Genomic DNA, 57,671 nt, shown 5'->3' on the forward strand with positions numbered 1-57,671 from the left:
GTTCCGAACGCCACGGGATTAACCTGAACATTTCATTTGACGGGAAAGGAATATGGAGGAAAAAGCCAATAGAAACATCCGGCAACTCCTGCCTAACCAGGGCGGGTAATAATAGCAACTGGTAATCGTGGATCCAGATCACATCGCCGGGCCCGGCGATGCTCAGGATCATATCCCTGAACTTTTTATTTACCGCTTTATAGTAATCCCAGTTTGATTGTTTGTATGCAGCATAAGTTGAAGCGTAGTAATGAAAAACGGGCCATAAAACCTCGTTGCTGAAACCTTCGTAGTATTGGTTGATCTCTTCCTGATCTAAAAAAACAGGGATCAGGCTTAACTCTTTTAATTCTTTTGTAACCTGGTCTTTATCTTCCTGCTCTGCAACTTCTATTCCGGGCCAGCCTATCCATACGTTATCGCCCTGTTTATATATTGAACCTAAACCGGTAGCTAATCCTCCCTCGCTTGGTGATGAATGGTATGCACCATCAGTTTTGGAAATTTTAACAGGCAAACGGTTTGATACAATTATTGTTTTCGACATATGAAGTAAATATTAATTAATATTTAAAAGACGAAAACACCTTTTTTGTTTTATGAAAAGAGGCTTTATGACATAAAAGTGTGATTTATAATCATAAAAAAAGCCGTCCTGATATTCGGGACGGCTTTCCATTGTTATAATTTTTCGGAGTTATTTTACTTGTTGGAAAAACTCGATGTTAGCTTGTTGAGTAATCCTTACCAAAACTTCATGTTTGTCGTTTTTCAAGTCAACAAAATATGAAGTTGGCTCGATAGCGTCATTGATTGAAGTGTTAGCCTGGTAAACGATAACTTCGCCTACTTCGTAACCTTTGTAATCGCTGTTGATTTGTTTAAGGGCTTTTGCAGGGATAGCTTTGTTGTCAACACGTTGAGTTGTACCTAAAAACTCGCCTTGCAGGTTGTAGAAAGCAGTTTTTTGAACGCCATCAACAGTGAAAGTAGCTTTTTGAACGTTTTTGGTTACAGTCCAGTTAACGTTGGTAGCTTCAGCGAAGTCAGCAGTAAAGCCGTGTAATGCTACGTAAGAAACGTTGGTACCACCATCTGATTTTTTGCCACCATCAGCGAAAGCGTTAACGGTAAATAAGGCTGCAGTTGCTATTGTTAAAAATATCTTTTTCATGTTCGTTTAAATTTTAAATCCTGCAACAAAAATACAGTGTACTTATCAATATTTAAAATTTTCTTGAACTTTTATGAATATTTAATAATCATAGCCTTTTATAGGCACAAAATTTAAATTTTATCAATAACCTTAGTGTATATTTTACAATATCTAAAAGAAAAAACGCCAATTAATGGCGTTTTTTCTTTGCTAAACCGATTTATGCTGTCATTGAATTGTCATTTAGCCATTATCTGCAAAGCCCGGGTACAAAGTCATGCCCCCATCGGCAAAAATTGTAACCCCGGTAATGTAATCTGACTCGTCTGAAGCCAGCCAAACTGCCAGTTTTCCGATGTCATCCGGCTGGCCAATCCGGTTGTAAGGGATGAGCGTCAATAATTTATCCAGCGCTTCCGGGGTTTTCCAGGCTTCCTTATTAATAGGTGTTTGTATAGCGCCTGGCCCTATCCCATTCACCCTGATCTTATGCGGGGCGAGCTCTTGTGCTATACTTTTCATAAACATCATAATACCGCCTTTGCTGGCCGCATAGTTTACGTGGCCCGCCCAGGGAATTACTTCGTGTACGCTGCTCATACAGATAATTTTGCCCGCAGCTTTGCTTCCTCCGTCAACAACACCGCGTTTTATAAACTCCCTGGCAGCCTCCCGGGCACAAAGAAACTGACCGGTTAAGTTAATGCTGATCACTTTATTCCAGTCGTCGAGCGTCATATCAACAAATCTGGCATCTTTTTGCAGGCCTGCATTATTTACCAAAATGTCAATAGTGCCATATTGCTTAAAGATTTCGGCAAACATGGCTTTCACCTCTTCCTCATGGCTTACATCGGCCTGAAATGCAAATGCCTCGCCGCCGGTGGCCTTGATCTGGCTTACGACATCGTCGGCAGCAGCTTTATTGTGTGCGTAGTTAATGAGGAGTTTGGCGCCGGCCGCGGCCATTGCCAAGGCAACACCTTTACCAATGCCGCTATCGGCGCCGGTTACGAGGGCAGCTTGTCCTTTTAGTAGTTGGGGAGTATTGCTCATAGATAAACGTTTTTGTGTTTAAGATAAGCAATTGAATTGAGAGGGGAATTGTTTTTATCTGAACCTGGATTTATAAGATTAAAGGATTCCCGGATTACATATTTAAAACAATTATAATCCGGTAATCCTAAAAATCCACCCAAATCCGGGTTCAGAGATTACAACGCTTTTATATAATCATGAAACAGATACAACGCTTTCTTTTTATCCGCTGTTAAATCATAATCTATTTTAACCATCAGGTAGTCAATCAGGTCGAAATCATCGCGCATGGTTAATTCTTTGAAAAGCTCTTCCCGATGTTCAAGGCCATACTTTAACGATGCGTTAAATTCATCCATAAATTCCTGTGGGATAGGCTTATTTGCTATCCAGGCTGCAAAAGTGAATGGCAGGCCTGTCATTTTTTGCCATTCTTCGGCAAGATCGTAAACGTATTTGTATTGCTGCTTTTTGCCGAAGGTGCGGTCGCCTATTTGTACAAAGGCGGTTTGTTCATCTGCAGACCGGGCATAATCCGGCGCATTAATAACTTGCTCCGGATTTACCTGCCAGTGGTTTTTAAGCAGCACACGGGCAAGATTATTTGATGAACGCGACTGGGGATCAAGCTGGATAGTGGTTACATCCTTAATATCACAATTGCTAAAAATAAAAACGGAGTTTACCGCGCCTACGGCACCAATGCAGTAATCAGAAACAATTTCCCATTGCGGCAAACTCAGTGCCGCAGCAACCGGGATCAGACCGATATCAACCACGTCGTCGATAAGTTTTTGGGCACAATCTGCCGGGATATCAAGGCTCAGGTCGATTTTATTAATAATGTCGGTATGTTGAATGCCGTATAAAAAGGGTTTGGTATTAGTGTAGCTTACTGCTGATATTCTGATCTTGTTCACAAATTCGCTATTTCTATTCTTCGGAATGTTTGAGATGTTCGGCATTGTTAAAGTCGATGATTTCGAATCTTTCGCCATTGTACGTTACCTTGTATAATACCAGGTTTTGGTGCGGAAAGGTATCCATTTCGGATAAGGGCTTACCGGTAAGGATACAAAGCAAAAGGCGCAAAGCACGGCCATGCATACAAATAAGCACCGTTTTTTCTTCGGGGTGGCTCATGATCACCTCCATGGCTTCGCGCTGGCGTACTTCAACCTCAAGCGGACTTTCGCCCCCTTCAAATTTACTGTCGAGCTTACCATCCAGCCAATCACGCATAATCTGCAAAAAAGCAGCCTTATTATCAGTAGTTGGCGACTGGCCTTCGTGAATGCCCCAGGCCAGCTCATCCAGCCCCGGAAGCTTTTCATAAGGAATCCCAAGATCAATAAAAGGCTGAATGCTTTGTTGGGTACGTTTTAACGCCGATATGTAAATTTTATCAAACGGAACGGTTTTATAAGCCTCAAAAAACTGACAGGCCTGTTTACGACCTTCGTCATTTAAATCGGTATCCACACCGCGGCCCTGTATAATACCAAGTTTGTTATACTCAGTTTGGCCGTGGCGTACTATATATAAGGTCTTTTGTATCATTTTTCTTTAAGCTGAAAGTTGAAAGCGTAAGGCTTAAAGCTTTCTTGCTTGTTGTGATTTTTTGCTTTGAGCTTGAGCCTTCTTTTTTAGCTTAAAATAGAAGGTGCAAGACATAAAGCTTTTTGTTGCGATTTTTTTGCTTTTAGCTTTCAGCCTTCGGCTTTTGGCTAATTAATAACCGGTAATTTGTAATACTGCGGTTTCGGTTCATCGCCAAATACAAAATTGGTATAATCCGTTACTATATTATATAACGTATCACGTTCAATAGGCTGGCGACCTACGTGTTTGATTAGCTCTACCACTTGTTTGGTGCTCATGCCGGGATGCTGCTCTTCGGCGCCGGCCATTGAGTAGATTTTTGTGGTATCATCCAACGTTCCATCAATATCATCCACACCAAAGTTAAGCGAAAGCTGTGCAGTTGTACGGCTGATCATAGCCCAGTAGGCTTTAATATGATCAAAGTTATCCAGGTAGATACGGGCTACGGCATAGTTTCGCAAGTCTTCAATCACTGAAACCTCGGGCACGTGCGACATCTGGTTATCCTTGTTGCGGAACTTAAGCGGAATGAATGTTTGGAATCCGCCTGTTTTATCCTGCAACTGGCGTAAACGCTCCATATGGTCGACACGGTGTTTATATTGCTCAATGTGCCCGTAAAGCATGGTTGCATTCGAACGGCCGCCAAGCTTGTGCCATTCTTCATGAATAGCCAGCCACTGATCGGCAGTACATTTATCTTTCGAGATCTGATCTCTTATTTCGGGATCAAAAATTTCGGCACCACCTCCGGGGATGGAATCCAGACCTGCTTCCTGCATCAGGCGCATGCCTGTGGCGTAATCAATTTTGGCTTTTTTAAAGATGTAGTGATATTCAACCGGGGTTAATGCCTTGATATGAAGTTCCGGGCGATGGGCGCGGATGCGGGCAAAAAGTTCCTGGTAAAAAGGCACATCATATTGCGGCAGCACACCACCTACAATGTGAACCTCAGTAACCGGTTCGCCATCATACTTGGTAACCATGTTGAACATTTCATCCATGGTGTACTCCCACCCTTCCGCCTTTTGCTTCAACAGACGCGAGTATGAACAAAATTTGCAGTCGTAAACGCAAAGATTGGTAGGCTCAATATGAAAATTACGGTTGAAATAAGTTTTATCGCCATGGCGTTCCTCGCGGATGTAATTAGCTAAAGTGCCAAGATATCCAAGTTCGCCCTGCTCGTAAAGCAAAACGCCTTCATCAAAAGTGATGCGTTGTTTGTCAAGAACTTTTTGAGCAATATGCTTTAAATCAGCAGATAAATTCGGATCGTTAAGTAAAAACTGTAAATTATCTGAATTATGCATCAATTAAAAATTTGACCAAAGGTACTAAAAAGCTTAAAAGTAATATACGTTACGACACATATCGGCCAAATTTCACAGTAAATTACAATAAAGTTACAGTGCTTTGATCTCGCTTATGGAAATCCCTGTTGAGCAATCATCCTGGCAGCCATTGGGCACATAACTGGCGTTTGAGATCATGCCGTTGTTGTCGGTTTCAAAATAAATGGTATTCTTTTTCTTATCTGCAGATAGCCATTCGTTCTTTGCTTTCTGGTAAACCTGGTCGAGGGTTATTGATGCTGCACCTGAACTGTGCTGGCTTAACGAAGTTTTGTCCTCATGCCATTGTTCCCTGATAGTTTTAACAGGGGGCATATTAGCAGTTTTATACTCTAAAACATATGATAAAAAATCCCTTGCTACCACAACACCATTTTGAACAGTGATCGTAGTTTCGGAGCCATAGCCGAAAACGGAACCGGCGTTAACGGTATAAGTATATGAATTTTTGCTTTCGGCCTTAAAGTTTTGCCATGCTTTATAGCTTTTGTCATAAGCGGTATCATTGGCATCTTTTTTACAGGCAGATAGCCCAATAATAACAAACAGGAAGATAAGGCACTTTTTCATGCGGTTTGGTTTTTAAACCTATTCGGCAAAAAATATAAAAACGCTACAGCTAATAACAAATATTCTTGTTTATTTTGGGCGATATCATAATACAATACCATGAAGACTGAAACTATAGCCATACATGCCGGCAACCATGTTGATGAAGCAACAAGGGCCGTTATACAACCCATTATTATGTCAACCACGTTTGAGCGTGGTGAGGATGGCGGTTTTCCGGCAGGTTATATCTACAGCCGTTCATCGAACCCCAATCGTCATGCGCTGGAGCATGTGCTTGCTAAGTTAGAGGGTGGTGTTGAAGCGGCTTCCTTTTCATCAGGCAACGCAGCTGGAATGTCGGTTTTTCAATCGCTTGATCCGGGCACTCATATTATCGCTCCTGATGATATGTATCACGGCCTGCGCAACCAGCTTAAAACCCTTTTTGCCGGCATCCTTACCTTTGATTTTATCGATGTAAACGACACCGAGCTTTTGCAACAGCATATCAAGCCTGAAACAGGTTTGATCTGGATTGAAACACCATCGAACCCACTTTTAAAAATCACAGATATAAAAAAGGTTGTGACAATAGCCAAAGCAAAAGGTATTAAAGTTTTGTGCGATAATACATTTGCCACCCCTATATGCCAGCGGCCACTTGACTTGGGCGCGGATATGGTTATGCACTCAGCCACCAAATATTTTGGCGGGCATAGCGATCTGATGGGCGGCGTTTTGATTACTGCAGAGCAGAACGATTGGTGGACAAAAATCCGCCAGGTGCAGGAAATGGGTGGCGCTATCCCCTCTCCGATGGATTGTTATTATTTAGTGCGCAGTATTAAAACTTTACCATATCGTGTAAAAGGCCACGTGCAAAACGCACTGTTATTAGCCGAATACCTTGAACAGCATCCCAATGTTGAACAGGTAATGTACCCCGGTTTGCCCGCGCACCCGCAGCATGAGATAGCTAAAGATCAGATGCTGGCTTTTGGTGGCATGTTATCCTTTACTATTAAAGGCGATGAGAACGACACGCATAACATCATTAACAAACTGAAACTATTTATCAAAGCTACGAGTCTTGGTGGTGTTGAAAGCCTGATTGAACACCGCGCTACTGTTGAAGGGCCGGATACCAAAACACCACGAAACCTGCTAAGGGTTTCGGTTGGGTTGGAACATATTGATGATTTGATAGCCGATATGGAGCAAGCTTTGTTGAGGTAAAAGGAGAAAGGTTAAAGGCGAAAGGTAGCTGCAATTTGGGTAGATAAAAAATACTTCCAACAAAACCTTTAACCTTTCGCCTTTGACCTTTAACCTCATTTCTAAAATAAAATTTGGTATATTACCTCACAACCCCTTATATTCGCAACATTATTTGGTAGTGATACCAACGTCGATCAATCCTCCGCACATAGTTCGGGTGTTGATTTATAAAGAAGCGGCGAGAGATCAGGCTCAATGACCCGCTGGCAACCCTTCAATATTGAAGAAGGTGCCAATTCCTGTCCCGGCAAATAACACCGGGGAATATAAATTTATAACCATGAAAAGTTTAATTAAATTTACCCAACGCAACACTTTTTACACCTTAAACGGTAACGTACAACATATTAGCTCCCCTATTGGCTATATTTGTATGTGTTGCTGCTGTTGATGCTTAGCACGCCCCTGTTTTCATTCTCTGAAAAGCGTGTTGTTAAACCGGTTGCTTTTAAACCGGCTTTCCAAATTCATCTTAACATTCAAAATCTAAATTAAACACATTAAAAAATTACAACTATGTCTGCCTTAAAATTCGAAACCTTACAATTACATGCCGGCCAGGAAGTTGATCCAACAACAGGTTCACGCGCTGTGCCCATTTATCAAACCACTTCATATGTATTTAACAGTGCCGAACATGGCGCCAACCTGTTTGCGCTAAAAGAGTTTGGTAATATCTATACCCGCATCATGAATCCCACTACCGATGTGTTTGAAAAACGCATTGCAGCCTTAGAGGGCGGTGTGGCTGCGCTGGCAACAGCGTCGGGTCAGGCATCCCAATTCCTTGCCCTGAATAATATTTTACAGGTTGGCGACAACTTTGTTACTTCTCCTTTCCTGTATGGTGGTACTTATAACCAGTTTAAAGTAGCATTTAAACGCCTGGGCGTTGAGGTACGTTTTGCCAAAGACGATACTGCGGCCAATATCGAGGCGCTTATTGATGATAAAACAAAGGCGATTTTCCTGGAAACAATCGGTAACCCGGGCTTTACCATTGCCGATTTTGAGAAGGTGAGCGAAGTTGCCAAAAGGCATGACCTGCCATTAATTGTTGATAATACTTTTGGTGCCGGTGGTTACCTCTTCCGTCCTATTGAACATGGCGCTAACGTGGTTGTGGAGTCAACAACCAAATGGATTGGCGGGCACGGTACCAGTATTGGCGGTGTTATTATCGATGCAGGCAATTACAATTGGGGTAACGGCAAATTCCCGCAATTTACCGAACCAAGCGAAGGTTACCACGGACTGATATTTAACGATGTATTCGGCATTGGGGGCCCGTTTGGCAATATCCAGTTTATTATCCGTGCCCGTGTGGAAGGCTTGAGAGATTTCGGTCCGTCGCAGGCGCCATTTAATTCATGGCTGAACATTCAGGGACTGGAAACACTTTCGTTACGCGTACAACGTCATGTTGATAATGCCCTGCAACTGGCTAAATGGTTGGAGCAGCACCCTCAGGTGGCAAGCGTAAATTACCCGGGATTGGAATCATCGCCATATCATGACTTAGCTAAAAAGTATTTAAAAAACGGCTTTGGGGGCGTACTATCGTTCGAAATTAAGGGGAGCAAAGAACAGGCCAGCCGCTTGATCAATAACCTTAAACTGGTGAGCCATTTAGCCAATGTTGGGGACGCAAAAACACTCATCATCCAGCCATCGGCAACCACGCATCAGCAATTATCTGATGAAGAGCAATTAGCTGCCGGTGTTACGCCTGCTTCATTGCGCGTGGCTGTTGGTATTGAACATATTGATGATATTAAAGCCGATTTTGAACAGGCTTTTGCAAAAATTAAGCAAGGTGAGGGTGAGTTAGTTTAACAATGTATAGTTTTTTTAAGTGATATAGTAAACGTTACTTGTAGTTAAGTCTTAAGTTCTAAGTATTTAGTCTTAAGCCGAAAAATTGAAGCTTCGACTTAAGACTTTGTACTAAAGACTTTCGACTTAACACAATGTGACAAATAACAGAATGAACGCAGAGATATTTAAATACACTGACACTTTTGAATTTGAATCGGGCCGCACAATTGAAGGTTTAGAAATAGGTTTTCATACTTATGGCCGGTTAAATAAGGAAAAAAATAACGTTGTTTGGGTTTGCCATGCGCTTACCGCCAATAGCGATGTATTTGACTGGTGGAAAGGGCTTATTGGTGAGGGTTATTTTTTTAATCCGGAAGAGCATTTTATAGTTTGCGCCAATATTTTGGGTTCGCCTTATGGAACAACAAGTCCGTTGAGCATTAACCCGGTTACCGGCCAGCCTTATTATCTTTCATACCCCCAGTTTACTACAAGGGATATGGTTAAAGCACACCAGTTGCTTGCCCAGCATTTAAACATTAATAATATCAGCGTATTAATTGGTGGTTCATTAGGCGGCCAGCAGGCTATGGAATGGGGTATTATTGAACCAGAACGGATTAAAAACCTTATCCTGATAGCAACCAATGCTAAACACTCGCCATGGGGTATCGCTTTTAACGAATCGCAGCGTTTAGCTATCACAGCCGATCGTACTTTTTACAGTAATACGCCCGAAGGCGGTCAGAAAGGCTTAAAAGCCGCACGCAGTATTGCGCTTTTAAGTTATCGTACTTATAAAACTTACGGCATTACCCAGCAGGAAGAAGCTGACGATGTGCAGGACAATTTCCGTTCTTCGTCGTATCAAAACTACCAGGGACAGAAGCTGGTGAACCGCTTTAACGCTTATAGTTATTGGTACCTAACCAAAGTGATGGACTCACACAATGTGGGCCGCGGCCGTCACGGTGTAGATAAAGCGTTGAGCCTCATCAAGGCAAAAACATTAGTTATCGGCATCTCATCGGATGTTTTGTTCCCTATTGAAGAGCAGCAATACCTATTCAGGCATATCCCTAAAGCTGCCTTTGCCGAACTGGATTCGTTTTATGGGCACGATGGATTTTTAATTGAAACAGAAGCATTAACAAACATATTTACATCGTTTTTTAAAACTGATGTGAAAGGAAAAATTATAGAACTGCAACGTACAGCGTAATGAGTAAAAAGTTAAATATCGGCCTCTTCGGATTTGGAGTTGTTGGCCAGGGATTATATGATATCATCAAAACAAAGCATTTAAATATCGAGATAGTAAAATTTGCTATTAAGGATCCTAATAAAAAACGTTCTTTACCGGCACATTTATTTACTACCGATAAAGAAGAGCTGCTTAACAATCCCGAGATCAATACCATTGTTGAATTGATCAATGATACTGAAGCTGCTTTTGAAATTGTTTCAAGAGCATTAAAATCTGGCAAAAACGTAGTATCTGCCAGTAAAAAAATGATTGCCCTTCATTTGGATGAACTGATCGAAATTCAGCACCAGTATGGTACTTCATTATTATATGAAGGTGCGGTTTGCGGTAGTATCCCTATTATCCGCAATTTGGAAGAGTATTATGATAACGAATTACTGCATTCGATAAGCGGTATTTTCAACGGTTCATCAAACTATATCCTTTCAAAAGGCTTTATTGAAGGGCTCGATTATGATAGCGCATTGAAACAAGCCCAGGACCTGGGTTTTGCCGAAACCGACCCAACAAGTGATGTTGGAGGTTTTGACGCCAAATATAAACTGGTTATTGCCGCTGCACACGCTTATGGCGTAGTTGTACAGCCCGATCAAGTATTTAACCTGGGCATTCAGAACCTTGCAGCTGCAGATTTGCAATATGCCCGCGAAAAGAACCTCAAAATTAAACTGGTACCTGTAGCCAAAGAACTTGACGACCGCAACGTTGCTCTCTTTGTATTACCTAAGTTTGTAAACGACAAAGAGTTTTTATACAACGTTGAGTACGAATATAATGGCGTAACCGTACAGGCCGCCTTTGCCGATCAGCAATTCTTTTTCGGGAAAGGCGCGGGCGGTCATCCTACCGGTTCGGCAGTATTATCTGATATAGCAGCTTTGCGTTATAACTATCAATACGAATACAAAAAAGCTAAAGAGAAAACAGACCTTAATTTTACCAATAACATTGAATTAACCATTTACCTGCGTTATGACGATGAGGAACTGGTTGAAGCGCTGAATTTTGAACACATCAATGAGCGTTACTATTCAGGTAATTATAAATTTGTTATAGGAAAAATCAATTTGCAAAATCTGATCGCTAATCAACTTCGTATATCTGAGAGTAAGGCTTTCGTAGCCTTTGCCGATCAGCTTACGGGGGTCAGCTTAGCATCGGTAACTAAACAAGCGGCCGAAGTGTTTTAATAAACCCGCGGCAGTTATTTATAAAACACAAAAGGCAAAATGACCCGGCTTTCTTCATAACAATTCATATGCTTAGTCCAATTCAATTGGTTTCATTTTAGGCACCAGGAAATGCATAATGAGCCAGGCCAAAATGTAAGCGCTTCCGCAAACAAAAAACATAATGTAATAAGCTATCTCAATCTTACCGATTGACCGATAGTATACAAACAGGTTTTTTTGCACGGCAAGCGACAGGAATACCCCGCCAATGGAACCGAACATACCACCTAAACCTGTTACCGAGCCAATAGTGCGTTTTGGGAACATATCCGAAACTGTGGTGAATATATTAGCGCTCCATGCCTGGTGCGCCGATGCTGCTATACCAATTACTATAACCGCAAGCCACATATTAACACCACCCAAAATTTGGGCAAATATGATGGGTATTACTGCCAGTGCATAAATAAACATGGATGTTTTACGGGCTTTAAATACCGGCCAGTCCTTTTTAATAAGGTTCATAGGTAACCATCCGCCGCCAACGCTGCCAAAGGTAGACATGGTATAAACCAACGCAACAGGAATGGCTATTTCTGTGCCTTTTAAATGATACTGGCTTTCTAAAAAATCGGGGAGCCAGAACAGGTAAAACCACCATATCGGGTCGGTAAGGAATTTACCTATAACAAAGGCCCAGGTTTGCTTAAACGAAAGCAGCTTGCCCCATGATATTTTCTTTTGCTCAACTGGCTGTAAGGCTTCAGTTTGACTGTCATGATCACTGTTGATGTAATCAAGTTCGGCTTTTGATACCTTGCTATGCTTTGAAGGTGCGCGATAAATAACCTGCCAAAGCACCAGCCATATAAAACCAATGGAACCTGTAATAATAAAGGCCCATCGCCATCCCCAGGCCGCCGCTATAAAGGGCACTGTTAAAGGAGCAACAATAGCACCTATATTTGCACCCGAGTTAAAGATCCCCGTAGCAAATGCACGTTCCTTTTTAGGAAACCACTCGGCCACGGTTTTAATAGCTGCAGGAAAATTTCCCGCTTCACTAAGGCCCAATGCAGAGCGCACTACGCCGAAACCAAAAGTGCCGCCAACAAAAGCGTGGCACACAGCCGAAATACTCCACAGCAGTGTTGAAAGGAAATAGCCGAGTTTGGTGCCTATCTTATCGATGATCCGTCCGGCAGCCAGCAAACCTATTGAATAAGCTATTTTGAATGCTATCTCAATATTGGCATAATCACCATCATTCCATTTAAACTCCTTGGTAAGGTCTGATTTAAGCAAACTGATTACTGCCCGGTCAAGGTAATTAACGGTTGTTGCGAAAAATACCAATGAACAGATAACCCAGCGGTAGTTTCCAACTTTTTCTTCTCTCATTATAATTTAGGTTTACAGGCTATTTAATGGTTTGTACTATTTCCAGCAGCTTCAGGGTATCGTTATACAGCTTATCGTACTCCTGGTTTTCCAGTACGTTTTTGCTGATGAGCTTACTGCCCATGCCCACGGCACATACCCCGGCTTTAAACCAGGTATTGATGCTGTCATGGTTCAAATCAACCCCACCTGTTGGTATGAACAACTGACCGGCAAACAAATCCTTGATCGAAGATACAAACTCCGGCCCCAATATATTGGCCGGGAATATTTTTATCAGCGCAGCCTCGTTTTGTTGAGCAGTGTAGATTTCGGTCGGCGTCATACAGCCCGGAATCCATAACAGGTTGTGCTGCGCTGCCAGTTTTCCAACCTCCGGGTTAACAATTGGCGACACGATAAAATCAGCTCCGGCTTCAATAAAAGCTTCAGCTTCCTGAAGGCTTTTGATGGTGCCGATGCCTAATTCCAAACCAGGCATTTCGCCGCTGGCCAATGCTTGTTTTAAAACCTTGAAATTTTCCAGGGCGGCGGCGCCGCGGTTGGTATATTCAAATACCCTAATGCCAGCTTTATAAAGCGTGCGGGTTATTTGCAGGCTCACCTCCGGATCTTTGTAAAAGAACAGCGGTAATGTACCCTGCTTTAATATCGCGTCAAGTACTATATCTTTTTTACTCATTGTTTCATTGCGTTATAAATTTCATCAACTGTTTTGGTGGTGGCATCGCCTTCAATAAAGAGCTTTTCGAATGCGGCTGCCGTTGCAAAGTCCAGCAATTGCTGCGGATCCTGCTTGTTAAAAAAGCCGTAGATAAGCCCTGCCATAAAGCAATCGCCGCTGCCTACTTTATCAACCACAGTTTCGGTAGTATAGGTTGGCGAATGATAAAAGCGGTTACCTGTATAAAGCGAAGTATAATATTCAACACCTTTCCCGGCATCAAAACGGAAGGTATTAGCAACTGCCCGGCAACGCGGATAAGCCTCCATAATCCTTTCGGACGAGTAGAGCCCTTCTTTGAGATAAATGCTTTGTTGACCCGATTCGTGGATATCAGGTGTAACAGGAATACCAAGCATGGTTTCTTCGGCCCAAACATTGCCCATAATGATATCGGCATATTGCACCAGCTTTGGCATAATCTCCGTTGGCTTTTTACCGTACTGCCATAACTTGGGGCGATAATTAAGATCGACAGAGATGGTGATATGTTTCCTGCTTGCCGCCTGTAAAACCTCTTCGCAAACATTGGCAGCCTGCTGGCTTAACGCCGGGCATATTGCGCTGAAATGAAACCAGCTCACCCCTTCCAGAACAGCATCCCAGTTAACCATGCCCGGGTTGAGATCGGCAAAGGCCGAACCGGCACGGTCATATACAATGGCATTGTTCTTTACATCTTTACCGCGGGTAAGGTAATAAAGCCCTATTCTGTTACCACTATGATGTATTGCTGATGTATCGATGTTTTTGCTTTCCAGGTAGCTGATAATCTGTTCGGATAAGGCATTATCAGGCAAAGCGGTAAAGTATTTTATTGGCTGTTCCCAAAGGGCTAAAGCATTGGCTACATTAAGCTCGGCACCACCCATAAAAAATGGCAGCTTGTTACTTTTTAACCATTGCCCTTCACCATCGGGGCACATTCGTAATAACAGTTCGCCAAATGACAGAATGCTTCCCTTTGTATTTTCGATATTGCTCATTTAAAAATTGAAATAGTTTTTGGCGTTAAAATAGCAAATATCGCTCACGATCTTGCCGGTCCATTCAATATCATTTGGTAATTCGCCGTTTTCAATATCTTCGCCCAACAAGTTACAAAGCAACCTGCGGAAATACTCATGCCTCGGGAACGACATAAAGCTCCTTGAATCGGTAAGCATTCCAACCAAGCGACTCAGCAGGCCCATGTTTGATAAAGCGTTTAATTGTTTGATCATGCCATCTTTTTGATCCAAAAACCACCAGGCTGATCCAAATTGCATTTTACCGGCTACCGAACCATCGTTATAATTGCCCACCATGGTAGCAAACAGCTCATTATCGGCAGGGTTAAGGTTATAAATAATGGTTTTAGCTAACTGGTTAGTGGTATCCAGCCTGTTCAGGAATTTGGATAGCGCCCTACCCTGTGCAAAATCGCCGATAGAATCCCAGCCGGTATCAGGACCTAAATTGGTTAAAGCACGCGCATTGTTATTACGCAATGCACCAAGGTGGAATTGTTGTACCCAGCCTTTTTCATGGTCCCAAATGGCAAAGTAATACAACATGGCCGATTTAAATTTCAGGATTTCCAATGGCAACAACACTTCGCTGTTCCTTATTTTAGTAAAGATGGTAGCTATCTCTGCGTCAGTGTAATCTTCGGAATAAATCTGCTCCAGTCCGTGATCGGATAATTTGCAGCCGTTTTCGGCGAAGTAATCATGCCTCGCTTTTAAAGCAGTAAGGTATTCATCAATGTTAGATATGGATACATTTGCCACCGCTTCCAACTGATCAATGTATTTGTTGAGCCCGGCAATGTCATCAGCGTTCATAGCTTTATCGGGGCGATAGGCCGGCAAGATCTTCACGCTATATCCATCCTGCTTAAGTTTCTGATGATGACTAAGGTTATCCAGCGGATCGTCGGTAGTGCCAACAACTTCCACATTTTTACTTTTAAGGATATTACGGATGCTAAACTCCGGCGATTGTAGTTGCTCATTGCACTGGGCATATATTTTTTGTGCCGATGCTGGTGAAAGCAACTCATTGATGCCAAAATATCGCTGCAATTCGAGGTGTGTCCAATGGTATAGCGGGTTTCTCAAGGTGTAAGGAACCGTAGCGGCCCATTGCATAAACTTTTCCTCGTCGGTTTTAGTGCCGGTGATATACGCCTCATTAACACCATTTGCCCGCATAGCGCGCCATTTGTAATGATCGCCATAAAGCCAGATCTGCGTAATGTTTTGAAAATTGATATCATCGGCTATCTGATCTGGCGGCAGGTGGCAATGGTAATCAATAATAGGCTGATGGCTGGCGAATTCATGATATAAGCGCTGCGCCGTTTTGGTTTGAAGTAAAAAATCCTGGTCTAAAAAATTCTTCATTGGTTATTAACAGATATATACCGGAGTTAATGGTATAGTAGTTTATACTTGTAAGCGGCAAATTACACATCATACAGGCAAGTTGGAAGTAATAAGCCCAAACAATCCACGCAAACGTTTTCGTTAGCGGGTAAAAGCCGCAACTATAAAGCAAAAAAGCGATGAGTATTACCCCATCGCCTTTTTATCTCTACTGGTAAAATTTCTGCTACCAGAAAATTGAATATAATGCAACTACAATACCGGTTACAATTAATGCACCTGCAGTGAACGCTCGTGATGTTTTAAACATCGATCCATCTATTTCAAGGCCGTTTGTTGTAACGCCCCTGGCCTGGTCAATCTTTGAAATAATGTACATACCAATAACGCAGAGAATAAATACAAAACCCATACGGTCAAGGAAAGGGATCTCGTAAAGCTGGGTTACCTTATCATCCTGTAAGGCTAATTTTGAGAAGCCATACGGCGACAGGAAACTCAGGTCAATAAACCTTGGGCAAAGTTTAAAGAAACATGAGAATATGAAACCGCCAATGGTTGCAAATAAAGCCGCATTTGAAGTTGCTTTTTTCCAGAAGAAACCGAGGATAAACATAGCAAAGATCCCCGGCGATACGAAGCCGGTATATTCCTGGATGTATTGGAAGCCCTGTTTACCTTCGCCCATTAATGCCTTACCAATAAGCTCAGATAACAAGATACCTAATAACAAGGCAACGAGTACCGAGATTTTACCCAGGTTAACCAGTTTTTTATCGGTAGCTTCAGGATTGATTGCTTTTTTGTAAATATCCAACGTAAAGATGGTAGCGATACTGTTTGCTTTACCCGCTAACGACGCTACAATAGCAGCCGTTAACGCAGCGAATGAAAGGCCTTTTAAGCCGCTTGGCAATAAGTTTAACAGTGATGGATACGCTTTGTTAGGATCCAAAACTCCAGATGAACTCGCCATTTCCTGGTGGAACATCCCTTTTTGATATAAAAGGTAAGCCGCAATACCAGGCAGCACCACAATAACAGGCATCAGCAACTTAAGGAAAGCTGCAAACAGGATACCACCTCGAGCAGTTTTAAGGTTTGCGCCCAAAGCCCTTTGGGTAATATACTGGTTACAGCCCCAATAGTTAAGGTTAGTGATCCACATGCCGCCTATCAGAACAGATAAGCCGGGAAGATCCATATAATTTGGATTATCCTTTTTGAAGATCATATGGAAGTGATCCGTAGCTTCGCTATGCAGGATCTTGAAACCATTGAGTAAGCCTGTTGTATTTTCTTTTTCGCTTAACAAAGTAAGTGCAAGGTAAGATGCCATTAAACCACCCAATATCAATACCGCCACCTGGATAACGTCGGTATAGCCGATAACCTTCATACCGCCCAGTGTAATAACCGCCGAGAATATGGCCAGCAGCCAGATACACAGGTGAATATCAAGACCTGAAATACCGCTGACAGCTAATGCACCAAGGTAAAGGATTGACATTAAATTAACCACGATGTACAGTAACAACCAAAAGATGGCCATAATCATGGCCACCGTTCCGTTATACCGCTGGTGCAGGAACTGCGGCATGGTAAAAATCTTATTTTTAAGATATACCGGGATAAAGAAAATCGCCACAATGATAAGGGTAATAGCGGCCATCCACTCGTAAGTAGATATGGCTAAGCCCATTTTAAACGCAGACCCACTTGTACCTATAAATTGTTCGGCAGAGATATTTGAGGCAATGAGCGATGCTCCGATAGCCCACCAGGTTAAAGAGCCTTCGGCCAAAAAATAGTCTTTTGAGGTGGCATCGGCGTTGTGTTTGCGCTTATACACCCACCAGCCGTAGCCGGCAACAATTATAAAGTAGATAAAGAAAACAGCATAATCGCCATTCGAAAGGGTTTTGAGGTTCATTGTTTTGGTTTGTCTTTGGGTTTAATATGTATGATTGACAATTATAAACTATATATATCGATTTATCAAATTTTCGATGTATTCTTGTTTACCACTTGTCACTTTAGGTTCGCCGTTAGCTATCGCATAGTTACGCAAATCTTCCAAAGAAACCTTACCCTCTTCAAAATCTTTCCCGGTGCCTGCATCAAATGAGGCATACCTTTCGGTACGTAATTTTTTATACTCCGATTTTTGCAAAATATTATCAGCAGTAACCAAAGCCCTTGCGAAAAGGTCCATACCACCAATGTGAGCATAGAACAAATCAGCCGGATCGGTTGAGTTACGGCGGATCTTGGCATCAAAGTTAATACCACCACCCTGGAAGCCGCCTGCCTCAAGAATAATCAGCATGCATTCGGTTACTTCATTGATATCGTTCGGGAACTGATCTGTATCCCAGCCATTCTGTGAATCACCACGGTTAGCATCTATCGAACCTAATAAACCTGAATCGGCAGCCACCTGAAGCTCATGCTGGAAAGTATGACCGGCAAGCGTAGCATGGTTAACTTCAAGGTTAAGTTTAAAATCATTGATCAGATCATATTTCTGCAAGAAGCCCAGTACGGTTGCCGCGTCATAATCATATTGGTGCTTGGTTGGCTCACATGGTTTTGGCTCAATAAAGAAAGTGCCTTTAAAGCCTTGCTTACGGGCATAATCTTTAGAAGCGTGTAAAAACTGAGCTAAATGCTCCTGCTCGCGTTTCATATTGGTGTTCAGCAGACTCATATAACCTTCACGGCCACCCCAGAAAACGTAGTTTTCACCGCCTAAAGCGATAGTTGCGTCCATAGCTGCTTTTACCTGCGCACCGGCATGTGCCAAAACATGAAAATCGGGATTGGTTGATGCACCGTTCATGTAACGTTTGTGGCTAAACAAATTTGCTGTGCCCCAAAGCAATTTTACGCCACTGGCAGCCTGTTTTTGTTTAGCATAATCAACCAAAGCCTGTAAACGGCGATCATTTTCGGCAACGTCATTACCGTAGTCAACTACGTCAACATCGTGGAAACAGTAATATGGCAGGTTCATTTTGGTCAAGAACTCAAACGCTGCATCCATTTTGTCTTTAGCTCGCTCAACAGCGTCAGCTTTTTCATCCCACGGGAAAACGTGTGTAGCGCCGCCAAACGGATCGGCACCGTTACCGCAGAACGAATGCCAGTAGGCACCTGCAAAACGCAAATGATCTTTCATGGTCTTGCCGGCCACTACCCTATCCGCATCATACCAGCGAAACGCCAGCGGGTTATCTGATTCAAGGCCTTCAAATTTTATCCGGCCTATTTCTTTGAAAAATTCTTTTTCGCCTGTTACTATCATTTTAATTATTGAATTAGTGAGTTATTGAATTAGTGAATGTGCTTTTTTATAAGGTTATTATTTTCTCGCTTTCGGCTTTTTGTATTAAGCTTTTAGCTTAGCATTTAAAAGGGCTTTCCACTCTTGGTAAACCGGTTCAAACGCATCTGTAGTTGGTTCAACCAATTTGATAGCTTTGATATTGCTGAACGCTTCGGATGGTGATTTGAAAATTCCGGCACCTATACCTGCGCCTAAGGCCGCGCCTACGCTGCCGTCATTATTGTAAAGCTCAACAGGCACGCCCGTAGCATTTACAAAGGTTTGGGTAAACAGATCACTCAGGAACAGATTGCTTTTGCCGGCACGGATCACAGTTGGGTTCATGCCGTTGCCGCGCATAATATCAAAACCATAACGGAATGATGAGGCTATCCCCTCCTGTACAGCCCTGAAAATATGTGCCGGTGTATGCAGGTTAAGGTCGATATTTTGAAAATGCGCACCAACCTGTTTGTTATTTAGCATGCGCTCGGCACCGTTGCCAAACGGCAATACCTGCAAGTCCTCGCTGCCCAAAGGTGCTTTTTCAGCTTCGGCATTCATTTGGTTATAGCTATAGCCGGTGCCGAAAGTGTTTTTTACCCAGCGATACAAACTGCCGGTTCCGTTAATACAAAGCAGCACACCAAGCCTCTTTTGCTCATCGGTATAATTAACGTGCGCAAAGGTATTGATGCGTGATTGCTGATCAAAAACCAACTGATCATCCACACCATATATCACGCCCGAGGTACCCGCGGTGGCAGCTACCTCGCCAGGGTTAAGTACATTTAATGAGAGGGCATTGTTGGGCTGGTCGCCGGATTTATAGGTAATCGGAATGTCGGCCTTCAAATTCAGTTTTTCGGCAACGGATGCTTGCAAGGTTCCGTGCGAAGAAAATACAGGATTGATAACCGGGAACAGGCTTTCATCGAAACCGAAATAATTGATGATCTCTTTGGAGATGCTATTGGTTTTGAAGTCGAAAAATACACCTTCAGATAATGCAGATACCGATGTGGTGATGTCGCCGGTAAGTTTCATGGCGATATAATCACCAGGCAGCATGATCTTATCTATTTTACTGTAGATCTCCGGTTCATTTTCCTTTACCCAGGCCAGTTTTGAGGCCGTAAAGTTACCCGGCGAATTGAGCAGGTGCGATAAGCAATGCTCTTCGCCAATGGTGGCAAAAGCTTTATCGCCAATTTCAACAGCGCGGCTATCGCACCATATAATACTATTACGAAGTACGTTTTGATTTTTATCAACCAATACCAGGCCGTGCATTTGGTAAGCGATACCAATGGCAGCTATATCTTTTGAGTTGTAACCTCCCTTAGTATGACAGCGCTCCAATGCTTTTTGTGCCTGCTCCCACCACATTGAGGGAGATTGTTCGGCCCAGCCGGGATGCAATGCTTTAATTGGCGACTCCTGGTCTGGGTATTGTGCCGAAGCGATTGTTTTTTGCGTTGCGGTGTCAACAACACTTACTTTTACCGACGAAGTACCTATATCGATCCCTAATAACAGCATAGCCTATTCAGATTTTTGTATGATTTTTTGGTTGTATTTATTAATTGGTAACTTAACGCAACGAAAATAAAGAAATAAATAAAAATTGCAATCGATTGCGTAAAATATTTTTTCCAACTTGCACGCTATAATGAAGAAAGTTAAACGCACCACCATTTATGACATTGCCGCTAAGCTCGGCATAACCGCGTCTTCCGTATCAAGAGCGCTGAATAACAGCAGCCAGGTGAACGAAAAAACCAGGGAGCTGATCATCAAAACCGCCGATGAGCTCAATTATAAACGCAACACCCTTGCCTCCAACCTGCGCAAAGGGCATTCAAAAACTATTGGCGTAGTGGTGCCGCGGATAAACCAGAATTTTTTCAGTAACGTGATAGCCGGCATTGAGGAAACAACCTATCAAAAAGGATATAACCTTATCATATGCCAGTCGGGCGAAGTGCATGATAAAGAGATCCAGTGTGTAAATACGCTCATTAACCAGCATGTGGATTGTATTGTGATCTCGGTATCGGCCGATAGCTATGATTACCAGCACCTGCAAAATGTGCTTGACCATGGTATTCAGCTGATCCAGTTTGACCGTGTTGCCGAAGAGCTGGAAACGCTTAAAGTGATCAACGATAATGAACAGGCTTCATTTGAAGCGGTATCGCACCTGATAGAAAACGGATATAAACGTATTGCCTTACTTGAGGGCCCACAAAATCTCAATATTTTTCGCCAGCGTAAAAATGGATATCTACGGGCATTAGAAACACATAGAGTGAAAGTTAGTGATGAACTGGTGGTTGAAAATGCATGGACAAAAGAACTTGGTGCCGAAGCTACCCGTAAACTGCTTAACCTCCCCCACCCGCCGGATGCTATATTTGCCTCTACATCTGACTTTTCGGCTTTAGGTGTCTTGGAGGTAGCTAATGTCATGAATATCAAGGTACCTTCAGAATTGGGTATTTGCGGTTACTCTAATGAAGCTTTTACGGAGATTACCAGCCCATCGATAACTACTATAGATCAGTTTAGTGTTTATATGGGCAAAACCATTGGCAACCTATTTTTCCAGGAGATTGCCAGCATCGAGGTTTCGGTTAAACCCAAGATCATCAGTATTAAGCCTGAATTGATTATAAGAGGATCAACAGCGAGGAAGGGATAAGGTTAGCTCCTTATAAGATTGATGATTTATAAAGATTAAAATAAATGTCATTGAGCGTAGCGCGGCAATCGCATGCTATACAGAGCGGCCGTGCTTCCGTGCGATTGCTTCGTGCCTCAATGACATTTTTTTATTCGTAATTTTTACTAAAATTCCACCACAAATCCAACTCTTTCCCGATAAAAAACATATTTTAAATTCAATATCGATAAGCATTTAGTTACAGATTTGTTACATTAAGCTTTAATTTCAACCATTATTTAAGTATAACACGTATGGATGATTTTTTAGCTGCCAGATCTCAAATGGCCTTATCCTTAGGTTTTCATATCATATACTCCTGTATAGGTATGGTAATGCCGGTTTTCATGGCGATATCACATTATAAATGGATCAAAACCCAGGACCCGGTTTATAAAAACATCACTGTAGCCTGGAGTAAGGGCGTGGCTATATTTTTTGCTACCGGCGCCGTATCCGGTACCATGCTCTCTTTTGAGCTCGGATTGCTTTGGCCCGGCTTCATGAAACACGCCGGGCCGATCTTCGGTATGCCGTTCTCGTTAGAGGGCGTCGCCTTTTTCATCGAAGCGATAGCACTTGGCTTATTCCTTTATGGCTGGAACAAACTAAATAACTGGGTACATTGGACAGCCGGGGTTATTGTTGGGGTAAGCGGCGTTGCATCGGGTATCCTGGTGGTATCAGCCAATTCCTGGATGAATAGTCCGTCCGGGTTCGATTTTATAAATGGACAATATGTTAATATCGATCCGGTAAAAGCCATGTTTAACAAGGCCTGGTTTTCCGAGTCGTTGCATATGATCATAGCCGCCTTTTCGGCAACAGGTTTCGCGGTAGCAGGCATCCATGCGCTTATGATCTACCGTAAAAAGAATATCGCTTTCCATACTAAGGCATTTAAAATTGCCATTATCTTCGGTGCGGCCGCTGCCATATTACAACCTTTCAGCGGCGACTTATCAGCCAAAAATGCGGCTAAACACCAACCTGCAAAACTGGCCGCAATGGAAGCTTATTTTCACACCCAGGAATACGCACCGCTGGTTATCGGCGGCATTCCCGACACAGCGGCTAAAAAAGTAAATTACGGCTTAGAAGTTCCCGGTTTATTAAGCTTTTTGGTGCACGACAATTTTAAAACACAGGTAAACGGATTGGATAAGATCCCTGTTAAAAACCAGCCGCCGGTAGCTGTGACCCATTACGCATTCCAGATCATGGTAGGCATAGGCGTTTTGATGATGCTGATCGGGATCATCTATTTTTATGAACTCTGGAAAAAGAAAGACCTGCTTTCCAAACCATGGTTTCTGAAAACTTTTATTTGGGCAACACCACTTGGTTTTATAGCCCTTGAAGCCGGTTGGACGGTTACCGAAGTTGGTCGACAGCCATGGATTATACAGGGCGTTATGCGCACCAGCGAAGCAGTTACACCAATGCCGGGTATTCAGTATTCTTTTTACCTGTTCAGCTTTATTTATTTTACGCTGAGTGTGGCTGTTATATTTTTATTAAAAAGGCAAATCCAGATGGTGCCTGAATTGTATGACCGTAAAACCGCCCAGCCATGATGCTATATATTGTAATCCTTTTTCTTTTTGCGGCTATCACCCTCTACTTTTTATTAGGCGGAGCCGACTTCGGTGCTGGCATTATCGAGCTTTTTACATCAACTGACAATAAACACCGCACCCGCAAGATCATGTACCAGGCTATCGGCCCAATTTGGGAAGCCAATCATATGTGGCTTATCATTACCGTGGTGGTGCTATTTGTGGGCTTCCCGGTTATTTACAGCGAAATGTGCATCTATCTGCACATTCCGCTGTTGGTAATGCTGCTTGGTGTAATTGCCCGAGGTACAGCATTTTCGTTCCGTAATTATGATGCCATTAAAGATGAAAAAACACAGGCATTTTATACCCATATATTCGTTTATTCAAGTTTTGTTACGCCATTGTTTTTAGGCATCATTGCAGGCAGCGCCCTATCCGGGCAAATCGATCCTAAAGCCACTGATTTTGTACATGCTTACATCTTTAGCTGGTTCAATTGGTTTTCGGTATCTGTTGGCTTTTTTACCGTGTCGTTGTGCGGCTTCCTTGCAGCTATTTATATAGTTGGCGAGACTGAAGACGTTGACGAAATTAAGCGTTATATCCGCAAGGCGAAGATCATGAACATTGCCGCCGTAATATGCGGCGCACTTGTATTTTTGGCTTCTCATTTTGAGCATGTCCGCCTGGCAAACTGGATTTTTGGCAACCCTGTAAGTTTAGTTGCAGTGATAGCTGCAACCATTTCATTGGCAGTACTTTATTTAATTATATCACATCGCCGCAACCGGCAATGGATCAGGGTACTGGCGGCTTTCCAGGTGTGTATGATATTGATATCAGTTGGGTTTTCGCGCTTCCCGAGGTTTGTTATTTTTAAAGACGGCAGTTCTATGTCCTTGCTTACCGAACATGCCAATAGCAATAGTATTGATGACTTAGGGATCGGTTTATTGGTGGGTAGTTTGTTTATACTACCGGCGCTGGGGTATTTGTATTACGCGTTTAAAAAGAAAAATTAATCTTGATTTGCCTGATTTTAGGATTTCATGATGTCACACCCTAAATCAAGCTAATCGTAAAATCAAGCGCATCATGGTTCTAATGACAAATATATGCCATCAAATATTACATTTGTGTTGTGAAGAATTATTTAAAGATCCTATCAATCGACGAATACTCCATTACGCCTAAGTACCTGCAACTCTCCAATGCTATTATCAGGGCCATTGAAAGCGGGCAGATTGTGAAGGATGATATGCTCCCTTCGATCAATGATCTCAGCTATGCACTGGATACTTCACGGAATACCATTGAGCGCGTTTATAAGGAATTGAAGGAGAAAGGCATAGTAAGCTCAGTTCCGGGCAAAGGTTTTTTTATTTCCAATACCGATTTTCAAAAGCCGCTTAAGATTTTCCTCCTGTTCAACAAGCTTAGCGCACATAAAAAGATCATCTACGATGCCTTTGTAGCAACTATCCGCGAGCAGGCAGCTATCGATTTTTATATCTATAACAACGATTTTTACTTTTTTAAAAAGATCATTACCGAAAGCATCCAGAGCGATTATGCCAAATACATCATCATTCCGCATTTTTTAGATAATGAAACCAAGGCCCATGAGATCATCAATACTATTCCAAAAGATAAACTGATTTTACTGGATAACCTGGTACCTGGCGTGAGTGGCAAATTTGCAGCGATATATGAAAACTTTGCTACGGATGTTTACGAGGCGCTGAAGAGCATGCTGGATAACCTGAGTAAATATCATACACTCAAGCTGATCTTCCCCGGCAAAACCTATCACTCTAAAGAGATCATGAAGGGCTTCCTGAATTTTTGCAGGCAGTATGCTTTCGAGTACGATATTGTTGAAACGCTATCGACAGAAACTATCCAGAAAAACACGGTATATATTAGCCTTACAGAGGATGACCTGGTTGAGCTCATTAAAAAGATCATCGCCTCTGATTTAAAAGTGGCTAAGGACGTTGGCGTGATATCCTATAATGAAACAGCGCTTAAAGAGATCATTCTTGATGGTATCACCACCATCTCAACCGATTTTAAATTAATGGGCAGCAAAACCGCCGAGTTTGCGTTGAATAACTGCCACGAGCATTTTGCGGTTCCGTTTACGGTGAGGTTGAGAAGCTCGTTGTAGCCCCCCTACCCCCTTAAAGGGGAACGATGGTTTAAAAGCAACAATGATTGAAGGCTCAACTTGCGCTCGTTTTTAGCGAGTGCTTAACGTGGGTTTGCGCTTACAACGCAACTGGCGATACAATCGCCCAACCATATTAAGCACTCGCTAAAAACGAGCGCAAGTATTTTTACTTCAACTCCCTAACTTTTATACTTCTGAAAAACACCTCATTGCCATGATCTTGTAGTAATAAATGCCCTTCAGCGGCTTCGCCAAAGTTTTTCCAGATTTTGTACTTACTGATTGCTACCAGGTCGCGGAAAGCTTTTGAACCTCGTTCGTATTCCAGTACTTTAACGCCATTCAGGTAGTGCTCAACATGATTATTAGGATACACCACCACGCGGCCCGTATTCCATGCCCCTATCGGGTGCACAAAACGGTCCTGTTTGTTGGCTTTAATAAGGTCATACAGCGAGGCTAAAGTACGGTCGCCATCACGGCCAAGTTTGGCATCGGGGTGCAGTTTATCATCAAGTACCTGGTATTCCAGGCCAATAGCCGACCCTTTAGTAACTTCAGACAGGGTGACAAAATATTTGACACCGCTATTAGCTCCCGCCGTAAGCTTAAATTCAAACGACAGGTCAAAAGCGCTGTAATTATCATTAGTCACAATATCACCGCCACCAGATTCTTCCTGTCCGGCAGAGGGCAGCACATGCATAGTACCGTCAGCATATTCCCAGCCTTTATCCGGGAAACCTTTAAGGGTTGCACCGCGCCAGCCTGTATTGGTTTTGCCATCGTATAATAATTTCCATCCGTTTGCTTTTTCAGCAGCAGTTATGCTGTTTGGTGTAAGGTTAACAACATACACATCCTTTGGAAACGGGGTAGCTTTTAAATTAGTGGTCTTGAGGTTAATATTTTTGAAATACACCTTTTTGTTAGCCTGCTTTTCTTCGCTTACCGCATGCACCTGTAAAGCGATAAAGCCTTTGCTGTCGATAGTATCAACAACATCGCTTGCAGGGACACCGTTTACCCATGTTTTCATCTCGTTGCCGATACATTCAATTTTGATGTGATTGTATTCGCCTACTTTAAAAGCGTCTTTTGCTTTTGGGTTGAGATCCAGCGGATAAAGCCAATCGCGCCGGCCTTCGTCATAAATGCCACCAGTCCATTTGCGTGAAGACGGGTCTATTTCAAATTGCCTGCCATAAACCTTGCCTTTGCCTTTATTACCCTCAGGGTCAAAATGACTGCGGGTTTGTACGCCCGAATTGCTCAGTTCACTTTCAATTTTCGCATCCAGCTCTAATATAAAATTACCGTATTCCTTTTCGGTAACTAAAAATGAATTGCCAGAGTTGAGCACAGTAGTGCCTACTATGGCCCCGTCTTCTACTTTATAATCGGCATTGCCGGCAAGCTTTTTCCAGCCTTTAAGGGTTTTACCATCAAATAGTTTGGTTTGCGCATTTACCGGACCGAATGCCGTTGACGCCAAAAGCATAATTGCAGGGTAGATTATTTTTTTCATATTTGATATTTTCTTGTTTGATTAAAATAAATCGTCATCGCAAACACGAAGCAATGACGTAATTAAGAAATTACACTTTCACTTCCCAACCCTTTTCATACTCCCTGCGCCAAAGCTTTTGAGCTTCGGGGTCATTTAAAATATGACCGTTAGCAGGATCGATATGCAATACACGATCGACGCGATATGAGATATTGCCTAATTGCGGCAACAGGGTTGATTTGAAACCGATCTCAATCGGGCAGTTCAGTTTATCTGTCCCTCTTACTGAATCGACAAAGTTTTTCATGTGGAAGCCATCCAGCGCCTCCGTTGGGCTTACCTTGTTGGTGCCATCAACCTTGGTATCATCTTTAACTTCTTTTACCAGTTTGTTATCACCGTCATAAACCCGGTAACTATTGCCGCTATCATAAAACAGCGTGCCTTTATCTCCATAAAATACTACTCCCCTGCTTAACTTTTCAATATCGAAGCCATTGCAACTACGGCATTCCCATTCTGCAGCGGTATTATTGGGGAAATTGTAAAGGATGTTTTGCGTATCAGGCGTTTGCCAGTCGTCATTAAAATGGAAGCGGCCGCCTGTTGATACCACTTTGCTCGGGTAATCAACACCAAGCCCCCAACGGATTACGTCCAGCTCATGCGTACCGTTATTCAGCGCCTCCCCTGTACCCCAATTCCAAAACCAGTGCCAGTTATAATGGATCAGGTTATCCTGGTAAGGCCTTCTTGGTGCCGGTCCCTGCCACAAATCATAATTTAAATTGGCAGGTACAGGAACCTGTTTGCCTTTACCAATGCTTGCGCGATGATTGGTATACCAGCCCTTTGCATAATAAGTGCGACCGATCACCCCGTCATGCAATTCTTTTACCATAGCCTGCACATTAGAGAATGAGCGGCGCTGGCTCCCCATTTGCACCAGTCGTTTATATTTTTTTGCCGCTTCAACAGCCATCTCCCCCTCGTGTGGATTATGACTGCAGGGCTTTTCTACATACACATGTTTGCCGGCCTGGCAGGCCATAATGGTTGCGGGTGCATGCCAGTGATCGGGCGGTGCAACCACTACTGCATCAAGATCTTTTATCTCCAGCATTTTGCGGATATCTGTTAATCCCTGCGGCTTTTTGCCTGTTTGCTTATAGATGGCATCAATCGTTTTAGCAACTACGTTTGCGTCAACATCGCAGATATAACCTATCTCCACATTGGGTAATTTGGCAAAGCTTTGAGCAAGGTATAGGCCCCGGCTGTTAGTGCCCATCATTCCTAATACTACTTTTTCGTTGGGCGATCCTTTAAAAAATCCGGAAGCTTTTGATAGTTGCGGCGCAAGCACGAAACTTGTACCAGCTACGGCAGTGGATTGAATAAACTTTCTACGATTGATCATATTCAAAACAGGTTAATTGGGTTGATAAGCACGCCCCGGCGGACTGCCCCGCAAATTAGCTAAGTTTTGGAAAGGGCTAAAGCTATCCGGCCATTTTTTTATGAAGCAATTGTAATTTAACTGTTACTTAATTGAGCGGAAAGCGAAGATCATAAAGGTTACTTAAGCTTTTAGCTTTTAAAGCAGAAAGCCCCTGTAAAGGGGCTCCGGGAGTATTAATTTGCAGGACATGCTTTAAACAAGAGGCTGTATCGAAAATACATCAAGCTTTGAAGTTTGAAAATTACGTACACGTTTGTATACGCCGTTGCCGTTGCTGCTTCCATCGGTATTGGTATTTCCCTCAATGGTATCAAATAAATCGCCATGTACGCCAATAACAATACCTGTATGTACCCAGTCGTTGGGCGTTTTCTGAACCAGGAAAATATCGCCGGGCCTTACCACAGCAGAATTAGCCCTCACTGTTGCAACACGGCTTAACAAACCTTTATTAATGCCGGTAGTACCCACAGTATCGCAACTATAAGTTAGCGGCATAAGTGTACGAAAATCTTTTCCTAACTGGCTTGCAGCCTGGTCAATGATGGTTTGTACAAAACCCATGCACCAAAACCACTCCGTTCCTTCATTATTATCCATATAGGCCCGCACCCAGGGACCGCAATTACTTTGCCCCTTAACAGTAAGTTCAAATGGCGCGTTGCTTAAATGCTGAATAGCTGTATTCACAACCAATTCCCTTAAGCCGGTACCTGCTACCGGGCTTTTAAATGCTTTTATCATGGGTTGGCATAACTCACCGAAAACATTGCTGTCTACAATGCCGGTTTGCGGTAGGCTTTTTGCCTTTTGGAAATTCTTAACCGCTGTTTCGGTGCCTGGGCCGAAGCTGCCGTCAATGCCTGTTGCTGTACCTGCCGAAGGATTGGTAACCGCATACAGGTTAAGCCAGCTTTGAATTTTACTTACTTCTTTTTGATTGTTTGAGGCACCGCCTTTTTGTTGGGTAGCCGATATAGCTATTTCTTTGAGGTATTGTTTTTTGATCATAAAGGAAAGGTTTAATAGTGATAAGGTTTAGATATCGTAATAATGGATATTTCATTACCTTCAAAAGCAAAGCTAAAGCAATCATTACAACTATAACAGCGTACTGTTACGGGATTTAACAGGAAAGCTTACGTAGTTTTACGTAAGCTTTCCTGTTAATGCTTTTAATATTGTATTGGCAGCGGCACCAGCTTTAAGTTCTGACGCTGATGCCAGTATGGATATATTGGGTCTACCTCGCTGGCGGCATCCAATTTTTTTGCCTGCTCAACCGTCAAATTCCATCCTATTGCGCCAAGGTTTTGCTTAAGCTGTTCTTCGTTACGTGCGCCAATTACCAGGTTGGCAATAGTAGGCCTTTGCAGTAACCAGTTCAATGCTACCTGGGCAACTGACTTGCCCGTTTCTTCGGCAACTTCATCAAGGGCATCAACAATGTTATATAAGTGATCAAAATTTGTAGCCGGGCCATGGGCGCCGCCCTGCACTGTTCTTGAATTTTCGGGAATTGGCTGTCCCCGCCTGAACTTGCCGCTTAGCTGGCCCGACGACAGCGGGCTCCAAACAATAGTGCTTACTTTCTGATCGATGCCTAACGGCATTAGCTCCCATTCAAACTCGCGGTTAAGCAGGGAGTAATAAGCCTGATGGGCCACATATCGGCTCCATCCATATCTTTCAGACACCGACAGTGATTTCATTAAATGCCAGCCCGAAAAATTGGAGCAGGCAATATAACGCACTTTACCGCTGGTAACCAGATCGTCCAAAGCCCTTAGTGTTTCTTCAACCGGGGTATTGGCATCAAAGCCGTGCATATGATAAATATCTATTCTATCGGTATTTAAACGACGAAGACTGTCTTCGGCCGATTTGATCAGGTGATAGCGAGATGAACCATAATCATTAACGCCCTGCCCCATAGTAAACGTGGCTTTGGTTGAAATCAGTACTTCATTGCGGAGGCCTTCCAGGGCTTTACCTAATATTTCTTCAGAAATACCGTGCGAATAAACGTTTGCGGTATCAAATAAGTTAACACCTGCATCAAGGCAGATATTAACCAGTTTTTTTGCCTCATCAATCTGAGTATTGCCCCATGCTTTAAAAAACTCATTACCACCACCAAATGTGGCTGTACCGAAACTTAATACCGGCACCCGCAAACCAGATGCGCCTAATTGTCTGTATTCCATAGTTTAATGTTTTATGATGTAAAAGGCCGCAGCCTCTATCACAAATTTATGCGGAATGGATTGCCCGGTGGATTTTCACACATCATAAGTTTGTCATTTATGAGTGCTGTTTCATTGCATACAAATAAACAAATATTAGTTTTGGGTAATGATTGTAGACCCGCTAAGCGTTTCCATTTTTGAGATGAGGCTGGAAGAAATCCATCACCGCGATCCTATGTTAAGATATGAGATCAGCATTCGTGATTTTATTGCCTTATTCCCGCTTAGAATAAAAAATGGCAGACCGTTAAAACCCGAACAGCCTTCCTCCTTTGCACTCGATAGGGATGTTTTTTTGCAGGTGCTTGTTGCATTTAACCAGTCATTCAACTAATTAATCCGCTCTCCCGTGTTTCGTCCAATCAGGAACACTTCTAAATAACAAATAAACAATTTTAGCGACATGCCAAGTTTTAACTTTGGCCAAAATTTAACACATGGAGAAAACTAAACTTACCATTAATAATAACGGTTCGGTTAAAATAGAAGGCGATTTTGAAATAGTTGATATGCAAGGCAACGCTTACGGTTTACAGGGCCGTACTGTAGTTTCTATTTGCCGTTGCGGCTTATCGGCAAACAAACCATTTTGCGACGGTTCTCACAAAGGTCATTTTGAACATAATGCTATCGCATTTGATCTTCCGCCCAAAAAAGTGTAAACAATTGTTTTAATATACATAAAGCCCGGTGTTTAATTACATTGGGCTTTTGTTTTGTACGCGATTTTTAAAATAATCTGCATTTTTGAAAACTATGCTTAAATCAACAAGGCGGCACTTTTTTCATATAGGTTATCATGGCGCCAGGTATTCCGGCTGGCAAAAACTTTCTAAAGCAATTACAGTGCAGGAGGTGATTGAAACGGCCCTCTCTAAAATACTGAAACAACCAGTTGCCATTAACGGTTGTGGCCGTACAGATGCCAAAGTACATGCAAGTCAGTATTTTTTTCACGCGGATATTCCTGACAATTTGGATTTCGACCTGTTATTTCGCCTTAACAAATTGCTGCCGGATGATATTGCTGTATTTGATATCATCCCGATGCAGGGAGATCCACATGCCCGTTTTGACGGCGTATTGCGCACCTATGATTATTTCATCCATAATTATAAAGATCCATTTCTTAGTAACTTCAGTTCACTTTATCCGGATCAGGATCTTGACTTGAATGCAATGAAAAAAGCTGTTTCCATCCTGCCTCATTACACCGACTTCCACGCGTTATGTAAAACCCCCGACAGGGTTGAACACACTATTTGTCAGGTAAAATCGGTAGGGCTTTACATTGATGACAAAGGTGATAAGCTGAGGTTTAATATTACTGCCAATCGTTTTTTATATAGGATGATCAGGATCATTGTAGGCCGGTTACTTGAAATCGGCAAAGGACAGATGAGCACCGATGAATTTGAGTTCTATATCGCCAACAAACAACCGCCCAAAATCATTATCCCTGCTCACCCTCAGGGTTTATACCTTTCCAAAGTGACTTATCGTTACCTTGACCTTGAACCGCGGTCGGCATTTTCACTGCTCAACAGTACAGGCTGGTACCCCCTATAACATTTATTTGCCATGGCAAACACATACAAATGGGGGTTAACAGGGTTAACACTTTTTAAATATGACATTTACAAATATCTAATAATCAGATATTTAAGTCAAAGCAAGGGTTACACTAAACTGATATTTTCGAGCACTTAAACATGTCCGAATGTTTGTGCTGGTTATCGGCAAAAGCAGGTACAGATGAATCCAGGAACATTAACCGCGATCAGGCCCTAAAACAAGTATCATTTGATACTGATTGCTCATCAAGATCATAACATTATAATGTTAGCGATCTTATAACAAATCGTCGCCGCTAAATATTTAGATGCGGTTCCCCGCCTTATCTGCTGATTTTTAAAAATATAACGCGTTAATTTGGTACTTTTGCACCCTCATTTTAAATTTTAATAAGTATCCTGATGGCGTGGTCTGATAAATTGAAGCTTAACAAACAATTATTGCGTTCGGTAAATGAAGCCGGTTTTGCAAACCCTAAAGAGCTTCAGCTTAAAACCATCAACCGGATAATTGGCGGGCAGGATGTTATTGCTATTGGCCCGGAAGGCAGCGGTAAAACCACCTCTTACGTATTAGGTGTATTAAACCGCTTTAACTATGCTCCGGAAGGTGTTCCGCGTGTATTGATCCTCGTGCCCGAAAAAGAAAATGTATTTGCTGTTATAGAACAATTTGACAGGCTTAACAAAAATAAATCTATCCGCATAGTTGGTTTATATGTTACCCCAGGCTTTGAAAGCCAAATGGACGACCTTGCCGATGGCGCCGACATTGTTGTAGCCACTCCCGACAGGGCGAGGGCCATCTATCTTAAACTGGCTTTAAATTTAAATAAGGTTGATTTGCTGGTGATAGATGATGCCGATCAGATAGTAAAAAAAGGCTTGCAATTGCCGGTTGTTGAACTGGCTAACAGTATCGACAAGGGCCAGCACCTGGTGTTTACCGAGGTGATGCACGCCAAACTTGAAAAAATGCTTGATCCGTTCATGAGGCAACCGGCTACAATTGAGGTTGATGAACTGAGCGAAACGGCTATTGAAACCCATGAGCAGCTTTTATATAACGTACCAAACTTTGGCACCAAGCTAAACCTGCTCAATTTATTCATGTATGATGAAGAGCTGTTTACTAAAACCATTGTATTTGTAAACACCCAAACGACTGCCGAAAAGCTTTTTCAAAGCCTTAAAAGCCGTTTACGTACCGGTGTAGCATATTTAAACCCCAAGTTTTTCGACTCAAAAGGGTTCAAGACCATTGAAGAATTTAAAGCCGAAGCGGGTGCAAGGATCCTGATCGTGACTAACGAAAGTGACGAAAACCTTAACCTGAGCGGTATCCCCTTCCTGATCCATTTTGATTTGCCTGCAGATAATGAACTGTTTATTAGCCGTGTGGCAAATCCTAATCCTGACGATAAGGAAGAAACGCTGGCAATGACATTTGTTACTGATATTGAGTTAAGCCAGGTGAAAAAGATTGAGCAGATGATAGGGAATAAAATTCCTGTAGCCGAGCTGCCGGATGACCTGGTGATAGTAACCGAGTCGAAGCCTAAAAAAGCGGATGCTAAGGAAGACGTTAAACCCGCAGGTGTAGGTGAAGCTTTTCACGAAAAAAAGGCATCAAATGCCAAAACTTATAATTTAAGCGCCAGTACCAAGGCTAAAATGAATAAAAAGAAAAAGCATGGATAAAAGGCTGTACCATGGCATCACCATCGCCCTTACATCATGCTGAGTAATAAAAAGTTGGAATCTGCGAAGGTAAAATGACATCAAACAAAAAGAGGGGCTGTCACCCTGAGCCTGTCGAAGGGTCGCGCGCAGAGGCCTGCCCACCATGCTTCGACTGGGCTCAGCATGACACCCGTTTTAAACATCTCATGAGTGATTTGTTTCGGCACGGCAGACGACTTGCTCAGCATGGTCGCTTAGCAAGTGGGATGTTGAAACAGGTTCAACATGACGCGTTCCTGTGAATATCACACTATCTCCAAATACAACTCTTCTACCTTTTTCCTTGCCCAATCGGTTTTTCTTAAAAATTTGAGGCTTGATTTTATACTTGGATCATCGTTAAAACAATTGATCCGGATCCGTTTGCCCAGTTCTTTCCAGCCAAAGTGAGCTACCAGTTCATTAAGGATCATCTCAAGGGTTTTGCCATGTAAGGGGTTATTAGGCTGTTGCTGCATATGGCAAAAGTAAATGTTTGTTTTGTTAAAATGGTATAACAAAATTTGTTGCCCTCCCGTTTAAATAGTAAATGATATTAGCTGATTTTTAATAAAAGGTAAATTTTATTAAATTTAATGCTACCAATCATGCACGGTTAAACCACTTCTTCAATTTGCCCAAAAATATTTTAATGAATAGCTATAAGTGTTATCTTGTTTTATTGTTGCAAGCTATTTCGTTATGCGTGTTCTCACAAAACCGCCCCATTCATTTTCAGCATATCGGCAGCCGTGAAGGGCTTTCTGAGTTAAACATCAATTGCATTATGCAGGACAGCCGCGGCTTTATATGGGTGGGCACTCGCGACGGTCTTAACCGTTATGACGGTAACAAATTCAAAGTTTTTAAAAGCATCATTACCGATACTAACAGTATCAGCAACAGCTTTGTTCAGGATGTACTTGAGGACAAAAACGGAAACCTGTGGATCTCGACCAGCGGTGGCGGTTTAAACATGTACGACCGTAAGCTTGATCGTTTTATCCATTATCGCCATAATCGAAACAATACCAATTCAATTGCGAGCGATATTTTAGTTAAGATAGCGCTTGATAAAAGCGGCAATCTGTGGATCTCGAATCAAAAAGAAGGTCTTGATCAGTTTAATATCGCTAAAAAAAAGTTTACCCATTACCGGTATAATGCAGCTGATACAACAAGTTTAAGCGACAACAATGTCCGCACAGTTTATGTAGACAGCCAAAATAAGCTATGGGTAGGTACAACCTATGGCGGACTAAATCTTTATAAGCCCCAAAGCAATAATTTTACCCGCTTTGTTCATGACGAAAGCATCTCTTCTTCTATATCAGCCAATAGGGTCAATGTTATTTTGGAAGATAGCGATCATCGTTTATGGGTTGGCGTGAGTGACGGGGGCCTTAACTTGTTTAATCCGGCAACCCAAACTTTTACTCATTATAAGAATGATCCGCGCAATAATAATTCACTTTCGTACAATACGGTACAATGCCTGGTTGAAGACAGTAATCATAACTTATGGATAGGTACGGAAAACGGTGGGTTAAGTATTTTTAATTTTGCCGAGGGAAAATTTAACAACCACTTTGAGGATGATGTAGATAACAGCAGCATTGCTAACAACTCGGTTGATGTGATCCTGAAAGATAAAAGTGGGAATATATGGATCGCTGCATTTGCATCAGGACTTAACTTTTATAAAAAAACAAGCGAAAACTTTATACACTACAAGCACAGCGCGCAGCTAAATAGTTTATCAAACAACTTTGTATTAAGTATTTACGAAGACAAAAATAATAACATATGGCAAGGCACTGATGGCGGCGGCCTTAATCTTTTCAACCCGGAAAAGGGTGAGTTTAAGGTTTATAAAAACAACAAAAATGACAACGCCAGTATTTGCGGCAATTATGTTTTGGCTATACAGGAAGACGCCAAAAATAACCTGTGGATTGGCACCTGGGGCGATGGGGTAAGCATGATGAACCCTCAAACCCGCAGGTTCAGAACATTTAAACACAATCCGGATGACAGTACAAGTATAGGTGGGAATAACATTTACGCCATCACTAAAACACTTGATGGAAAACTATGGTTTGGCACGCTTGGGACAGGGCTTGATTTATTTGACCCTAAAACCAACAGGTTTATTCATTACCGTCATGATCCCAGCAACCCCAAAAGCATAAGCAGTGATAACATCAATTCACTGCTTGGCGATTCAAAAGGTAACCTTTGGGTGGGCACTAATGATGGAGGCGTAAACCTGTATGATGCTGCAACTGATTCATTTAAACCGGTGCAATACGAAAAACTGAACAGCGCGGTAGGCAACAACACAGCGCTTGACCTTTTTGAAGATCACCTGGGTAATATCTGGATCTGCACTTACGGCGGTATCTATCGCTTAAATCCTGCTTCCGGTAAGGTTACAAATTTTAAAGCAAAGGATGGCCTTCCCAATGATTACGCGTACGCGGTTGAAGAAGATAATAGCGGTAATTTATGGATCAGTACCAATAAAGGCATTTCCAAATACAATCCTAAAACTAACCAATTCAGGAATTTTACTATTGAGGATGGTTTACAGGCCGACGAGTTTAAACCTCACTCGGCTGTAAAAAGTCATGATGGCACCATGTACTTTGGCGGGGTTAACGGGTTTAATATGTTTAATCCCGAAAGCATCCATGAAAATATATATAACCCTCCACTGGTACTTACCGATTTTCAGATTTATAACAAATCTATCCGCGTAGCTCAAAACAGCGATGATCCTTCGCCCCTGAAAGAAGATATTTCTGAAACTAAATCAATAACCTTAACGCATGATCAATCGGTTATATCGTTTGCATATGTATCTATGGACTTTGCCCTAAGCAACAAGGGAACGTATGCTTATCTACTCGACGGCTTTGATAAAGCATGGAATTATGTAGGCAATAAAAACACGGCCACGTATACCAATCTGCCGGCCGGAAATTATGTATTCAGGGTGAAAAGCCGCAGCGCCGATGGTAAATGGTCTATCCGGCAGGTAAGCCTGAATGTAACTGTGCTGCCGCCTTTCTGGCTTACCTGGTGGTTTATCAGTTTGCTGATCGTGCTGATTGTTACGGCCATTTATGCATTTTATCGCTATAAAGTAAATGCCATAGTGAAACAAAAAAACCTGCTTGAAAAGCAGGTTAGCGAACGTACCGCCGAGGTAATGCAACAATCGGAAGAGTTGAAAACACAATCCGAAAATCTGCAGACCTTAAATGCCGAACTCCAAAATCAGTCAGAAGAGTTACAGGCTTTGAACGAAGAACTGCTTTCCCAGTCGGAAGAGCTGCAACTGCAAAAAGAACAGGAACGTGAGGCCCGGGAGGAAGCCGATAAAGCTAACCAGGCCAAAAGCATATTTTTAGCTACCATGAGCCATGAGATCAGGACGCCCATGAACGGCGTTATTGGCATGGCCTCGCTGTTGGGTGAAACCGAACTGAATGCCGAGCAGCGTGATTATACAGATACCATTATTTCCTGCGGAGATAGTTTGGTAAATGTGATCAATGATATCCTTGATTTTTCCAAAATCGAATCAGGGAAGATGGAAATGGAGCAGGAAGATTTCGACCTGCGCCAATGTATTGAAGAGGTGATGGATATCTTTTCACAAAATGCAGCCAAACGCGAACTGGAGTTGGTTTACCAGATTGACCCCGCCCTGCCCCGGCAGGTTATTGGTGATAGTTTGAGATTAAAACAGGTGCTCACTAATTTAACCGGCAATGCACTTAAGTTTACCGAGCGCGGCGAAGTATTTATTAAAGTATTTTTATCCAAGAATATTGGCGATAAGGAAATTGAGATTGGTTTTAGTGTGATGGATACCGGTATAGGGATCCCAGAGGATAAATTGACAACCTTGTTTAATGCTTTTTCGCAGGTTGATTCATCAACCACGCGCAAATATGGAGGCACCGGGCTTGGCCTTGTGATCAGCCAGCGCCTGGTAAACTTAATGGGGGGCGAAATATGGGCTGAAAGTGTTTATGGAGAGGGATCTGTTTTTGTATTCACCATAAAAACAACTATCAGCAACAAGCAGTCGAAACATGTACCTATTGTTTTTAATGCCGAAGAGCTTGAGGGCAAAAAGGTGCTTATTATTGATGATAATAAAACGAACCGCTTTATCCTGCAAACGCAGCTCGAACAATGGGGAATCCAAACGGTGGCGGCGGCCTCGGGCAGGCAGGCGCTTGAGATCCTTACTGCCAATAATGGGTTTAACCTGGTTATAACCGATATGGAAATGCCTGAGATGGATGGTGTAGGATTGGCCCGGGAAATCAAGAGCAATTATACAGAGCTGCCGGTAATTATGCTCAGTTCCATAGGTGATGGTTCAAAGAAAAAATATCCGGGCTTATTTTCAACTATTTTAACCAAACCTGTAAAACAATCGCAATTGGGTAAAAGCTTACAGGCCGAGTTCCAGGGAAAAAAACAGGCGCCGGCTCCTGAAATAAAGCCGGATAAATTGCTTGATGTAAATTTTGCAAAAGAGCACCCTCTCAGCATACTTGTAGCAGAAGATAACACGGTTAATCAAAAGCTCATTAGCCGCATGTTGGAGAAGCTTGGCTACAGTTTTGAACTGGCCCATAACGGATATCAAACGCTCGATAAGTTAAAAGCCGATCCAACCTTCGACGTAATTTTCATGGATGTACAAATGCCCGAGATGGACGGTTTTGAGGCAACCCGCTACATTCGTCAATATGCTTTTAAGCAGCCTTTTATCATTGCTATGACCGCTAATGCCGGCCCCGACGACCGGGATATGTGTATAAGTGAAGGCATGGACGATTATATTGCCAAGCCCATGAAAACCGAAGCACTGATCAACGTTTTAAAGGGCGCTTACAAAATGATAAAAAATGCAAAGGGCAAGTATGCATAGCGTTGAAAGCAATAGTTGCTATTGGGATGCCACACCCCAGTAACAACTATTGCGGATTTTTTTTAGAATGGCAGGTGTTATGCTTGACACTTCATGCTGATATTTATTTTGGTTATTGAGCACGTACATGGTACCGCTGGTATTATTATAAATATATGAGCATAAACGTGTGTCTTCACCATCTTCGTCCTTTTTTACATCAACCCTTATACCGTTGGTTTTGTTACTCGTGTCCGGCGTTAATGCCGGGGCCGACGCTTTTACCCAGTTAATGGTATAATTTATGCTTTGCGGCGAAATACCATTGGTATTTTCTTTGTAGCTTTTACTATCCTGAATAACTGCAAGCAAACATTTTACGCATGGATCGCCCACCGTTGCCTCTCCATATTTTTTGCGCGGATTATTGATCACGCTATCTTTTTTACCTGCTACGGTAACTGTTGTTTTTGAAATATCCTTTGATACAGGTTTGGGCTTGTTTTGTTTGCAGGCAAATATGGTCATCGCCAAAGCACAAAAACAAATACATGGTTTAAACAGAATCATGGTTTATAAATTAGCTCTTAACTTATATACATCATTTTAGCCGTTTTGTGTTATTGTGTTTTGATATACCAAATGCGGTATTAATCTATAAATTGAGTTTAAACAATTTAAACATAGATTTTATTGCATTTAATGGACAGGTAAAGGACAGTTTTTCTATAAAAATTTCTTAAAATTGCCTGATTTATTTTGCCGGGCCGGTTAATTAGCGGCAGGACTTAAACCATCATAACAATTTTAAAAAAACGGGGTTTACCTTGTTATAAATAACACTGCGGCATATGCAGGATATCATAATAAAATGACTAATAGCGGTACAGGTTCAAATTTAACAGTTGATGTGGTTTTAATTGGCGCAGGTATTATGAGCGCCACCCTTGGTGTAATGCTTAAAGAGCTGCAGCCCGATCTGACGATTGAAATTTTTGAACGCCTGGATGTTATCGCTGCCGAAAGCTCGGCCCCGATGAACAATGCAGGTACCGGCCACTCGGCATTTTGTGAATTAAATTACACCCCCCAGCTTCCCGATGGTAGCGTTGAGATAAAAAAAGCTATTAAAATTGCCGAGCAGTTTGAAACCAGTAAAGAGTTTTGGGCTTATCTTATTGAACAGGGCCTTTTAAATAACCCGCAAAGTTTTATCCGTAAAGTCCCGCACATGAGCTTTGTTTGGGGCGAAGAAAACGTTGAATATCTAAAAAAACGTCAGCAGGCCCTTACCAAACATCACTTTTTTAAAGGGATGGAATACTCGGAGGATAAAGCTCAGATAAAGAAATGGATCCCGCTGGTGATGGAAGGCCGCGATCCTGATGAAAAAGTATCGGCAACGTTTATGGATATTGGTACGGATGTTAACTTTGGCAGTCTTACCAGTGCGCTTATAGACGAGCTTAAACAAAAAGGGGGCGTAAACATAAGCCTTAATCATGATGTAAGGGATATTAAACGCAATGCCGACGGTACCTGGAAAATTACGGTAAAAGATAAAAACACTGGCAATAAAAGAAAACTGAATGCTAAATTTGTTTTTGTTGGTGCCGGTGGTGGTGCCTTGCCCCTGCTGCAAAAATCAGGGATCCCTGAAAGTAAGGGCTTTGGCGGTTTCCCGGTAAGCGGCCAGTGGCTGGTATGTAACAACCCCGATGTGGTAAAACAACACGAAGCCAAAGTTTATGGTAAAGCATCGGTTGGTTCGCCGCCAATGTCGGTTCCTCACCTGGATACCCGGATGATTGATGGTAAACGGGCTTTACTTTTTGGCCCATATGCAGGTTTTTCAACCCGCTTCCTAAAAAAAGGATCATTGCTTGATCTTTTTGGCTCTATTAAACTAAACAATATACTTCCCCTGCTTGCTGTAGGGCGCGATAACTGGCCTTTAACCAAGTACCTCATCTCTCAGGTTATGCAATCGCCTGCCGACAGGCTTAGTGCCCTTAAAGATTACATGCCGACGGCCAAAGCCGAAGATTGGGATCTGGACATAGCCGGTCAGCGTGTACAAGTTATAAAAAAGGACGCCAAACACACTGGTGTGCTGGAGTTTGGCACAGAGGTGGTTACTTCTGCTGATGGCAGTATCTCAGCCTTGTTAGGCGCCTCACCGGGCGCATCTACTTCGGTACCTATTATGATCCAGCTTATCGAGCGCTGTTTTAAAAACCATGTCAAAACGGAGGCCTGGCAGCAAAAATTCAAACAGATGATCCCTTCATACGGTGTGTCATTGGCTAACAATGAAATATTAGCCGATGAGACAAGAGCGAGGACAAGTAAAGCGCTGGGATTGGTGTAGTAGTTATTTAAATTGGGGAATATACTTTATTATTCCCTTGCTATTGAAAAACTAATTGGTACTGTGTGTATTACTTCAACGGTAATTCCGTAACTTGTAGCAGGCTGCCAGGGCGGGGATAATCGGACTACACGTAGCGCTTCTTCAGCCAGCATTTCATTTCCTTGCACCGGATGTATGTCATTCAAAAAGCCTTTACGGTCAACCAAAAAAGTGATATACGCAATTCCCTGTATGTTTTTGTATAGTGCTTCACTTGGGTATCTTATGTTTTTTGCAAAGATAGCTTCCCAATTTATTTAGCCCTCCTGCGAAGTCCGGGGCAGTATATTCTTTATTGAATAAGTATTTATTTCCACTTTTGGCATAACTTGTTCCCGCAATAACGTTCCCATTTTTATAAGTAGCATCGTAGCTTAGGGTGTCATTTAAAGTTCCTTTCCATATACCGTCCTTCAGGCCTCCTTTTATTGGGCCGGAGCCAATCATATTTTTAAAGCCATCAGAATAAAGTACTAAGGTCCCGTTACCATCCTCTGCCAATACCCGCCCTGTTGAGTCGCAACATTTATTTATTATTAAGGTGTCTTTTTTATAAACTCCAGACAAATAAAATTGGCCATTGGGGAAGTATTTGGTTATGTCACCTGAAAGGCGTCCCTTATCGTAATTACTAATGCATTTTCTTTTGCCGTTAGGAAAGTATTCGATACAAGCGCCTTGTAACTGCGCTTCAACAAAACCATTATTTGAATAACCTTGAAGTTTTGGATTTCCATTTAAATAATAATCATTTACGGGAAAAGCAAGCTTATCAGTGCTGATGTCGGGGCTGCTTACCATGCGAATAAAGTTGGCACTATCTTTACTACTGGTTATTTTAGCTGCTGAAAGCAGCCATGGTGCAGCAACAAAATTCTTCATGTAAGCCATTATAGTGTCGCGTTGTGCGCTTACACGTTTGGTACAAAGGACAATCGCTATTAGTAATAGGGGAACTACTTTACGCATGGGTTCAGGTACAAATCCTATTAAAAAATCAGGTTAAGATAGCAATGAAATTTGAGTTTCAAAATCGTTTTTTGATAGGAAGATCAGGAAAGTTATTTCTTTCGCGAATAGTTAAATATATCTTTTTTCAATTTGCCTTCTTTATCCTTTTCAATAAGGATTACATCCAGTTTATCGGGTGCAATTAACTGGTAAGTGATATGGACAGATTTATCTTTCAGCTCAAAATCAGCTTTATTTTTTTCGATATTAACCAGGTAAAATAAAAGGGGCTTATCTTTCTCTTCCCAACCAATGCTGCCACGGTTAAAATGGCGCATCTTAAAAACCGGTACCTGATTTTGTTCTTCAATAACAACAAACTCATAAAATGCGACTTTACCATCTTTAACCACTCTGAAACTGCTGACATGCTGTCACCCATCGGCTCGCCCCAAAATTCTTCCATATCGCCCCAGGCATGTTTTTGCATCCATGTACCAGTCATGAAAGCCAGTTGACTAATTTTAGCTTTGGTTACTTGCGCAAGGCAATCTGCAGAAATAAATACAAAGCAGATGAACGCCGAAAGAATATATTTTAAGTTCATGATATGAATTTAGCAATAATTCGTAGCCCGTAGTTAGTACCGCTGTGCTACATCCCTTTCCACTCGTAGCTTTTGCTTTCCAATCCAATCAGATCAATAACACGGTTCACCACAGTCATGGCCAGTTCTTCAATAGTTTGCGGTTTGCTGTAATAAGACGGTATTGCCGGGCAGATGATGCCGCCGGCTTCGGTAACCGTAGCCATATTACGGATATGGATCAGGTTAAGCGGGGTATCTCGGGCCACCAAAACCAGCTTACGGCGTTCTTTAAGGACCACGTCGGCTGCGCGGGTGATCAGGTCGTCGGAGATCCCTCCTGCTATTCTTCCAAGCGTTCCCATAGAGCATGGCACAATTACCATGGTATCAAACTTTGCCGAGCCCGAAGCAAAGGGTGCCATGAAATCATTTTTAGCATAAAATTTAAAGGGAAGCTGAGTGTAATCCTCGTTGTCGAGTTCAAATTTCCAAACATCTTTGGCATTATCTGACATAACAACGCCGACTTCGGCAAATTGATCCTGTAATTGGGTTAGTTTTTTTAGCAGCAGACTGGCATATATTGAACCACTGGCGCCCGTAATAGCAACAACTATCTTTTTCTTCATAATTACTCCTTCAACAACCCAAACACACAAAAAGTTAGGGGCACAAAAAAGGGTCGAATAACTTGTACCCGACCCTACATCTACCTATGAAAAACATGCCCTTGAGAGGGCACTACAAATATAATAACACTTTTTAAATTATTAAACAATTTGTTAAAATAATTTTAACCTGTTTATTGAATATTTTTTTCTATTAAAGTTTGGATAATTCCATCAACCATACCTACCCTGGGTACATATATGTTTTTGATGTTTGCATTTTTCATTACCGTAAGGTAAATTTCACAGGCAGGAATAATTACATCGGCCCTGTCCTGGTTTAGGCCAAGCACGTTGATCCTGTCTTTTAATGAAAACGAGCTTAGGTAGGTATATAATGATCTTAGTTTAGCGAAAGTTAGCGGCATATCTTCTTTTTCTTCGGATAGCCTGAACAGTTTATTAATGTTGCCGCCGGTACCTATACCCGATAATTGCTTAAAGTTACGGGTATTATCGCGCACAAAATCCTTCATTTCGTTCCAGGTTTCTTCGGTGTCCTGGTTATCCAGAATGCGGATGGTGCCAATGTTAAACGAACGCGAAACGATCAGCTCCCCTGCCGAAAACAGCGAAAGCTCTGTACTGCCGCCGCCTACATCGATATAAAGGTAGTTTTTGCTTTTATCGATGTTTTGCTCGGCATGACTGGCATAAATGATACTGGCTTCTTTAGATCCATGTACAATTTCAATATCGATATTAGCCTCATCCTTAATCAGTTTCACAACATCTTCCCCGTTTTTGGCTTCACGCATGGCCGATGTTGCACAGGCTAAATAATCGGTAACCTTATAAACATCCATCAGGTTACGAAAAGCAACCATTGATTTAACCAGCTCTGTCGTTTTTTTCTCAGATATATGCTGCTGTATAAAAGCATCGTCTCCCAAGCGCAACGGAACACGGATCAAGGTATTTTTTTTGAACGACACCGATCCGGTGTTTTGAATTATGTCGGCAATTAACAGCCTCACGGCGTTTGAACCTATGTCAATGGCAGCGTATCTCAAAGCTATTTCGTTTTATTTTTTAAATAATTATATATTTCAATTTGCGCCCTGTGGCTTTCGGGCGAATTTGTTTTGTGGTATTTATTGGTATTCTGACTGTTGATCTCACGGGCTTTGGTGTTATCCTCAAGCTGGATATCAATGATATCCCTTATCTCCTGCTGCAGCTTTTCATCATATATCGGGAAGCCAACTTCAACACGGTTGTCAATATTTCGGGTCATGAAATCGGCCGATGTAAGGTAGATGAGCTCCTTGCCGCCATTGCAATAAATATGCACCCGGGCGTGCTCAAGATATTTATCTACAATACTGATCACCTCTATATTTTCGCTGTAGCCCTTCACTCCTGCTATTAAACAGCACATCCCCCTTATGATCATCTTGATCTTTACCCCAGCATTGCTGGCCTGGTAAAGTTTGTTGATCATATCTTCATCAGCAAGACTGTTCATCTTCAGGATCATATATGCCTGCTTGCCGGCTTTCGCGTTTTTGATCTCGTTATCTATTAGCCTGTAAATTGCAGGCCGCGAATCAATTGGCGATACGATTAGGCTTTTGAGCCCCTTGGGTAATAATCCCTTGTTGATAGCTTTGAAAACGTTCACCAGGTCATCAGTGATTTTTTTATTAGCTGTAAACAAGGTATGATCGGCGTAGATCTGCGCTGTTTTTTCGTTGAAATTTCCGGTTGAAAGACAGGCGTAATAAGCCTGCTTGCCTTTTTCGGTACGGCTTACCAAGCAAATTTTTGAATGTACTTTATAACCCGGAACACCATAGAGTACGGTTACCCCCTCCTCTTCAAGCCTGTTACTCCAGTGAATATTATTTTGCTCATCAAAGCGGGCCCTTAACTCTACAAGGCAGTTTACCTTTTTACCATTTTTAGCGGCATTGATCAAAGCATGGACTACTCTTGAGTTTTCGGCCAAACGATATACAGCAATGCTGATCTCTTTTACCTTAGGGTCTATAGCGGCCTCTCGCAAAAAATGGATCACGTAATCATACGATTGATAAGGTGTGCTTACCAGGTAATCCTTTTTGGCGATGAGCCCTATAAGGCTTTTACCGAATGAAAGGTCGGCCACAGGCAGTGCTATATATTTGCTATACTCAAGCTCCGGGCCGCCAACGTTGGGGAACGCAATAAAATTTTTGAAATTATGGTACCTGTTACCCGGGATCAGGCTTTCGCCATGCAGGCCCATTTTGCCTACCAGGTATTTCAGCATATCCATAGGCATCTCTGAGTCATACAGCAACCGCATCGGTTTACCTTTTTTGCGCTTTTGGAGGCTCTTGGCCAGTGAGTCGACAAATTTTTCACTTACTTCTTTATCCAGGTCAAGCTCCGCATCGCGGGTAAGCTGAATGGAATATGCCTCGATACTATCATGTTCAAAAATGAAAAAGATATCTTCCAAACTGTACCTGATAATATCATCAAGCAAAATAATGAACTTCAGGTTATTGGTATCGGGCAGTTTAACAAAACGCGAAAGGTTATCCGGGAACTCAATAAGGGCAAACCTCGTTTTTTTATTGGTGGTAAGCTTTACAAAAAAGTAAACGGCCCTATCCCTAAGCTCGGGCAGCGGTAAGGTGTCATTAAGCATAATAGGCACCAACGTGGCCAACAGCTTCTCTCTGAAATAGTTTTTCACGAAAGTACCGCGGGTTACGTTAAGCTGTTTATCATTAAGGATAAAGATCTTTTCTTCGGCCAGTTGTTTAACAATGATATTTTCGTACAGGTTGTTGAATTTACGTTCCTGCCTTACTACAATATTCTTGATCTGGTTAAGGATCTTTTTAGGGTTATAACCAAGTATCTCTTTCGATTTTTCATTAAGTGCAGCTAAACGGCTTAGTGTGGCAACCCTCACTCTGTAAAACTCGTCGAGGTTAGATGAAAATATAGCTAAGAACCTAATCCGGTCTATCAGGGGAACGGTTGGGTCGGCCGCTTCCTGCAAAACCCTATCGTTAAAATATAGCCAGCTTATTTCTCTGTTAATTAAGGGAACCTGTTTATCCATAAAAATTTCTCGCTTTACAGCCAGATGTTACAAATCTGCTTATTTATTTGTTAACTTAATATTAACTCATGAGGAATTAACCTGTTTTCATTTATCATTATTTATTGCAGAAATTAAACAATTTGTTGCAATATTGCGCTGTATGTTAACAATACATTAGTTTTGCAAAACATTTATAACCAACACACTACTTATGCCAACATTTGATATAGTTAGTAAAATAGACGGGCAAACGCTTGATAACGCGATAAATACCGCCAAAAAAGAGATCCTGAACCGTTACGACTTTAACGATTCAAAAAGTACTATTGACCTTGATAAAAAAACAAACCAGGTTACCATAGTTACTGAAAACGATATGCGCCTTAAAGCCATACAAGACAGCATTATAAGCCGGATGGTTAAACAACATCTTGATCCCAAAGCGTTGGATTTTGGCAAAGAACAATATGCATCGGGCAACATGATCCGCAAGGAAATCAAGATCAGGGAAGGTATAGATAAGGAAGCTGCTAAAAAGATAGTAAAGAAAATTAAAGATAGCGGCCTTAAAGTGCAAGCCTCCATCATGGACGACCAGGTGCGGGTGCAAGGAAAGAAGATTGACGACCTGCAATCTGTTATCAGCCTTTGCCGTTCCGAGGATTTTGGCCAGCCATTGCAATATATTAATATGAGAGACTAATAGAAATCTCTGATATTAATGTAAAAGATCCTATTAAAACAAAAGGAGCCATGCATTTTGCCACGGCTCCTTTTGTTTTATCTGAAAGCGCTATTAACCTGCAACTTCAACTTCTTCTTTATTAACTTCATTAGGGCGGCCATTTTTGAAAGCTTTACGCGGCGATAATCCAAGCAATTCAAACATAGCCATATCGGTATCAAATGATGGGTTTGGCGTGGTAAGCAGCTTTTCGCCGGCAAAAATTGAATTAGCTCCTGCCATAAAACAAAAAGCCTGTTCAACCGTACTCATCTCCGTACGACCGGCAGATAAACGGACCACGGTTTTAGGCATAATGATCCTTGTTGTGGCTACCATCCTAACCATATCCCAAACAGAAACACGGGGCTGATCGGCTAACGGAGTTCCTGCTACCGGAACTAAAGCGTTAATAGGCACTGATTCGGGGTGTTTAGGAAGGTTCGACAATGTTTTGAGCATGGATACCCTGTCTTCCACAGTTTCACCCAGGCCAATGATGCCGCCGCTGCATACGGTGATCTTAGCTTTGCGCACATGCTCAAGCGTTTTAAGGCGCTCATCATAGGTACGGGTGGTGATGATCCGTTTGTAATCTTCTTCGGATGTATCAAGGTTATGATTGTAGGCATATAAACCGGCATCGGCCAAACGTTGTGCCTGGCTTTCGGTAAGCATGCCAAGGGTACAGCACACTTCCATATCCAGGCCGTTTACCGCTTTAACCATATCAATTACCTTATCAAAATCGCGGTTGTCGCGAACCTCGCGCCAGGCTGCACCCATGCACAAACGTGATGCGCCACCGGCTTTTGCCTTTTCGGCAGCAGCAATTACTTCATCTTTCGGCATTATGGCATGTACATTTACACCGGTATTATAACGGGCAGCCTGCGGGCAGTAAGCGCAATCTTCAGAACATCCGCCTGTTTTTATCGAGATCAATGAACTGATCTGCACTTCTGCATAATCTTTATTCTCGCGGTGGATCGTAGCGGCCTTGTATACAAGATCAAGCAATGGTGTGTGGTATATTTCGGCTATTTCTTCTTTAGTCCAGTTATGTCTAACTTCTGTCATCAGTTTCAGATTAAATTCGTCCCAACAATGTTATTAAGTTATTGTAAACACGCAAATATTCAAAGATTATTTATAAATATAACATTTTGACAGCCCTCAAAAAGAAACTTACTATATAACAAGGTTTTAAATATTTGGCAGCTTAGCCCTTCCGGGGTTCGTGTCCACGCTAACCGCTTATAAATTGCCGTGGGACAGGGACAACCGGCGGATATACTACTTCAATAAAAGCTTGGTAGCCAGCCAAAGCGGTAATAAAAAACCAATACAATCGGTAAAAGTGGTGATGATGATGGATGATGCTACTGCAGGGTCAATCCCTACCCTTTTCAATATCAACGGGATGGAAGCGCCTGTTAAGCCTGCTATGATCAGGTTGCCTGTCATGGCTAAGAACAACACCAGGCCAAGCAGCGGATTGGCATCGTAAAAGAACGCTACTATAAACACGATGAGCCCATTGGCGGCGCCGTTGATCAGGCCTACTAAAAACTCTTTTAATACGGTGTTATAAGCTTGTTTGTCGGAAAGATCGCTTAATGAAATACGCCTAACAGTTACCGCCAATGCCTGTGTGGCAGCATTGCCGCCCATACCTGCTATAATGGTCATATAAGCCGAGATAATGGAAAGTTTGGCAACTGTCGAATCAAATGTCCGGATAATGGATGCAGCAAGGAACGCTGTGCCCAGGTTGATCACCAGCCATGGCAAACGGCTTTTTACTGCCTCCAGCCAGTTACCACTCAGTTCCTCATCTTCAGATACACCGGAGATCTTCAGGATGTCCTCGGTGTTTTCCTCTTCCATTACGTCGATGATATCATCTACTGTAACGCGCCCGAGCAGTTTCATATGATCATCAACAACGGGGATACTGGTAAGGTTATATTGCTTGATCAGACGCGCTACCTCTTCCTGGTCAAGTTCGGCTTTTACGTAAACAAAATCGGTAGTTACCAGGTCGCTAATGCGGGCATCGGCGCGGGCCTTGATAACTGTTTTGATGGAGAGGATCCCTTTCAGTATGTCATCATTATCAACCACGCAGATGGTATAAAACTCTTCCATCTCTTCCGATTGTCGGATGATCTCATCAAGCGCATCCTTTTTATCCATGTTGATATTTACCTTGATGATCTCGGAGTTCATCAAACCACCGGCAGTATCTTCGGCATAGGTCATCAATGCCCGGATGCTGCTGGCATCTTCATGATCGAGGTCTTCTAAGATCTCTTCCTGGTGTTCTTCATCCAACTGGGAAATGATGTCGGTAGCATCATCATAGTCAAGCTCTTCAACTATCTCCGTACGTTTTTCGGGATCGAGGTTTACAAGCAATTCTGCAGGGCCGTGCTCTTCGTCCATTTCCGATAAAACTTCCGAAGCGACGTCGGCTGGGAGGATATTGATGATCCTTTCTTTTTCTTCCTGCTGAAGTTTTTCAAATAGTATAGCAATCTCCGAGGCGTGGTATTCCTTCAGAACTTTCTCTAACTCAGCATCATCGGCTTCGAGCGCTGTTTTAATGCGGAGCAGGTCGGTTTTATCTAAATCAAAAGATTGCATACCCGACTAAATTAAAACAATTACACCACAATTAAGGAATTAAATGGACACAAAAAGAGTGCCTAAAGTGGCTATTGTAATGGAAACGTTAGATGCTGTGGTTGTATTTAACCTGCGAGCCGCTCACCTTGTTTAATTTAAAAAGCGCCTGCTCAACCTGCGTTTTACGAATAGAAAGCTGGATACTGCAATCATTGTCAAATTGCTGGTTAAGTACGATGAGGTTCTCTTCCTTAATGATCCGCATTATATCGTTCATCTGCAGATAATCAAACGAGATGGTGTATACGTCATTTACAGTTTTCGAAATAATAACCGATTGGTTTAAGGCATTTTCGGTGGCTGCTTTATAAGCATTAATCAACCCCGGAACCCCTAATAAGGTGCCGCCGAAATATCGGACTACCACAACCAAAATATTGGTGAGGTCTTTTGACAGCAGTGTATTCAGGATTGGTCTGCCGGCAGTGCCTGAAGGCTCACCGTCATCATTAACCCTGAACACCGAGCGGTCGATAGTTAAGCGCATAGCCCAGCAATGGTGATTGGCCTTGGGGTGTTCTGATTTTAGTCGGGCAACTATTGCCTTGATGTCATTTTCAGAATTGATGGGATAAGCGTAGGCCAGAAACTTGCTGCCGCGGTCGCGAAAAACACCTTCGGCAGGGTTTTCTATGGTTTTATAAGTATCGTCAAAAAGCATTCAAAAATATTACAGGTGCAGGAAGCCCAATGTTTGCGGGAAATAAATAATGATAATAGCCAGCACCGCTATAGCTATGCCGATTTTATTAAGCAGGCTCAGCTTCTCTTTAAATACAAAGATGCCAACCAGCGTACCAACCACAATAACGCCAATATTTACCGACGAAAACACTGCCGAAGGGCTGTTCGCCAGCGCCTGGTGCGCCTTTAAGTAAAACAGGATATTGCCAAAGTTGGCTATCCCTAATACCCAGCCGATGAGGATATGCGGCAATGAAAATTTCATCTTTTTTGTGGATACCTGGTAAATCAAACCAGCAAGGGTTAATACAAACGCAATAATAAAGATGACAAAAATGGCTGTGGTAAAAGGCACATTATTTATCTTGGTAAGCTGTTTTAGCAATACATCAATTACGCCAAAACCGAGGAAAACAATTAACAGGTAAATCCATGAGCCCTTTTCAACTTTATTGCCAACAGATTTTTGCCAGGGTATAGAGCAAATGATAGCAATGAAGGCCAGTATAATGCCAATTGCTTTAATTGTGCCCGTGGCTTCGCCAAATAAAATAAATGCTGCCAGTATGGGTATAAACAGGGATAAACGTTGTGCTACGTCTGTACGAACAATACCAGCCTTGCGTACCGACGTTGCCATGATTACAAATATTGCCGGGAACAGAATCCCCAAAGCCACGTAATTATAAACAGGCCCGTTTTGAATAATACTCAGCTGTGGTTTAAAAAAGAACCAGGTGAGCAGAATAGCCATAGAGTAATTCCAGGTAATGGCCTGGTAAACGTCCACATGGTAGCGTTTTGCCAGTTTCAGCAAAATGGAAACGATAACACTACAACAAATACTTAAAAAAACGAACAGCATTTATATAACCGGCTTATTGTATAACAATTGGAGGCGATCGGCGCCTACAGGATATTCATCGGCAAGTATACCTGTTATTTGCGGTGCTTTTATGCCTTTGTTCAAAACTTTATCACCGGTAAATATCCGTGCCTCATCCCAAAGGCCAGCCTCAATAAAAGCATCAAGTGTACGCGCGCCGCCTTCAATAATAACCGATTGGATATCCTGCAGGTATAACTGGTATAAAATATATTGAGGCACAAAGCGTTCAAAATCTTCCAGTGCTATATACCTGTTTTTGCCGTCAACATCAAACTTAACCTCGTTAAATATTAACGTTTCGGCCGACTGATCAAATACATTCAACCCTTTATTTAATTCCAGCCTTCGGTCTATCACCACACGTTTGGGTGATGGGCCATCCCAATAACGGGTGTTTAACTGTGGATTGTCGCTTAATACAGTGTTTTTTCCAACCAGTATCGCATCTTCTTCACTACGCCATTTGTGCACCAGTTTTTTTGCTTCGGGACCAGTGATCCAGAACTGGCCGCCATCAGCCGGGGCAAAAAAGCCATCCAGGGTTTGTGCCCACTTCAATATAATATATGGCCTGTGCTTTTGTACCTTGGTAAAAAAGCGGCGGTTAAGCCATTGACATTCCTGTTCTAACACACCGGTTATTACTTCAATACCGGCTGCCTGCAATTTTTCAATACCCTTGCCATCAACCTGGGCAAATGGGTCGCGGCAACCAACAATCACTTCTGGGATTTGATGTTTGATGATCAGATCGGCGCAGGGCGGCGTTTTACCATAATGCGCACAAGGCTCTAATGAAACATATATAATCGAGTTTTTCAGCAGTTGGGCATAGTTATCAAACCTTTGCGTAACCTGTTCAATAGCGTTAACTTCGGCATGGGCCTGGCCGTATTTCTGATGATAGCCCTCTCCTATTATTTTGCCATCGTGAACTACTACCGCGCCAACCATAGGGTTCGGGCTAACGTATCCTGCACCCAATTGAGCAAGCTCCAAACAACGGCGCATATATTTTTCATGTTCAAGCATGCTGCAAAAGTAGCTTTTATGTTACTTTGTTGCATGATTACGATTAAGGATGTTTTTGAAGATTACAGGCAGCAGATAAATGGCATTTATGATACTAATGAAACCGAAGCTATTACGCTGTTTGTTATTGCCAAAGTTACCGGTTTATCAAGGGCATCTGTTAAGGCATTCCCCGAAAGAGCGTTAACTGCTGAACAATCGGAACGGGCGAAAAACATCCTTGCCGAACTAAAAACAGGCAAACCCATTCAATACATTTTTGGTGTCACCGAGTTTTTTGGCCTGCCATTTAAAGTAAACCCATGTGTGCTGATCCCGCGCCCGGAAACTGAGGAACTGGTGGAATGGATTCTTTTTGGAGCAGGTGAAAGGTTAAAGGCGAAAGGCGAAAGGTTTTCTGTACTGGACATCGGTACGGGCAGTGGCTGTATTGCTATTAGCCTGAAAAAGAATTTGACAGACGCGGATGTTTCTGCCATAGATATATCCGAAGGAGCTTTGGAAACCGCTAAGGAAAATGCTTTATTAAATGAAGTTGAAGTTAATTTTATTCTGGCTGATATTTTAAATATTGAGCATAATAAAGAAAAGGCTCAATATAATATCATTGTAAGCAACCCTCCTTATGTTACGCTTGATGATAAAAAGCAGATGCATAGTAATGTTACAGATTTTGAGCCACATACTGCTTTGTTTGTACCAGAACATGATCCGCTGATATTTTACCGGGCCATAGCCGATTTTTCACTTAGTAATTTGATTGCCGGCGGCTTGCTTTTCTTCGAGATCAATGAAAATTTAGGCAATGAAACTGTTGAGCTATTAACTGGTAAAGGATTTAAAAACATTGAGTTAAGAAAAGATATGAGCGGCAGGGACAGGATGGTGAAAGCGCAGCTTTAAAAGGTTACAACTTATCGCTTACCACGCCCTCAAACTTGTAATAGTTACTGTAAAACAGCCAGTAAGCTATACCTAAGTTTAAAGGAATGAGCACCCAAAGCAGCTTGAACATAATGATCCAGAACAATACTATAAATAAACCCAGGATCCATTGCAGGTACTTGTCCATATTAAGTCCGAACCAGTAAAGCAGGCAATGAAACAGCATCGCAGCGCTTAAGCCGACAAGCAGCAGTTCAATAGCCATTAGCGGGTTAAACCTGCTGAACAGCCAGATACTTTCGGGGATAAGCAAAAGAAAATAGACGCCTATAAAATTCAGAAATAGCTGTGGCCTGCTATAGGGCAAATTGCGGGAAAAGCCAAGGCTGTTCTCTTCAAATTTCCTTTCCTCAAATATCAATACAATATGTGCCGTTATAACAGCAAGGATTGCTATACCGGCTACACGCACATCAGTTTTAACATCAGCAAACACGTAAAACACCCCGGTGATGATAAGCCAGGAAAGCGCCTTGGTAATGAGGTATGGAACCTTACGCTTATCTAACAGGTGGTAAATGTAAAGGCTGAAATAAGGTTTGCGCCATTTACTGCTTAGTTTTAATAATATTGATCGATCACTGCCATCAACAAGTCCGTCAACTTGATTTGTATAAATAACTGCGCTTAAATAAGTTAAGGCGATTAAATACAGTAAAATGCAAGCCGGAAATAAATAATACTGATTGGAAAAACCCACACCCACAGCAATAAGTGCATACAATATTACCGGCGATAATATAGCAGCCTGTACACAAAACCAGCTTTTTATTTGCTCCCCTTTGCTCAGGGCATTGCTGCTATAAAATAAAAAATGTTGACCGGACGCAAAGATTTGCCCGGATACGTAATGCCAGCTTTTAAGGGCATAAATAAACCAGCTTATAAACACCAGGATCATCACAACCGAACTGCTATCCATAGCCAGCATCAGCGCTTTGTGGTAGCCCATTAAGTATTGGGGCGGCACTACGCCAACCATCGCCAAAAATATAAATAGCAAAATCCCGGCATGCACCCGGAAAAAACCATTTGCAAAAATCTTTAACAACACATTGGTTAGTGGTTTCATTAGCTGATAAACTTTAGGGTTTGCTCTTCAACCAATAATTCGCCTGTTACGGGTAGTGAGCCGTCTTCCAATATTTGGTGCGATGACAATAAAAAACTGGTTCCCTCCTGCTCATACCTCTCCCTTATCCATGTATTTAATATTGCCAACGAGGCTGTATCAATGGTGATCAAAGGTTCATCAAGCAGGATCAATTTGGGATTGCCTAAAAAGGCAAGTAGCAGGGAAAGCTTTTTCATCATGCCGCTGCTGTAAGTACCAACCGGCCGGTCGATGAAGCTTTGCATACCCATGCTTTTAATATACTGCTCCTTCTGTCGGGCCGGCGCGCCTTTAGCAGCAGTAAACAGGGCGATCATTTCCGTACCCGTTAAAAAATCCGGAAATACCGGTTCGGCTTCGGCAAAATTCACAAGCTTACGGTAGGCCACCGGTTGCTTTTTTATGCTGATATTTTCATCAAGCAAAATGTCGCCATCAAACGCCAGGATTCCGGCAATGGATTTTAGTAAGGTGCTTTTACCCGATCCGTTTACTCCTTTTATCCAATAAATGCCGGTTTCAAGGCTAAGATTTTCAATTTTTAAAGCAGGGTAATTACCGTATGATTTTGTGAAATTTTGAAACTGCAGCATCGTTGGTTTTGACGGTATAATGATCCTGTTGTTACACTAAAAGAGACGCTTGTAACGCGTCTCTGAAAGTAATTATCTAAGCAAATCCGAAATCGAAATTCTCAATTCCGAAATTATAACGCGGCTCCCTCAATCAAAGCACTGTAAAACTCACCTACATCCATACCTGCTGCACGTACCTGTTGCGGAATCAAACTGGCGGCAGACTGGCCTGGTGTGGTGTTGATCTCAATAAAATAAAAATCATTACTGCCTTCCAGCAAAATAAAGTCGATCCTTGCCATGCCTCGGCAGTTAAGACGCGTATATACCTCCGTAACTATCCCACCAATTTCTTTAACCTTTTCAGCCGAAAGGTTGGCGGGAGTTATTTCCTGTGTTACGCCAGATGTATATTTCGCCTCGTAATCAAAAAAGTCTTTCGAGGTAATGATCTCCGTAGCCGGCAAAACTTTTATTTTGCCATGTAAACGGGCTATACCAATACTAAACTCGCGGCCTTTAATAAATTCTTCCACCAACACCTGGGCATCTTCCTGAAATGCCCTGTTCAATGCTTCCGGCAGGCCGGCTATGTTTTGCACCTTGCTCATACCCACGCTACTGCCGCCATTATTAGGTTTAACAAACAACGGAAATTTCAAATTAGCTGCTATGGTGGCAACATCATGCACATCGCGCTCAAATAACCGCATGGAATGTGCGGTATGCAAGCCATGGATCCCGTTCACGATAGCTTTGGTATAAGCCTTGTTCATGGTAATGGCCGATGTTGTGGCATCGCAGGTATTATAAGGGATGCCAAGCATATCAAAATAGCCCTGCAGCTTTCCATCCTCGCCGGGGCTGCCATGAATGGTGATGAAGGCAAAGTCGAACTTTATTTTTTCCTGGTTAAGGGTGATGGTAAAATCATTCTTGTCAACATCGACTGTCGCGTCATCTGCTTCAAAAAACCACCTGTCGCGGGTAATTAATATAGTATAAACTTTATAGTTGCTGTTTGACGCCAGGTTAGCTGCGATATTTTTTGCGCTGTTAAGGGATACTTCATATTCGCCGGTAAAACCTCCGGCCAAAAGGGCAATATTTTTAAGACTCATTTTATTTCGGATTTCGGATGTTCGATTTCGAATTTATTTCCAGGAGCAACGAAAGCGACCTGATTTCGAAGTCGAAATTAGAATAAATATCATTGCAAATAATACTAAAGTTTAAATTTTGAGTTTAAAACTCCCAAAATTCTGCAATAATTAATTCCGAAATCGAACATCCGAAATCCGACATCCTAACACCCATATCCAAAATAATTCCTATGTTTGATACTTAATTAAAAGGTTTACCCTTACATATACTGATGAGCAAATTTGGGGCTTACTTAAAATCAAAATCATTTCGTAATAACTTATTAATGGCTATTGTAACCGTGATAGCCGTTGTTTTAATAGCTTTTTTTAGTCTTGGTTATTATACCCGTCATGGTTCGGGCATACCCGTGCCAAAGCTTAAAGGCCTTACCATTGATAAGGCCATGGATATTTTAAAAGAGCAGGGATTCGGCTATAAAATTGACTCTGTTTATGTACAGGATATAGCCCCGGGTACTATCGTTGAGCAAGACCCGGATCCCGGGACCAACGTTAAAGAAAGCCGGGTAATTTACCTTACCATGGTAACCCTGCAGGCACCAAATGTAGCCCTGCCCGACCTTGAACAAAGCAATTATCGCGAAGCTATAGCTACCATATCAAATTATGGCTTAAAAGTGGGCGATACAACTTACCGATCAGATATTGCCCGTGATCGGATCCTGGAGGTACGTTTTGGCGGACAGGTGATAAAAACAGGTACCAAAATACCTAAAGGCTCAAGAATAGATTTGGTTTTGGGTGATGGTGAAGGTGCAAGCGAAGTGGAAATACCCGAACTGGTAAATCTTGATCTTGATGCGGCCCGCTTTGCTATAAAAGGTGCTGGCTTAACTGTTGGGATCATTACTTACCAGGGTACTATTACTGATTCAACTAACGTAGTTGTCGTTTCGCAATACCCAATGAAAACCGATTCGTTAAGCAAAACAAGTATTGGTACACGTATAAATCTTACTGTTTCACAAGGTACGAAAACAGATGCAGTTCCACCGGCAAATTAAAGCTTCCGAATTGCTTGAGCGCTTAGGCAAAGGTGAAAGCCTTAACCTGCTTGACGTGCGCGAAGTTATTGAATTCCATACTTATAATATAGGCGGCCATAATATGCCGCTTTCAAATTTGGAGAATGCGCTTAACAATTTACCCTATAACAAAACAGATGAGATAATCGTTATGTGCAAAGTTGGTTTAAGGAGCCAAAC

The 57,671-nt window shown here is 42.3% G+C and carries 52 protein-coding genes, 1 pseudogene and 1 riboswitch (2 of these 54 only partly in view); of the genes and pseudogenes, 18 read left to right on the plus strand and 35 right to left on the minus strand.

Features of this window, described 5'->3' with window-relative positions; genetic code table 11:
* The 7 genes from MusilaSJ_RS03655 to MusilaSJ_RS03685 all read right to left on the minus strand — a co-directional run.
* On the minus strand, positions 1-547 hold the start of the coding sequence (locus MusilaSJ_RS03655; protein WP_274988714.1) for a bifunctional alpha,alpha-trehalose-phosphate synthase (UDP-forming)/trehalose-phosphatase. Its footprint begins 1,661 nt before the window's first position; the window shows 547 of its 2,208 coding nt (coding positions 1-547); its start codon is at positions 545-547; its stop codon lies beyond the left edge, outside the window.
* A 150-nt stretch (positions 548-697) separates the two neighbouring features.
* Positions 698-1,174: a hypothetical protein gene (locus MusilaSJ_RS03660; protein ID WP_090525550.1), complete on the minus strand. Its 477-nt coding sequence runs from the start codon at positions 1,172-1,174 to the stop codon at positions 698-700.
* A gap of 225 nt (positions 1,175-1,399) precedes the next feature.
* Entirely contained in the window at positions 1,400-2,212 is an 813-nt protein-coding gene (locus tag MusilaSJ_RS03665) for an SDR family oxidoreductase (protein WP_274988715.1), read from the minus strand.
* A gap of 158 nt (positions 2,213-2,370) precedes the next feature.
* Positions 2,371-3,159 carry a menaquinone biosynthetic enzyme MqnA/MqnD family protein gene (locus MusilaSJ_RS03670; RefSeq protein ID WP_274988716.1) on the minus strand — a complete coding sequence of 263 codons (789 nt, stop codon included), beginning with the start codon at positions 3,157-3,159 and terminating at the stop codon, positions 2,371-2,373.
* On the minus strand, positions 3,128-3,754 hold the full coding sequence (locus MusilaSJ_RS03675) for a histidine phosphatase family protein (protein ID WP_274988717.1): 627 nt from the start codon (positions 3,752-3,754) through the stop codon (positions 3,128-3,130). Before MusilaSJ_RS03675 ends, MusilaSJ_RS03670 begins: the two co-directional genes overlap by 32 nt.
* Before the next feature lie 167 nt (positions 3,755-3,921).
* Complete coding sequence (mqnE, locus tag MusilaSJ_RS03680) at positions 3,922-5,115, minus strand: aminofutalosine synthase MqnE (protein WP_274988718.1); 1,194 nt, start codon at positions 5,113-5,115, stop codon at positions 3,922-3,924.
* Between the two features lie 93 nt (positions 5,116-5,208).
* The gene (locus MusilaSJ_RS03685) at positions 5,209-5,727 is read right to left on the minus strand and encodes a hypothetical protein (protein ID WP_274988719.1); all 519 of its coding nucleotides are present in this window, start codon (positions 5,725-5,727) and stop codon (positions 5,209-5,211) included.
* A gap of 99 nt (positions 5,728-5,826) precedes the next feature.
* On the opposite strand from MusilaSJ_RS03685, the gene MusilaSJ_RS03690 reads away from it, so the two are divergent.
* The 4 genes from MusilaSJ_RS03690 to MusilaSJ_RS03705 all read left to right on the plus strand — a co-directional run bounded on the left by MusilaSJ_RS03690 (position 5,827) and on the right by MusilaSJ_RS03705 (position 11,265).
* Positions 5,827-6,945: a trans-sulfuration enzyme family protein gene (locus tag MusilaSJ_RS03690; RefSeq protein WP_274988720.1), complete on the plus strand. Its 1,119-nt coding sequence runs from the start codon at positions 5,827-5,829 to the stop codon at positions 6,943-6,945.
* 204 nt (positions 6,946-7,149) lie between these two features.
* Positions 7,150-7,260: riboswitch (SAM riboswitch) on the plus strand.
* A gap of 243 nt (positions 7,261-7,503) precedes the next feature.
* Complete coding sequence (locus MusilaSJ_RS03695; RefSeq protein ID WP_274988721.1) at positions 7,504-8,823, plus strand: O-acetylhomoserine aminocarboxypropyltransferase/cysteine synthase family protein; 1,320 nt, start codon at positions 7,504-7,506, stop codon at positions 8,821-8,823.
* 151 nt (positions 8,824-8,974) lie between these two features.
* The gene (locus MusilaSJ_RS03700) at positions 8,975-10,030 is read left to right on the plus strand and encodes a homoserine O-acetyltransferase family protein (RefSeq protein ID WP_274988722.1); all 1,056 of its coding nucleotides are present in this window, start codon (positions 8,975-8,977) and stop codon (positions 10,028-10,030) included.
* Positions 10,030-11,265, plus strand: coding sequence for a homoserine dehydrogenase (locus tag MusilaSJ_RS03705; RefSeq protein ID WP_274988723.1), 1,236 nt, complete (start codon positions 10,030-10,032; stop codon positions 11,263-11,265). The genes MusilaSJ_RS03700 and MusilaSJ_RS03705 overlap by 1 nt, the downstream gene beginning before the upstream one ends.
* 72 nt (positions 11,266-11,337) lie before the next feature.
* Here MusilaSJ_RS03705 and MusilaSJ_RS03710 read toward each other — a convergent pair whose 3' ends face one another.
* From MusilaSJ_RS03710 to MusilaSJ_RS03740, 7 genes are all read right to left on the minus strand, one after another.
* The gene (locus MusilaSJ_RS03710) at positions 11,338-12,648 is read right to left on the minus strand and encodes an MFS transporter (protein WP_091164847.1); all 1,311 of its coding nucleotides are present in this window, start codon (positions 12,646-12,648) and stop codon (positions 11,338-11,340) included.
* A gap of 19 nt (positions 12,649-12,667) precedes the next feature.
* Positions 12,668-13,330: a bifunctional 4-hydroxy-2-oxoglutarate aldolase/2-dehydro-3-deoxy-phosphogluconate aldolase gene (locus MusilaSJ_RS03715; protein WP_274988724.1), complete on the minus strand. Its 663-nt coding sequence runs from the start codon at positions 13,328-13,330 to the stop codon at positions 12,668-12,670.
* On the minus strand, positions 13,327-14,358 hold the full coding sequence (locus MusilaSJ_RS03720) for a sugar kinase (protein WP_274988725.1): 1,032 nt from the start codon (positions 14,356-14,358) through the stop codon (positions 13,327-13,329). Before MusilaSJ_RS03720 ends, MusilaSJ_RS03715 begins: the two co-directional genes overlap by 4 nt.
* On the minus strand, positions 14,359-15,759 hold the full coding sequence (uxaC, locus tag MusilaSJ_RS03725) for a glucuronate isomerase (RefSeq protein WP_274988726.1): 1,401 nt from the start codon (positions 15,757-15,759) through the stop codon (positions 14,359-14,361).
* Positions 15,760-15,967: 208 nt separating this feature from the next.
* Positions 15,968-17,674 carry a sodium/sugar symporter gene (locus tag MusilaSJ_RS03730; protein ID WP_274988727.1) on the minus strand — a complete coding sequence of 569 codons (1,707 nt, stop codon included), beginning with the start codon at positions 17,672-17,674 and terminating at the stop codon, positions 15,968-15,970.
* 48 nt (positions 17,675-17,722) lie between these two features.
* On the minus strand, positions 17,723-19,048 hold the full coding sequence (gene xylA / locus MusilaSJ_RS03735) for a xylose isomerase (protein ID WP_274988728.1): 1,326 nt from the start codon (positions 19,046-19,048) through the stop codon (positions 17,723-17,725).
* A gap of 84 nt (positions 19,049-19,132) precedes the next feature.
* Positions 19,133-20,611 carry a xylulokinase gene (locus MusilaSJ_RS03740; protein ID WP_274988729.1) on the minus strand — a complete coding sequence of 493 codons (1,479 nt, stop codon included), beginning with the start codon at positions 20,609-20,611 and terminating at the stop codon, positions 19,133-19,135.
* Positions 20,612-20,741: 130 nt separating this feature from the next.
* Here MusilaSJ_RS03740 and MusilaSJ_RS03745 point away from each other — a divergent pair, with 130 nt between their 5' ends.
* The 4 genes from MusilaSJ_RS03745 to MusilaSJ_RS03760 all read left to right on the plus strand — a co-directional run bounded on the left by MusilaSJ_RS03745 (position 20,742) and on the right by MusilaSJ_RS03760 (position 25,526).
* A complete protein-coding gene (locus MusilaSJ_RS03745; RefSeq protein ID WP_274988730.1) occupies positions 20,742-21,773 on the plus strand; it encodes a LacI family DNA-binding transcriptional regulator in 1,032 nt (343 codons plus the stop codon).
* Positions 21,774-22,048: 275 nt separating this feature from the next.
* Entirely contained in the window at positions 22,049-23,371 is a 1,323-nt protein-coding gene (locus MusilaSJ_RS03750; protein ID WP_274988731.1) for a cytochrome ubiquinol oxidase subunit I, read from the plus strand.
* Entirely contained in the window at positions 23,368-24,378 is a 1,011-nt protein-coding gene (locus MusilaSJ_RS03755; RefSeq protein ID WP_342457019.1) for a cytochrome d ubiquinol oxidase subunit II, read from the plus strand. Before MusilaSJ_RS03750 ends, MusilaSJ_RS03755 begins: the two co-directional genes overlap by 4 nt.
* Before the next feature lie 119 nt (positions 24,379-24,497).
* Positions 24,498-25,526: a GntR family transcriptional regulator gene (locus MusilaSJ_RS03760; protein WP_274988732.1), complete on the plus strand. Its 1,029-nt coding sequence runs from the start codon at positions 24,498-24,500 to the stop codon at positions 25,524-25,526.
* 169 nt (positions 25,527-25,695) lie between these two features.
* On the opposite strand, the gene MusilaSJ_RS03765 is transcribed toward MusilaSJ_RS03760, so the two are convergent.
* From MusilaSJ_RS03765 to MusilaSJ_RS03780, 4 genes are all read right to left on the minus strand, one after another.
* Positions 25,696-27,057, minus strand: a complete 1,362-nt coding sequence (locus tag MusilaSJ_RS03765; RefSeq protein ID WP_274988733.1) for a 3-keto-disaccharide hydrolase — start codon at positions 27,055-27,057, stop codon at positions 25,696-25,698.
* A 70-nt stretch (positions 27,058-27,127) separates the two neighbouring features.
* Complete coding sequence (locus MusilaSJ_RS03770; protein WP_274988734.1) at positions 27,128-28,459, minus strand: Gfo/Idh/MocA family protein; 1,332 nt, start codon at positions 28,457-28,459, stop codon at positions 27,128-27,130.
* 234 nt (positions 28,460-28,693) lie between these two features.
* The gene (locus tag MusilaSJ_RS03775) at positions 28,694-29,512 is read right to left on the minus strand and encodes a peptidoglycan-binding domain-containing protein (protein WP_274988735.1); all 819 of its coding nucleotides are present in this window, start codon (positions 29,510-29,512) and stop codon (positions 28,694-28,696) included.
* A gap of 164 nt (positions 29,513-29,676) precedes the next feature.
* A complete protein-coding gene (locus MusilaSJ_RS03780; RefSeq protein ID WP_274988736.1) occupies positions 29,677-30,708 on the minus strand; it encodes an aldo/keto reductase in 1,032 nt (343 codons plus the stop codon).
* Between the two features lie 148 nt (positions 30,709-30,856).
* Here MusilaSJ_RS03780 and MusilaSJ_RS03785 point away from each other — a divergent pair, with 148 nt between their 5' ends.
* The 4 genes from MusilaSJ_RS03785 (at position 30,857) to MusilaSJ_RS03800 (ending at position 34,025) form a co-directional block, all read left to right on the plus strand.
* Positions 30,857-31,084, plus strand: coding sequence for a hypothetical protein (locus tag MusilaSJ_RS03785; protein ID WP_274988737.1), 228 nt, complete (start codon positions 30,857-30,859; stop codon positions 31,082-31,084).
* A gap of 103 nt (positions 31,085-31,187) precedes the next feature.
* Positions 31,188-31,412: a CDGSH iron-sulfur domain-containing protein gene (locus MusilaSJ_RS03790; protein WP_090525766.1), complete on the plus strand. Its 225-nt coding sequence runs from the start codon at positions 31,188-31,190 to the stop codon at positions 31,410-31,412.
* 94 nt (positions 31,413-31,506) lie between these two features.
* Positions 31,507-32,319 (plus strand): tRNA pseudouridine synthase A, encoded by an 813-nt coding sequence (locus MusilaSJ_RS03795; protein ID WP_274988738.1) that lies wholly within the window; start codon positions 31,507-31,509, stop codon positions 32,317-32,319.
* A 407-nt stretch (positions 32,320-32,726) separates the two neighbouring features.
* Positions 32,727-34,025, plus strand: a complete 1,299-nt coding sequence (locus MusilaSJ_RS03800; protein ID WP_274988739.1) for a DEAD/DEAH box helicase — start codon at positions 32,727-32,729, stop codon at positions 34,023-34,025.
* 287 nt (positions 34,026-34,312) lie between these two features.
* On the opposite strand, the gene MusilaSJ_RS03805 is transcribed toward MusilaSJ_RS03800, so the two are convergent.
* Positions 34,313-34,525, minus strand: coding sequence for a VF530 family protein (locus MusilaSJ_RS03805; RefSeq protein ID WP_274988740.1), 213 nt, complete (start codon positions 34,523-34,525; stop codon positions 34,313-34,315).
* A gap of 173 nt (positions 34,526-34,698) precedes the next feature.
* On the opposite strand from MusilaSJ_RS03805, the gene MusilaSJ_RS03810 reads away from it, so the two are divergent.
* Positions 34,699-39,003 (plus strand): hybrid sensor histidine kinase/response regulator, encoded by a 4,305-nt coding sequence (locus tag MusilaSJ_RS03810; protein WP_274988741.1) that lies wholly within the window; start codon positions 34,699-34,701, stop codon positions 39,001-39,003.
* Positions 39,004-39,021: 18 nt separating this feature from the next.
* Here the strand turns inward: MusilaSJ_RS03810 and MusilaSJ_RS03815 are convergent, their stop codons facing one another.
* Positions 39,022-39,552, minus strand: coding sequence for a hypothetical protein (locus tag MusilaSJ_RS03815; protein ID WP_274988742.1), 531 nt, complete (start codon positions 39,550-39,552; stop codon positions 39,022-39,024).
* 301 nt (positions 39,553-39,853) lie between these two features.
* Here MusilaSJ_RS03815 and MusilaSJ_RS03820 point away from each other — a divergent pair, with 301 nt between their 5' ends.
* Positions 39,854-41,353, plus strand: coding sequence for a malate:quinone oxidoreductase (locus MusilaSJ_RS03820; protein WP_274988743.1), 1,500 nt, complete (start codon positions 39,854-39,856; stop codon positions 41,351-41,353).
* Positions 41,354-41,382: 29 nt separating this feature from the next.
* Here the strand turns inward: MusilaSJ_RS03820 and MusilaSJ_RS28060 are convergent, their stop codons facing one another.
* From MusilaSJ_RS28060 to ppk1, 7 genes and pseudogenes are all read right to left on the minus strand, one after another.
* Entirely contained in the window at positions 41,383-41,652 is a 270-nt protein-coding gene (locus MusilaSJ_RS28060; protein ID WP_446725141.1) for an energy transducer TonB, read from the minus strand.
* On the minus strand, positions 41,606-42,277 hold the full coding sequence (locus MusilaSJ_RS03825) for a toxin-antitoxin system YwqK family antitoxin (protein WP_274988744.1): 672 nt from the start codon (positions 42,275-42,277) through the stop codon (positions 41,606-41,608). Before MusilaSJ_RS03825 ends, MusilaSJ_RS28060 begins: the two co-directional genes overlap by 47 nt.
* A 179-nt stretch (positions 42,278-42,456) precedes the next feature.
* Positions 42,457-42,759 (minus strand): DUF6265 family protein, encoded by a 303-nt coding sequence (locus MusilaSJ_RS03830; RefSeq protein ID WP_274988745.1) that lies wholly within the window; start codon positions 42,757-42,759, stop codon positions 42,457-42,459.
* Positions 42,723-42,953: pseudogene (locus MusilaSJ_RS28065) on the minus strand (DUF6265 family protein); the annotation flags it as partial. The pseudogene MusilaSJ_RS28065 and the gene MusilaSJ_RS03830, both read right to left, overlap by 37 nt.
* 47 nt (positions 42,954-43,000) lie before the next feature.
* A complete protein-coding gene (locus tag MusilaSJ_RS03835) occupies positions 43,001-43,564 on the minus strand; it encodes a UbiX family flavin prenyltransferase (protein ID WP_274988746.1) in 564 nt (187 codons plus the stop codon).
* Positions 43,565-43,737: 173 nt separating this feature from the next.
* The gene (locus tag MusilaSJ_RS03840) at positions 43,738-44,616 is read right to left on the minus strand and encodes a Ppx/GppA phosphatase family protein (RefSeq protein WP_090525907.1); all 879 of its coding nucleotides are present in this window, start codon (positions 44,614-44,616) and stop codon (positions 43,738-43,740) included.
* 2 nt (positions 44,617-44,618) lie between these two features.
* Positions 44,619-46,664 (minus strand): polyphosphate kinase 1, encoded by a 2,046-nt coding sequence (gene ppk1, locus MusilaSJ_RS03845; RefSeq protein WP_274988747.1) that lies wholly within the window; start codon positions 46,662-46,664, stop codon positions 44,619-44,621.
* A 193-nt stretch (positions 46,665-46,857) separates the two neighbouring features.
* Here ppk1 and MusilaSJ_RS03850 point away from each other — a divergent pair, with 193 nt between their 5' ends.
* Positions 46,858-47,349 carry a YajQ family cyclic di-GMP-binding protein gene (locus tag MusilaSJ_RS03850; protein ID WP_274988748.1) on the plus strand — a complete coding sequence of 164 codons (492 nt, stop codon included), beginning with the start codon at positions 46,858-46,860 and terminating at the stop codon, positions 47,347-47,349.
* A gap of 93 nt (positions 47,350-47,442) precedes the next feature.
* Here the strand turns inward: MusilaSJ_RS03850 and bioB are convergent, their stop codons facing one another.
* From bioB to ribD, 5 genes are all read right to left on the minus strand, one after another.
* Positions 47,443-48,450 carry a biotin synthase BioB gene (gene bioB / locus MusilaSJ_RS03855; protein WP_274988749.1) on the minus strand — a complete coding sequence of 336 codons (1,008 nt, stop codon included), beginning with the start codon at positions 48,448-48,450 and terminating at the stop codon, positions 47,443-47,445.
* 216 nt (positions 48,451-48,666) lie between these two features.
* On the minus strand, positions 48,667-50,019 hold the full coding sequence (gene mgtE / locus MusilaSJ_RS03860; RefSeq protein ID WP_274988750.1) for a magnesium transporter: 1,353 nt from the start codon (positions 50,017-50,019) through the stop codon (positions 48,667-48,669).
* 88 nt (positions 50,020-50,107) lie between these two features.
* Positions 50,108-50,722 (minus strand): IMPACT family protein, encoded by a 615-nt coding sequence (locus MusilaSJ_RS03865; RefSeq protein ID WP_274988751.1) that lies wholly within the window; start codon positions 50,720-50,722, stop codon positions 50,108-50,110.
* 9 nt (positions 50,723-50,731) lie between these two features.
* Positions 50,732-51,562 carry an EamA family transporter gene (locus MusilaSJ_RS03870; protein WP_274988752.1) on the minus strand — a complete coding sequence of 277 codons (831 nt, stop codon included), beginning with the start codon at positions 51,560-51,562 and terminating at the stop codon, positions 50,732-50,734.
* A 48-nt stretch (positions 51,563-51,610) separates the two neighbouring features.
* On the minus strand, positions 51,611-52,666 hold the full coding sequence (gene ribD / locus MusilaSJ_RS03875) for a bifunctional diaminohydroxyphosphoribosylaminopyrimidine deaminase/5-amino-6-(5-phosphoribosylamino)uracil reductase RibD (protein WP_274988753.1): 1,056 nt from the start codon (positions 52,664-52,666) through the stop codon (positions 51,611-51,613).
* 33 nt (positions 52,667-52,699) lie between these two features.
* Here ribD and prmC point away from each other — a divergent pair, with 33 nt between their 5' ends.
* Positions 52,700-53,569, plus strand: coding sequence for a peptide chain release factor N(5)-glutamine methyltransferase (prmC, locus tag MusilaSJ_RS03880; protein WP_274988754.1), 870 nt, complete (start codon positions 52,700-52,702; stop codon positions 53,567-53,569).
* Between the two features lie 4 nt (positions 53,570-53,573).
* Here the strand turns inward: prmC and MusilaSJ_RS03885 are convergent, their stop codons facing one another.
* From MusilaSJ_RS03885 to MusilaSJ_RS03895, 3 genes are all read right to left on the minus strand, one after another.
* On the minus strand, positions 53,574-54,683 hold the full coding sequence (locus MusilaSJ_RS03885; protein WP_274988755.1) for a hypothetical protein: 1,110 nt from the start codon (positions 54,681-54,683) through the stop codon (positions 53,574-53,576).
* Entirely contained in the window at positions 54,683-55,318 is a 636-nt protein-coding gene (locus MusilaSJ_RS03890) for an ABC transporter ATP-binding protein (RefSeq protein WP_274988756.1), read from the minus strand. Before MusilaSJ_RS03890 ends, MusilaSJ_RS03885 begins: the two co-directional genes overlap by 1 nt.
* Positions 55,319-55,431: 113 nt before the next feature.
* A complete protein-coding gene (locus MusilaSJ_RS03895) occupies positions 55,432-56,421 on the minus strand; it encodes a D-alanine--D-alanine ligase (RefSeq protein WP_274988757.1) in 990 nt (329 codons plus the stop codon).
* Between the two features lie 254 nt (positions 56,422-56,675).
* On the opposite strand from MusilaSJ_RS03895, the gene MusilaSJ_RS03900 reads away from it, so the two are divergent.
* Positions 56,676-57,470 (plus strand): PASTA domain-containing protein, encoded by a 795-nt coding sequence (locus MusilaSJ_RS03900; protein WP_274988758.1) that lies wholly within the window; start codon positions 56,676-56,678, stop codon positions 57,468-57,470.
* Between the two features lie 10 nt (positions 57,471-57,480).
* A protein-coding gene (locus MusilaSJ_RS03905; RefSeq protein ID WP_274988759.1) for a rhodanese-like domain-containing protein crosses the window boundary here: on the plus strand, positions 57,481-57,671 show its 5' portion. Its footprint extends 85 nt past the window's final position; 191 of the gene's 276 nt are visible here — the first part of the coding sequence; the start codon lies at positions 57,481-57,483; the stop codon falls past the right edge of the window.

Origin of the sequence: Mucilaginibacter sp. SJ (genome assembly GCF_028993635.1) — a bacterium.
GTDB lineage: Bacteria > Bacteroidota > Bacteroidia > Sphingobacteriales > Sphingobacteriaceae > Mucilaginibacter.

Coding starts and splice junctions, on each gene's coding strand:
- MusilaSJ_RS03785 (WP_274988737.1), top strand. CDS start 30,857: ATGATTGTAGACCCGCTAAGCGTTTCCATTTTTGAGATGAGGCTGGAA.
- MusilaSJ_RS03700 (WP_274988722.1), top strand. CDS start 8,975: ATGAACGCAGAGATATTTAAATACACTGACACTTTTGAATTTGAATCG.
- mqnE (WP_274988718.1), bottom strand. CDS start 5,115: ATGCATAATTCAGATAATTTACAGTTTTTACTTAACGATCCGAATTTA.
- MusilaSJ_RS03685 (WP_274988719.1), bottom strand. CDS start 5,727: ATGAAAAAGTGCCTTATCTTCCTGTTTGTTATTATTGGGCTATCTGCC.
- MusilaSJ_RS03885 (WP_274988755.1), bottom strand. CDS start 54,683: ATGAAACCACTAACCAATGTGTTGTTAAAGATTTTTGCAAATGGTTTT.
- MusilaSJ_RS03775 (WP_274988735.1), bottom strand. CDS start 29,512: ATGATCAAAAAACAATACCTCAAAGAAATAGCTATATCGGCTACCCAA.
- mgtE (WP_274988750.1), bottom strand. CDS start 50,019: ATGCAATCTTTTGATTTAGATAAAACCGACCTGCTCCGCATTAAAACA.
- MusilaSJ_RS03815 (WP_274988742.1), bottom strand. CDS start 39,552: ATGATTCTGTTTAAACCATGTATTTGTTTTTGTGCTTTGGCGATGACC.
- MusilaSJ_RS03670 (WP_274988716.1), bottom strand. CDS start 3,159: ATGCCGAACATCTCAAACATTCCGAAGAATAGAAATAGCGAATTTGTG.
- MusilaSJ_RS03825 (WP_274988744.1), bottom strand. CDS start 42,277: ATGAAGAATTTTGTTGCTGCACCATGGCTGCTTTCAGCAGCTAAAATA.
- MusilaSJ_RS03730 (WP_274988727.1), bottom strand. CDS start 17,674: ATGAACCTCAAAACCCTTTCGAATGGCGATTATGCTGTTTTCTTTATC.
- prmC (WP_274988754.1), top strand. CDS start 52,700: ATGATTACGATTAAGGATGTTTTTGAAGATTACAGGCAGCAGATAAAT.
- MusilaSJ_RS03790 (WP_090525766.1), top strand. CDS start 31,188: ATGGAGAAAACTAAACTTACCATTAATAATAACGGTTCGGTTAAAATA.
- MusilaSJ_RS03715 (WP_274988724.1), bottom strand. CDS start 13,330: ATGAGTAAAAAAGATATAGTACTTGACGCGATATTAAAGCAGGGTACA.
- MusilaSJ_RS03755 (WP_342457019.1), top strand. CDS start 23,368: ATGATGCTATATATTGTAATCCTTTTTCTTTTTGCGGCTATCACCCTC.
- MusilaSJ_RS03820 (WP_274988743.1), top strand. CDS start 39,854: ATGACTAATAGCGGTACAGGTTCAAATTTAACAGTTGATGTGGTTTTA.
- MusilaSJ_RS03865 (WP_274988751.1), bottom strand. CDS start 50,722: ATGCTTTTTGACGATACTTATAAAACCATAGAAAACCCTGCCGAAGGT.
- bioB (WP_274988749.1), bottom strand. CDS start 48,450: ATGACAGAAGTTAGACATAACTGGACTAAAGAAGAAATAGCCGAAATA.
- MusilaSJ_RS03795 (WP_274988738.1), top strand. CDS start 31,507: ATGCTTAAATCAACAAGGCGGCACTTTTTTCATATAGGTTATCATGGC.
- xylA (WP_274988728.1), bottom strand. CDS start 19,048: ATGATAGTAACAGGCGAAAAAGAATTTTTCAAAGAAATAGGCCGGATA.
- MusilaSJ_RS03800 (WP_274988739.1), top strand. CDS start 32,727: ATGGCGTGGTCTGATAAATTGAAGCTTAACAAACAATTATTGCGTTCG.
- MusilaSJ_RS03740 (WP_274988729.1), bottom strand. CDS start 20,611: ATGCTGTTATTAGGGATCGATATAGGTACTTCGTCGGTAAAAGTAAGT.
- MusilaSJ_RS03695 (WP_274988721.1), top strand. CDS start 7,504: ATGTCTGCCTTAAAATTCGAAACCTTACAATTACATGCCGGCCAGGAA.
- MusilaSJ_RS03765 (WP_274988733.1), bottom strand. CDS start 27,057: ATGAAAAAAATAATCTACCCTGCAATTATGCTTTTGGCGTCAACGGCA.
- MusilaSJ_RS03750 (WP_274988731.1), top strand. CDS start 22,049: ATGGATGATTTTTTAGCTGCCAGATCTCAAATGGCCTTATCCTTAGGT.
- MusilaSJ_RS03710 (WP_091164847.1), bottom strand. CDS start 12,648: ATGAGAGAAGAAAAAGTTGGAAACTACCGCTGGGTTATCTGTTCATTG.
- MusilaSJ_RS03675 (WP_274988717.1), bottom strand. CDS start 3,754: ATGATACAAAAGACCTTATATATAGTACGCCACGGCCAAACTGAGTAT.
- MusilaSJ_RS03705 (WP_274988723.1), top strand. CDS start 10,030: ATGAGTAAAAAGTTAAATATCGGCCTCTTCGGATTTGGAGTTGTTGGC.
- MusilaSJ_RS03745 (WP_274988730.1), top strand. CDS start 20,742: ATGAAGAAAGTTAAACGCACCACCATTTATGACATTGCCGCTAAGCTC.
- MusilaSJ_RS03690 (WP_274988720.1), top strand. CDS start 5,827: ATGAAGACTGAAACTATAGCCATACATGCCGGCAACCATGTTGATGAA.
- MusilaSJ_RS03660 (WP_090525550.1), bottom strand. CDS start 1,174: ATGAAAAAGATATTTTTAACAATAGCAACTGCAGCCTTATTTACCGTT.
- ppk1 (WP_274988747.1), bottom strand. CDS start 46,664: ATGGATAAACAGGTTCCCTTAATTAACAGAGAAATAAGCTGGCTATAT.
- ribD (WP_274988753.1), bottom strand. CDS start 52,666: ATGCTTGAACATGAAAAATATATGCGCCGTTGTTTGGAGCTTGCTCAA.
- MusilaSJ_RS03835 (WP_274988746.1), bottom strand. CDS start 43,564: ATGAAGAAAAAGATAGTTGTTGCTATTACGGGCGCCAGTGGTTCAATA.
- MusilaSJ_RS03900 (WP_274988758.1), top strand. CDS start 56,676: ATGAGCAAATTTGGGGCTTACTTAAAATCAAAATCATTTCGTAATAAC.
- MusilaSJ_RS03810 (WP_274988741.1), top strand. CDS start 34,699: ATGAATAGCTATAAGTGTTATCTTGTTTTATTGTTGCAAGCTATTTCG.
- MusilaSJ_RS03770 (WP_274988734.1), bottom strand. CDS start 28,459: ATGATCAATCGTAGAAAGTTTATTCAATCCACTGCCGTAGCTGGTACA.
- MusilaSJ_RS03780 (WP_274988736.1), bottom strand. CDS start 30,708: ATGGAATACAGACAATTAGGCGCATCTGGTTTGCGGGTGCCGGTATTA.
- MusilaSJ_RS03890 (WP_274988756.1), bottom strand. CDS start 55,318: ATGCTGCAGTTTCAAAATTTCACAAAATCATACGGTAATTACCCTGCT.
- MusilaSJ_RS03665 (WP_274988715.1), bottom strand. CDS start 2,212: ATGAGCAATACTCCCCAACTACTAAAAGGACAAGCTGCCCTCGTAACC.
- MusilaSJ_RS03850 (WP_274988748.1), top strand. CDS start 46,858: ATGCCAACATTTGATATAGTTAGTAAAATAGACGGGCAAACGCTTGAT.
- MusilaSJ_RS03720 (WP_274988725.1), bottom strand. CDS start 14,358: ATGAGCAATATCGAAAATACAAAGGGAAGCATTCTGTCATTTGGCGAA.
- MusilaSJ_RS03805 (WP_274988740.1), bottom strand. CDS start 34,525: ATGCAGCAACAGCCTAATAACCCCTTACATGGCAAAACCCTTGAGATG.
- MusilaSJ_RS03895 (WP_274988757.1), bottom strand. CDS start 56,421: ATGAGTCTTAAAAATATTGCCCTTTTGGCCGGAGGTTTTACCGGCGAA.
- uxaC (WP_274988726.1), bottom strand. CDS start 15,759: ATGAAGAATTTTTTAGACCAGGATTTTTTACTTCAAACCAAAACGGCG.